Raw genomic sequence first — 57,671 nt, forward strand, 5'->3', positions numbered from 1 at the left:
CTCCGCACTCCACCGATGCAGTCACTTCAAGACGTGTGCCTCGTGGGACGGTTACGAAAAAACAGGTGGCTGTCCTCCGTTTTCCACTGACGACTATGAACGACTAGGTCCAGCCTTTCTTCCTGTGTACATCATTCGAGGGATGGTGGGCAGTGATGGGAATGTGATCGAGCGCATGGGTGGGATAATCAGCGGAAATAATCCAATGGAACGCGACGCGGATGCGGCCGGACATCGAGAATACCTTAGGAGGTGTTGGGGGCGATGAATACTCGACTTCGGATTTTGACTATCCTTATGCTTTTGGTGGGCACAGGCTTGATCTACACTTCCTGCAGTTCCCCGGTGCACAGCCTGAGAGTCCAAAACCAGCTGGGTTCCACGGTGTTATTGAAGTGGATTCCGGATTCAAGCAGGGAACCAAGATGGACGGCTTCGATACCCCACTACTCGACCGCCGAAATCGCTATCCCTCACTGGACAAGCAGAACCGCCAAGGATCGAGAATCATGGTTAATGCATGACTTTACGATTCGTTTGGAATGCGATGGCGAAGTCACATCGAAGCACTTCGAGAGAGGTTCGATGTTTCCAATGGCAGAGGGGGGAGATCACGACTTCGCTTTTGATGGTGCGTTGTTTCTTGTGGTGTCTTCAGACGGCCTCTGCTTCGTCTTTCAGCCCAACAAGATTCGCCAGACCGATGCGACAATTGTCGATTAGAGCGGCTTCCTCTTCTGCCTCCCACAAAGGCCGCCGGGAGGGGCCCGAATCTGCTTATGATTGTGACCATGTTCCGAAAGTGGAGCAATTGATATGCGCGGCCACACCGACCCTCTGGATTCGATGTTCTTCAGGTTCGATATCGAGGAGCGGATTCCGGCAGACCATCCATTGCGCCAGGTGAGACGGCGGGCGGGTGGTGACAATACACAAAACGGGGCAGATATGTATCAAGAGATCAGGTTCGATGGATACGACTTCATGTATCGACGAGTTGACCTTCCGGGCGGGACTTGGCTCGACTGCAACTGACGATCGAACATCGGCGACTACTGATTGGCACACGTGCGGAAATCCTGAGGACTCTTTGTGATAGCAGCGCTGTTAGCGTCCTACGAACCAGAATGGCACTAAGTTAGTGCCGCTCTCCTTCTGTGGCGATATCCGAGCGTCTTCTCGCGTTCGGTTCTCTCGCGGAAGACGTGTCGGGACTTGGTAAGGCAGTCGTATCCCATATTTCTATGTTTGACAGCACGCGGTTCGCGGCGGCCTGGGCGCGAAGGAATTGGACACTGTGCGATACATCGCAGGAGTTCTCCATAGAGTCGCTTTCGCTCTTTGCTCTTCCGCGCGGTCGCCAGCAGGGGTGCCATAGGGAAATTGAGGGACGGGAAATTGAGGGACAGCCACCTGGTTTTCTCCCCGCAATTCCCTTTCGCCTTGCTCCTTGCTACAATCGGGCGCTTCCTGAATTCACTATGGCTCGAATGGCACGCGCAATTGCCGTCGGATTTCCGTACCACCTGACGCATCGAGGCAAGCGGCGCGATCCGGTGTTCTTTCGCCAGGCGGATCGAACCGAATACCAGCGCATTCTCGGCGAGCGCGCCGAGCGTGAAGGCCTCGACGTGTGGGCCTCACGCACGGGCCGTCCGCTGGGCGACGAGGGCTTCGTCCGGCGGCTGGAGCGCCTGCTGGGCCGATCGCTGGCCCCCAAGAAACCGGGCCGGCCAAGAAAGAATTCAGTCGAGAGGGAATAGAAAAAACAGGTGGCCGTCCCCGGTTTTTCACCGGTTTTCCACCGCACAGTCCAGGCGGGCGGGTCAGTCTGAACGGTGCAGAGGCTGTTCCCGGCAAGACGGCGAACACGATACTGAGGATTTGCGAGATAGGATCAAGGGAGCAAGGGTGGTGAAAGGAATCAGTCGTATTGCGGGTCTCTGTCTGTTGATCGGATTACCTTTGCTCGTTGGATGTGCACCCAAGCTGGGTGTGAGGCTAATGGCTTCAGGGAAATATGGTCCTGTCGCTCAATTCAAGACCACGCACAGTACGTTCATGTCTGACGAGAGCTTTAATCGGCACGTGGCATTCCTACACGGTGGCCGAATCTATCTGGGAACCGCTCTCGCAAGGGAGTTCTGGCTCTCTCAACCCATGGAGGTAAGGTTGGGGGACGGCATCGAAATCCCGTTGCTCATTGATGAACCGCCGATCTATTGGAAAGAAAGAAATGGGGGAGTTTCGCAGGAGGATTGCGACTGCCTGTTTGTCATCTTCATTTCAGAGTTTCCGGATTCCGAGATTTCGTATCAGAGGACTGACCGGTTCTGTATGGGAGACTTCATCAAGAAATGAGGGCGCGACCCCACAATCCGATACTCTCTTCCGAGCCGTACTTCCTCTCTTGCCCGATCGATCGAGTTTGAGACTTCCTGTGTACAGAAGAAACCGTTCAGCGAGCAGACAAAAGGCGACTGTCCCTAGTTCCGCGAATATCGGCGGCGGGGTGGGTTACTGAGCCGCGGCGCGGTCAGGAATAAATCTCGACCAGTCGTTTTCCTAAACGTTGTCCAACTTCGACTTCTTCATCGAGCACGACGTCGGCGCCGGCTTGTTTGAGTGCCTCGGCGTAGGCGCTGAGGCGCGCTCGCGTGATGATGCGAATGGAGGGAGCGATCTTGCGAGCTTCCTGGATGATCTGAAGCGTGGTACGATGATCGGGAAGGGTGACAACAAGAACGCGCGCCTTTTCGATGTGGACGTGTTCGAGGACTTCCGCGTCGGTTGCGTCGCCGACTTCTGCGGCGAGGCCTTCTTTGCGGACATTCTCGATCGTTTCCGGGTTGAGCTCGAGAACGAGGACGGGTGCGCCGGTTCCTCGGAGCGCAGCGAGCGCCTGGCGGCCTGCGGGGCCGAGCCCGACGATGATGGCGTGATTCTGCAGCAGCATGTGGCCTTCCGCCGGCGCGGTGCCTTCTTCCTCGGGGGCGCTTGCGCCTTTGCGTGTGAGCTTCGCGGCGACAGGCAACGCAAAGGCGACGAGGAATGGGGTCAGCATCAAGGTCGCAACGGTGACGGCGGCGACGAGTTTGAACATCTCGGGCGAGATGACGTTCATCGAGTGTCCGATCCCGGCGAGGACGAATGAGAACTCGCCGACCTGTGCGAGGCAGAGGCCGGTTGCGATGGCATAGTGCGGCGTCAGGCCGATGAATCGAACAACGCCGGTCACGATGACGGCCTTGATGACGAGGACGCCGGCGACTGTGGCGATCACGAGAGGCAAGTGGTCGGCGATCCAGCGCAGGTCCGCAAGCATTCCGATAGAAGCGAAGAAGACGGTGACGAAGATCGTCTTGAGGGGCTTCACATCGGTGCGGAGTTGCATTGCGAAGGGCGATTCGGCGAGCACCATTCCGGCGATGAATGCGCCGAGGGCGGGGGAGAGCTTTGCGGCGTGAAAGACCCATGCGGCGCCAAAGCACATGAGCGTCGCGAAAAGGATGGGGAGTTCGCGATTGCGAGTCATGACGGCGGCGCGCAATGCGCCGGGCAGAACGCGTTGGCCGAGCAGGTGGAAGAGTCCGATCAGTCCGGCGGCCAAACCGAGTGCCTTTCCTGCGGTCCAGAGCGTATCGAGCAACGTGCCCGATCCTCCAAGTGCGGAAACAAGCAGAACGAGGGGGACGAGCGCGAGGTCCTGGAAGAGAAGAATGCCGAGGGATGCGCGGCCGTGAACGGCTTCGAGTTCGGCGCGATCGCCAAGCATGCGAAGGACGCCTGCGGTGCTGCTGGGGGATGCCATGGCTCCGATCGCAACGGCGGCGGCAAGCCCGACGCCCATGCCGAGGCACAGGATGGTGGCGATGAGAATCGTCAATCCGATCTGGAGTGAACCACCAAGGAGCGCGAGGCGACCGTGGGCGCGTAAACGGCGCCAGGAGAATTCAAGGCCGATGGAGAAGAGCAGCAGCGCAACGCCGAGCTCGGCCATGGACGTGACGCCGTGCGAGCCTTCAATGAGTTTGAACGCGCCGGGGCCAAGCAGGATGCCCGCCGCCAGGTAGCCAAGCAGCGCGCTCAGGCGAATGCGCTCGAAGAGGACGCCCAGGAACGTCGCCGCCCCGATGAGCATCAGGAAGTCCAACAGCATTTTCCAGAAATCGATTTCCATTGGACGCCCTCAAGACGCCAGCAAGGAGAGCCGTTACCAGTCGCGCGATTCGGCTTTGTCGTCGTCGGTTTCTTCGTCGCCTTCGGCCTGGTAGTGTGTGAAGCCCTTTGAGTGGGGCAGATATTGGCCGAAGTTCCCATACATCCACTCGGTGACGTCGAAGACGATTGAGAGCAGCGCGGGGATGAAGAGCAACATGACGAATGCTGCGAGCATCAAGCCACCGAACATGACCATGCCCAGGCCGCGGTAGAGTTCGCTGCCGGCGCCGGGTGTCAGAATCAGCGGCAGGAGCGCGAACGTCGTGGTGAACGTTGTCATCAGCACGGGGCGAATGCGGGTCATTGTGGCGTGTACGATGGCTTCGTGGCGTTCGCGTCCTTCGCGCATGAAGTTGAGCGATTGCTCGACGATGAGAATTGGGTTGTTGACGATACTACCGAGCAAGATGACAAAGCCCAGCATCGTCAGAACATCCAACGATTGAATCGAGCCCGGGGAGACCACGCCGAGGTACAGATTCAGCAGTTTTAGTCCGATTACTCCGCCGGTCAGACCGATGGGCACGGCGAAGATGATGACGAGGGGATAGCCCCAGTGTTTGAAGATCAGGGTGAGTGTGAGATAGACCAGAACGATGGCGAGCAGGAAATCCTGCGAGAGTTTCTCGCGAATCTTGGTCAGCTTATCCGTCGACCCACCGATACGGACTTCGTAGCCGGGGGGAACGGCGCCTTCCTCCTTAAGGCCACCAATCAGTTCATTCTCGATCTTGTCGATCGCTTCCTCGAGGGAGATGTCCGTCGGGGGAACAATCTGCACGGTGACGGCGCGGCGCTGGTCGACGCGGCGGATCTGTTCAGGCACGAATGTGAAGTCCACACTTGCAATCGTCGAGATGGGAACGGCGTCACCGGTACCGGTCACGACGCGAAGTGAGTCAAAGTTCGCGAGTGTTTCGAGAGCGCCGAGGGTCGAGTAGATATACAGGTCCATCTTGTCGCCCCGGGCGAAGTAATCGTCCGCGTAGGCTCCATCGCCGAGAACCCATGCGCCGTAGCCGATTGCGGTCGCGGAGACGTCGAGTTCGGCAGCCCGCTCCCATTTTGGTCGAATCACGAGCTGAGGCTGGCCGACTTCGATGCCGGGATCCGGGCGTGGCTGGGCTCCGGGCAGGACCTCGCTGGTCTTCAAGTAGGCCTGCAGAGCGATGAAGGTCAGCGTTGGAACATCCGTCCCCAGAATGTCGACATCGATCCCGCGAGAGCCGGCAATATCGTTCGCAAACAATGAGCGCTGCGTAGCAAATGGAATGACGCCGGGCACCTGTCCCACCTGGCGCGTGATCAAGGCGGGCACCTCACCTGCCAGGTTCGCATCCTTCGCGCGGGTGAAGACGAACATGTTGCTGCCAAAAGCGACAAAAAAGAAGTCTTTGATCGGCGGCGCATCGATGCGTCCCGCCTCGTAGTCCTCCACGCTGGCATCCACGTAGGGCTGGAACCTCTCGTGGAGTTTGTCGCCGATGCTCTCCATGACATCCAGGTTGTAGCCCTGGGGCGGAATGATCATGCCGAAGATCGAGTTCTGATTTCCTTCGGGAAGGTACTCGGTCTTTGGCAGCAATACAAAGATCAGCAATGCGGCGAGGCCGATGACGATTCCAACGGCAGCCAGCCGGCGCACGAAGCCGTTCATGAGCCAATGTAGGATCTTCTCGATTTCATTGTAGACCCAAATGGCCGCGGGCAGCAGGCCGAAGAGGTTGAATGCAGCGCCCTTCAGTCCATGGTCCGGATGTTCCGGAATATGGCGCAGCAGGTGCGCGGACAGGCATGGAATCACGAGGATGGAAATAATCAGTGCGAGCGCGTTTGCGAAGATAATCGCGAAGGCGAGGTCGCGGAAGATCTGTCCGGCCTCGTCTTGCAGCGTGAGGATGGGCGCGAACACCACGACGTTTGTGAGCACGGAGGAGAAAATGGCGGTCCAGACTTCGCGCGTTCCGTCGTAGGCGGCAGCGAAGGATTCCTTCGGCATCGTTCGATGACGATAGATGTTCTCCAACACAACAATCGATGCGTCGAGAATGGCTCCGATCGAGAATGCGAGCCCGGCGAGGGAGATGACGTTGATCGTACGCCCGGCCATGCTGAGAAGGAAGAAGGAGCCCATCAGCGTGATTGGAATCGCGAGGCCGAGCACTAGCGTGGAGCGAATGTGACGGAGGAAGATAAGCAGCGTGAAGAAGGCGAGAATGCCGCCGATGATTAAGTTGGTGCGCACCATCGCGAGCGCGTCGACGACGTACTCTGTGTCGTCCGTTACCTGCGTGATGTAGAGGCCCTTCTCTTGCAGCGCGTTCTCGTTCAAGTCGTCGACGGTTGCCTTCACGACTTCCATCAGATCGAGGAGATTGCTGCCCGCCTCGCGCCGTACACCGAAGGCAAGTGCCTTCTCTCCATTGTGCCGGATCAACGAACTCCGCTCGCCTTGTCCAACGCGAGCGTAGCCGATGTCCCGCAGGTAGACGGGCGTGCCGTCTTGAATTGAGACGATTGTGTTTTCTACTTCGGCTGCATCGTCGTATCGGCCCAGGGTCCGAACGTTGTAACGGCGCTTGCCTTCCTCCAGCGATCCGCCGGAGACGTCGCGATTGCGATCGCGGATGGCGTTACGGACGGCGGCGATGGAGATGCCGCGGTCGGCGAGCTTGATCGGATCGATGTAGACTTGCATCTGCTTCGCGTCGCCGCCGAACACGCCCATGACGGACGCCACGCCGGGGATGCGCTCGAAGCGTGTCTTCACATTGTCGTCAGCATAATCCCAGAGCTCGGCGGGTTCCACATCGCTGCCGGGCAGGGCACGAATGCTGAACCAGGCCACCGGCTGATCGCTTGCACTCGAGGTGCTCAACGCCGGCTCATCCACGTTTTCCGGATAGGACGAAACCTGGGCCAACGCATTATTCACCAGGATCAGGTTTTCTTCTTTGCTGGAACCGACGGAGAACTCGAGGGTGATTTCCGCCACGCTGAAGGAAGCGGAGCTGGTCATCTTCTTCAGGTTCGGAAGGCCGCGCAGGAACTCTTCCTGCTCGATCAGAATTTCCTGTTCCACATCCTGGGGTGTGGCACCGGGATAGACCGTGCGAACCGTAATGGCCGGGGTCGTCACATCCGGGATCAACTGCACGGGCATCGTGAACAGCGACAGGAACCCGAACAGCACCATGGTGATACAAAGAACCGCCACGGCGATTCCGTTGTGAATGAAATAGCGAATCATCGGTGGCCGTTCTCCAGACGGTCGGGGAACTTACTCACGGGTTGCCTTGCGGGCTTCGTTTTGCAGCGTATCGAGTGCCCGGGACTCGGAGACGAAGGTGTTCAGAAGCAGGAGTTGGCCGGGCTGCAACCTCTCGTTGCCGCGAATCACGACCTGGTCGCCATCCTTGAGATCGCCGAAGACTTCCACGGCCTCGCCGAAGTAACGGCCCGTGGTCACACTCACCGCCTCCGCAATCGGATCGCCCTGCTCATTGTAGCCGACCTTGTAGACGATCGGGTTCGGGGCCATCGGCACGATGGCGTCTTTGTGCACAATGACGCTCTGCTCACCGGGAGCAGGGGGCTGGAATTCCAGACGTGCCAGCATGCCGGCGGCGAGGCGGTGCTGCGGGTTGGAAACGTCGATCTTCACGGGGAAGGCGCGGCTGCGCGGGCTGGCCTTCGGAACGCGGGCGGTCACTTTGCCTTCGAAGGTTTCGCTCGGGTATGCGTCGAAGACGATCTCGACGGGCATCCCCATGGTGACGTTGTGGAAGTGGGTCTCGGGGACGTCGACGACGACGCGGACTGTGTCGTCGGCTTCGAGATCGAAGAGAGCCTCACCGGAGGAGAGCCACGCGCCGACGTCGGTGTATTTCTTCGTAATCACGCCGGCGAAGGGCGCGCGGATTGTGGCGCGGTCGAGTCGATCGCGCGCGAGGTCCGCGGCGGCTTTGGTAGAGGCGGCTTCGGCGCGGGCCTTTGCAAGCTCCTGGCTGCGGGGGCCGGCTTCGGCGCGATCCAGGGAAGCCTTCTCAAGATCCCTCTGTGCGCGGCGGGATTCCCAATTTTCGCGGGCAACGTCGTATTCGCCCTCGCTGATCGTGCCGTCGGCGAAGAGTTGCTTGGATCGGGTGTAATCACGCTCGGCCATTTCGGCGCGGACCTTGGCCTCTTCGTACTGGGCGCGGGCGATGGCAAGATCCTCGGCGCGGGTGCCGGCTTCGAGCTCTGCGAGGGCCTGGGCATCGGCCTGGGCGTCCGCTTCGGCTTCCTGGACGGCAAACTCGAGGGGCGCGAGGCGATGGCGGGCGAGGGACTGGCCCTCGGTGACCCGATCGCCTTCGTCGACGAGCAACTCGTCCAGGATGCCGCCGATTTCGCTGCCGATGGTGGCGGCGCGTATGGGCTCGACGTTGCCCGTCAAGCGAATGGGCTGGGCAAATGCGCCGGATTCAACGCGAGTTGTGGTGACCGGAGCGGGTCCGCGGCCGGGCTGTGCTGCAATATGGGCAACAAGAAATATTGTGGCCGCCAGCGCCAGCGCTGGATTATTCAGCACTCGACGGGCCGAAGACGTGATTCGACTCATGGGGGTCCTCAATGGCGAAAGGGGTATTTTTCGATACAGGTTCCAGAGAATGTGAACCGTAGATGCACCTGATCTCCCCGAATTCTAGACAATCCCGGGAGAAACCCTTCAGGCGAGCATGGCCTGTGCCACCGGGGCAAGCGGGACGGTTCGGTTTTCGTGAGGGGGCGGGCGCAAATGCCGGCTGGAAGCCGGCGGTCCCAGGAGGAGGGGGGGAACCTCTTGATTGACGGCCGGTTCGGGGTGGAGTTGATTGGCGGGCTGGACGGAAGTTTGAAAACTGGAAGGCGAATCATGGCGAATAATGGCACTGCACAATCCGGCGGATCGACGTTGCCGCGGATGAAATGCTCGGAAGTGACCCCGGGCGATCGGGTGGAATCGGTCTACTTGCTGTCCTCGGCGGATCAGCGGGCGAAGAAGAATGGGGATCCGTTCTTTTCGCTGACGATGCGGGATTCGACGGGAACGCTGAATGGGGTGATGTGGGATAATCACGCGGACCTGGTGGCCGGGAAGGTGAAGTCGGACGATTTCGTCGTCGTGCAAGGTCATGCCTCGGAGTATAATGGGGCCGTTCAGGTGACGGTCCAGCGGCTGCAGAAGGTGGATGACAACCAGGTAGAGGTGGCGGATTTCCTGGCCGTGAGTCCACGTCCGCGGGCCGAGATGGAACGCGAGTTGGATGCACTGATCGAGAGTGTGGTGCAGCCGGATTGCCGTCGCTTGCTGGATGTGATGTTCGGCAGCGCGACGCTGCGCGAGCTGTATTGTACGGCTCCGGCGGCGGCACGCATCCACCAGGCGTATATCCACGGGTTGCTGGAGCATACGCTGAACGTCGTGCGCAATGCGCTGGAACTGGCGGAGCGGTACGGCGATTACGATCGGGATTTGCTGGTGGCGGCGGGGTTGCTGCACGACGTGGGCAAGATTCGCGAGTACGATTGGCGTCGCAGCATTACGTACACGGATGACGGCCGCCTGGTTGGGCACATTCCGATCGGCGCGATCATGGTGGACGGGTATATCCGCGATCTGAAGAAGACGCCGGAGGGCTTCTCGGATCACTATCGCCGGCATATTCTGCACCTGATCCTGAGCCATCATGGGAAGATGGAGTTCGGTTCGCCGGTGATTCCAAAGACGAAGGAAGCGTTTATCCTGCACTACGCGGATTACAACGATGCGTTCCTGACGAGCTTCAACGATGCGGTGCGCGGGGCGCAGGAATCGGGCGAGCCGTGGACGCCGTACAACCGGATGTTCGAGACGTTCCTGTTCTCGGGGGCTTCGTCGCCGAGTCCACCGTCGCCGCGTCCGTCACTGCCGCCGGAAGTTCCGGCGTCGGCGCAGATGGAGCTGGACCCCCGTGAAATGTCGGGCAGCGCACGCGGGAACCTTGACGATCCGTCCAGCGAGAAGATAGACTAGAAGGCGCAATGGCATCTCCATGGGATGGAGAGCCTGGATTCCCGTATTGAGGATGGATTTGGATGAACGAGACGGATACCGGGAATGGTAATCGGCGCAGAGCTGAACGATTGGGGTTCGTTTCGCCGTGCCGGCTTGATTTGAACTCGCCCGCGTGGGCCCGGATTCCCGAACCGCTGTCGGGAAAGACGGAAAACGTGACGGCACACGGCGCGAAAGTGTGCTTCAACGATTTCGAACGGCACCGCTATGAGCGGTGGGCGAACTCGATCGAGTCGGGCACGTACCTTGGCGTCAACATTCGCATTCCGCACGGAGCCGTGCCGCTGGAATTGCCCGGGCAGGTTGTGTGGGTGAATTTCCGCGGCGAACCGGGTGCAGTGGAGGGGAAGCTGTACGCGGGGATTTTGCTTTCGGTCATGAAGCCTTCGGTTCTGAAGGAACTGCACGAATTGTTGTACGCGATCTCGACGGGGAGCTACGACGGCCAGGAATTCGAATGATTCTTGCAAGTGTCTCTCCCCGGAGACGTTGGAATGAACGAATCATCCCGGCCGATTTCTTCCAGTTGGCGACAAGGTTGGCGCGCAGCCGCATATCGGATTGCTTCGCGTGTGAAGGTGCACGTGGCGGGCAAGCCGCACCTGCGCCGACATGCGGGTCGTGCGCTCAAGGGGTTGGGCGCGGGCGTGGCATACGCGACGCTGGTGGAACCGCGCTGGATTGAAACCACCCACATTGAAATCGATGTCAGAGGCCTGCCCGAGGAGCTGGATGGGTACCGCATTGTCCAACTGACGGACGTGCATTTCAACATGGTGTCCGGGCGCCGTTTCCTGGAGCGCATTGTCGAGAAGTCGAATGCGCTCGACGCGGATCTGTGCGTGCTGACGGGGGACTTTGTGACGCACGATGCGTCGAAGTTGTCCGAGTGCCTTGGGATTTTGAGCGAACTGCGCGCGGCGGATGGGTTGATTGCAACACGCGGAAATCATGATTACGAAACGCCGCTGGAGCGCATGCGCGGGCTGTGCGAAGAGAACGGGATTCAGTTGTTGGAAAACGAGCATGCGGCGATTCTGGCGAATCGGCATCGCAATTCGAATGGGAACGGTTTTCCGCATCATCATGCGCGCGTGCAAACGCCGCTTGTTGTCGGCGGGGTAGGGGATATGTGGGAAGGAATCGCGGATGTGTCGGCGGCCTTCGAGGGCGCGCCGCGCGGTCCGCGGATCTTGTTATCGCACAATCCGCAAGTGGCAGAAGTGGTTCCGGCCGGGATGGAAGTGGTTCTGCAGCTTTCGGGTCACACGCACGGCGGCCAGATCCGTCCATTCAATCGCCCGCTGCGAATCTTGTCGGATGGGACGGAGAAATATATTTCGGGCCTGGTCAAAGGCCCGCACGTCCCGGTCTACATCAGCCGCGGGGTGGGAACGAGCGCTTTGTACTTCCGCTGGAACTGCCGGCCGGAGATTGTGCTGGCGACGTTGCACGTGCCGAGGTAGGGGGGCTGGACTTTCCTTGGGCAAGGAGTAGGGACATTGTTACGTTGAGAGATTCTGAAGCCTGTCGAAGCCCCTCTCGCAAACGTCTTTTAGGGCTTGAAGCTCCTCGGCGGCAGAAGCGATTGTTGAATTGTGGATGTACCATGAGACGCAATTATGACTGGGATGTTTGTGCGATGCTGGTTGACCAGTCACAAGGCATTGACAAGACACGGCTTGCAGCGATTTCCGCGCTATTCAGCGCGGGAGTTTTGCGCAGATTGATGCAGCCCAGCCCAAATGAAGGCCTTTGTCGGCTCGTCCAGCAATCAGGCCTTTCCTCAGCGCTTGGACCCGATGCGCCTCTGGCCGATTTCCTCGAGGCGGCTCATAGAGTTCTTGAGAGGCCCGCCTATCGAAATGAATACACCTACAAATCCGCTATCACACAGAAGCTGCTTCTGGGTCGCCACTCCTTGAAAACGGCTACTCTGTTGAGCGAGTTTCGAGTCCGAAATTCCGTGGCAGACCTAGTAATATTGAATGGTACATCGACGGTCTACGAGATAAAATCTGAACGTGATTCCTTAGACAGATTGTCGGGACAGTTGAGAGATTACCAGGAGGTCTTCGCCAACACCTACGTTGTCACCGGCCCCTCACGAAGAAATCAAGTGTTGGAATTGCTCCCCTGTGGCGTCGGACTCCTAATACTCACTGAAAGAGGCACCCTCTCACGAGCGCGCGCTGCGATCTGCGGAGCAGCCAGCATCAATCCAAGGACTATCTTCGATTCCATCCGAACGCAAGAAGCAATGGAAGTGCTTCGAATGTGCGGGAGGCCGGTGCCTGATTTGCCAAATACGAGAATACGATCGGCGCTTGCAGAGGCCTTTACGGACATAGAGCCTATCGAATTGCATCGGGCTGTTGTTTCCGTTATGCGCAAGACGCGAAGTTCGGAGTCTCTGAGAGAGGTCCTCTCCCGCCTGCCTCGTTCCTTACATGCTTTCGCGCTTTCCGTGAGAATGCGTAGACAGGACAAGACGCGGCTACTCCAGGCAATGAAATTGCCGCTGAAGGAATATCTGAAGAGGAGACTGTAATGGGTATCTACTACCCGTACTACCGAGGGAAGCAGTTCGAACTGAGCTCAATCCGCGAATGCGCCGAGATTATGGCCACCTGTGGATTCGTTCCCATTATCGAGCCCGTACGAGAATCCACCAGGGCGCTAGAGCGGACACTGCGAGCCGTTGCCGATTTTGGGGGACAAGCGATCGTTATCTTGAATCCAGTGCATGGGGAGCGAATGGATGATCAGGAATCCACTCTTCGCCTCCTGCGTTCAATAGATACCAGAAGCGGTGGACTCGTGGTTTGTGGATTCCTGCTCACTGGCGACACGGCACTGGATCACATAGAGGAACTCGTTCGATCTGCACGTGATTTGCCAATCGCGTTTATTCACTATGGTTTTGGGTCTCCCATGGAGTTGTCAGGACTAATAAACAGAATCGCACCAGGCTCTATTCAGATCTTCGAGGATCAGCATTGTGGAATGCTGTATCGGAGACATTTCCGAGACAAGGAAATCAGAGTTCTTCTGCATGATGGCTTCGTGAGGCGCCAGCGAAATAGCGATTATCCTCCAAGAGACTTCTTTTCAGAACTGCATCTTACATATCCCGACCAAGGAGCCACGGGCTTTGGGGACTTCTTGATCGTCGGAGATGAATACTCGGATGGCGGCGGGCCAGCCTATGCGGTGACAATTCACATTTCATACATTGACCGGACTCAGGAAGACCAGATGTATGTATCCCACTTCATGTCTCATCGTCGGGATGACCCGACAGATCCGGCAGGGAAATTCGCCGAGGCCTTGCATGAGTTGATGTCTGAATTGGATAGACCCAATTGCCAAATCTACGACACAGAAGCCATGAGAGAATTTCGAGACCTACACACAAGGGGCCACTTCCCCGGACTTGGTTATGTCAAGAAGCTCTCAATGAACCACCATGTCCAGACACTTGCCGGATTCTTTAGAGGGGGCACCACGCGATGAAGTGCTGCCCAAATTGCATCGGGGACACTTGGATTGAGGAGGAGATGTCGTACATCTGGTCGGAGCAAATGGACAAATGCGACTACTGCGATAGAGAGAATGTCCGGGTTTTTGATCCCATTCTGATGCGGAATTGCTTTGAGTTGGTTCTTTCGGCCTACCGGAAAGACAATGGCGGAAGACCGATTCTCGAACTGCTCATGGATGACTGGGCTCTGTTTCCCCAACTCCCACCCGATAGAGCGACGGCATTGCTCACCGAAGTCCTGGATGATCAAGCGATTGGGGTTGATACGTACATACCGCGGGATTCGTTCTCATCGAATAAGATTGAGGCGTGGGAAGAATTGAAGGTCGAACTCAAACATAGAAATCGCTTCTTTCCAGCCTCTCGTATGGACCACGATAGGCTCCGGAATTTACTAGACTTTCTAATTCTGCAAGACAGTCATCCGTCACGAACATGGTTTCGCGCGCGGCTGCAGGCTGGTACTGCTGCCTACTCCGAGTCAGAGATGGGTGCACCACCAGAGGATACAGCATCGCATGGCCGTGCCAATCCGGCGGGAATTCCATACCTTTATCTGGCTTCAGAACCCGAGACTGCGCTTTCTGAGATTCGTCCCCATGTGGGAGACTTGGCAACGGTTGCCAATGTGGCACTGAGAAAGAGACTCAAGATAGTCGATCTTCGTCATCCTCGGAAGACGGTTTCTCCACTCTCGGTGACAGATGAATCGGAGGTCGCGCAGTTGAGAGTGGATATCGGCTTTTTGGAGAAACTCGGAGAGGAATTATCACGGCCTGTCCTCCCGAATGTGGCTGCTATCGACTACATTCCTACGCAGTATCTCTGCGAGTTGATCAAGACGTTCCATTTCGATGGCGTGATGTATGCCAGTTCTGTTGGAGAAGGTGACAACTTAGCCCTTTTTGAGCCTGAAGCTGCTGTCTCGGAGATCAACAATCCAAAGACATACCAAGTAATCCGCGTGTCCGTTGATGCATCGCCAGTCTCATCTTTGTAGGGGGACTCCTTCAATAAGGCAGATGACCAGACAGGCAGATATGTGCTCCAACATCTATCGGCATCTCCAGTGGCAGTGAATTAATCCAGCTGTTACCGGCATGTTCCAGCCGATTCGGACAGATTCTCAATCAGTCCAATCAATTCCAAAGTTGAACACAGAACTCCAATGGCGGCATCAGGGGGGGCGCCTTGTTTGTCCCATTGTTTGAGGGGGGCGGTTTCGGTGGCGGTGAGGAGTTGGAGGGCCTCGGCGCGGGTTTCTGGATTTATCATTTCCGGCGGGGCGGTTTCGAGGACCTGGCGCGTGAGGCGGGTGAGGCGGATCATGCGGTGGAGTGGGAATTTGGTGCGGCGGGTGGCGTTGTCGACGTCGATGCGCATCCAGTCGCCGGCGGGTTGAATGACGATGTTCTCGAGATCGAGGTTGCGTGTGTAGAAGCCTTCGCGTTCGAGCATGGTGACGGTGCCGAGGACTCGGACGAGTTCGGTGAGGCAGTTGTCGCCGGGGCCGGTTTTGTTAATGACGTTGGCGAGGCCGGTGCCGGGTAGGAAGGGCATGATCTCAATGACCCAGTCGTGCGATCGGTCGGGGAGCAGTCCGAGCGCAAGGAACGGGCAAAGCGGAAAGTCGGGATTGGCGGCGCGCTCGCGGTCGATGGCTTTGGCCAGGTCGGTGAGGACTTCGACGCGGTCTTTGGGGTCGCGGAATTGCGCGAGCTTGAGTGCGACTTTGCCGGTGATATCGGAGTCGGTCTGCCAGGTGATGCCGAGAGCTTTTTTCCAATCGCCGCGGAGTTCGGTTTCGTAGACGGCGCCGACATTGCCGACGGCGATCATGTTCGGGGCGTGGAGGATGTCGCCGAGTTCGCCAACCATGGCGGTGACTTCGTTTGCGAGGCGACGTTTTTTGGCGCTGCGCGAGTTGTTGTAACGCACGGTGGCGTAGGCGGCCCCGACGAGGATGATAACGACGACGGCGAAGAGCAGCGGAAGGGGTGGCAAGGCCGGGCTCCGTTTGTTGGAATGGGGTGAGCATCCACCACGGACCGGAAGGCGCGCAAGCCTTCATGAATGGCGAGGGCCCGCGGGGAGACCAATGGGATCGACATGGGTTTTTGTGGGGGGGGGGGGAGGGAAAGTTATTAGTGGCTAGTGATTAGTGACTAGTGGCTGGTGGCGAGCGCGGGGGAGCTGGGGTTGTACGCTTCTGTTGACGGTCACCGGCGGGGGGCGGTTCTTTGGGGGCGCTGGATTTGAACTCTTCGCAGGTACGGATTCGATGCGCAAAAACGACAAGCCGATATTGCTCTCCGAGCTGTGTAGCCGGGTGAATGTTCCGATGCCGGAGGGCCGGCCGGATCGAGAGATTACGGGAATTACGACGTTGGATCTGGCGGGGCCGACGGAGGCCTCGTTTGTGATCCGGAGGAAGCTGGTGCCGCGGGCGCTGGAGTCGGAGGCGGGGGTGATTCTGGTGCCGCCGAGCCTGCGGATAGATGATGAGCGGGCGGTGACGGTGCCGGAGGTATGGGCCGGGGTGCTGGTGCTGCTGGAGCATTTCTATCCGGCGCTGCCGCCGGAGGCCGTCGTTCATCCGACGGCGATCGTGCCGGAGTCGACGACGCTGGGCGACCAGGTGAGCATCGGGCCGTATTGTGTGCTGGAGGAGAACGTGACGATCGGCGCTCGGACGCGGATCGGGGCGTTCAATTCGATCGGCCGCGATGTGTCGATCGGGGCGGATTGCCGTCTGCACGATCGGGTGACGCTGGCGATCGATACGCAAGTCGGCGATCGGGTGATTTTGCATTCGGGCGTAGTGATCGGCGCTGATGGCTTCAAGTACGAGGTGATCGGCGGCCGGTTGCTGAAGGTGCCGCAGGTCGGTAACGTGGTTATCGAGGATGATGTGGAGATCGGGGCGAACTCGACGGTGGATCGGGCGAGTTTTGCGACAACGCGGATCGGCGCCCGGACGAAGATCGACAACATGGCTCACATCGGTCACAATGTGGAGGTCGGGTCGGATTGCCTGATCGTGGCGCAGGTTGGCGTGGGCGGTTCGTCGAAGATCGGTCGCGGCGTGATCATTGGCGGACACGCGGGGATCGCTGACAATACGGAGATCGGCGACGGTTCGAAGATCGCGGCGATGGCGGGGCTTCACGGCAAGATCCCACCGCGGTCGGTTCTGGCGGGTGCGCCAGCGATGGACGCGAATGTGTGGCGGAAGATGGCAGCGATTAATCGCAAGTTGCCGGAGGTGTGGCCGAAGCTGCGTCGCATCGCGGACGATCTGAACGAAAACCACGACTAGAGGCTGTATGGAAGACTTTGTCGCGATTACGACGGGGACGCTGAGTCTGGATGCGGTGGTGGAAGCCATCGGGCACCAGGCGCTGGCGGAGGCTCCGCCTGGCTCGGACCGGGAGGCGGGTGCGCTGGTGACGTTTTCGGGCATCGTGCGCGAGACCGAAGGCGATCGGAAGATTCCAAGCCTGCAGTATGAGCACTATCCGCGCATGGCAGAGAAGGAAATGGGCCGTTTGGTGGAACGCGCGCGCGAGAAGTGGGAGCTGCGTCGCGTGGCGATGGTTCATCGCGTGGGAGAGGTCCCGGTGGGCGAGTCGTCGATTGTTGTGGCGGTGAGCGCCGGCCATCGTCCGGAAGCGTTCGAGGCTGCACGGTTCCTGATCGATGAGTTGAAGAAGAGTGTGCCGATTTGGAAGAAAGCACTGGCGAGTGATTAGTGGCTAGTGGCGAGTAAGAGCAGAAGAGTGCTGGTGGTGTTCTCTGATGATTCGTTGGGTTTACGGTGTTCTGGTGGCTGGGCTGCTGGCGGGGTGTGGTCCGCTGGTGAGCGATCCGGATGCGCTTCCGGAGCGGTCGGGGCCGCCTGTGGTGGGGGTGGATGCGCGGAATTTGCGGACGGAGTTGCGACGCACGCCGGTGGCGGTGGGCGATGAGGTTCCGTTTCTTATACTAACGGATCAGCTTGGAAATGATGTGTCGACGGTGGAACTGACGACGAGTCAGGATACGGTGATGATTTTCCTACCGCCGATGGATTCGCCGGCAGTGCGTCCGGCGGTGCAGTGGGTTCGCCAGAATCGCGATCTGGTTAAGACGCGTGGGGCGGAGGTTGTGCTGGTGACACCGACGCCGCCGGAGGTGAACGGGCCGCTGGCGAAGGCAGAGGATTTGCACGTTGCGGTGCTGTCGGATCCGAGCGGTTGGGGGGCGCGTGCTTTCGGGTTGGCGCATCGCAGTTCGACGTCGGGCGTGAATCGTCCGTGGACGGTGATCGCGGGGCGCGAAGGGCGCGTGTACGCGGCGCAATCGGGATTGATGGAGGTGACGGAGGTCATCCAGACGCTGGCCGTTCGCCCGACGGGCGAAGACGGCGGCGTGTTCGACTTGATCAAATGAACCCGAGAAACGATCGATGACTGCGACGGGCGACGGGCAGGTCCCGCAAGAGGGATCGGGCGCAGAGTCGACAGCGCGTGTGTCGACGGAAGCGACCGGCCCGACGGGCAAGCGACGTCGCGGTCCGAGCGGAACGGGTCGGCGCAACTTGTGGGTGACGTTGCTGCTCGGATTGTTTCCCGCGGTGTTCTTGTCTCTTGTTCCGATTCCAATTCTCGAGCAGGCGGAGTGGGCAACGTATGATGTGCGCCTTCGGCTGCGAGACGCGATTCAACCACAACCGATTTCAGAGAAGCTGGTGCTTGTCGGGCTAAATGAGAAAGACAGCGCCGACATGGGCGATGAGATTGCGTCGCGCGAGGCGTACATTCGGCTGCTTGGGAACCTGCACGAATGGGGCGCGGAGATGGTTGTGTTCGATATCTTCTTCGAACGCACAAAGGATCACGACGATATTCTCTCCTGGCGCATGAATGAACTGCCGACGGTGTTGGCTTACCGGATCGATACGAATTTCGCTCCGGGGCTGCCACCGGGCGAGCCGCCGGAAGAGTTGGCGGAGTTGTTGCCGCTGGCAGAGAAGGGGACGGACGCTGCGGAGTTGGAGGCTTTGTTTGTCCATTCGCTGGCGGAGTACGAGGGGCAGTTGGCGCAGTATCGTCAGCAGGCGATGCAGTCGGCGGAGCCAATGTCTCCGGAAGAAGAGGAGGCTCTGGCGTTGCGGCTGACGTGGACGCGCGCGATTCGCCGGTTGCTGGCGGAGCGTTGGATGGAGCTGTCGATCGGGCGTCCGTTTGAGTCGCAGCCGGGTGCGAATCCGATTGAGGCCGCGTCGCCGATCATGGTGTCGCCGACATTGCTGACGACGCCAAACGGAATGGGCATCGCAAATATCGAGAAGAGCGAAGGCGCCGTGGTGCGTTCGATTCCGCTCGTGTTCGCGTTCCGCAATATGTTGTACCCGAATCTGGATCTGGCGGCGTTGTGCGAGCATTACGGTACCCGGTTTCGCGATGTGGAGATCGATTGGGGCGAGGCGATTACGATTCATCCGACGCGCAACGCAGAAGAGCCGGTGCGGATCCCGATCGATGATCGCGGATATTATCTGGTGAACTACCGCCAGGGTGAGGACTTTCTGCAGCGGCCATCGAACCCGAGTCTGTTGCTGGGGATGGGGTACTTTCCGGAGGAAGCGGCGAACCGCCACATTCGGGAACGGATGAAGAACGCGATTGTCTTCGTTGGCGAGTTGGTTGCCGGTGGGCGCGAGACGGACGTGGAGCCGATTCCGTTGCAGCCGGCGTTTCCGATGGTGGGTGTGCACGTGAATGTCGTGGACAATGTGCTGCGCGGAGATTACGTGCGGCGAACGCCGGTGTGGTTCGACTGGTTGTTACTGATGGTTCTGGGTGCGGGGGCAGGCGTGTTGTTCTTCCGTTCGCCATTCCGTGTGGCGGTGCGCGTGACAGTATTGGGCGTTGTGTTCTACCTTGCGGCGGCGGTGCTTCTGTTCGGTACGGCCGGGTGGGTTCTGCCGATTGCACGTCCCGTGTTGGCAGCAATGTTCTGGACGGTTTTCCTGTTCGCTTACATCGTCGGTGTGGCGGAACGAGATCGTCGGTTGGTGCGCGACGTGTTCCTGCGGTCGGTTTCGCCGCGCATCGGCGAGGAAATCCTGAAGAACTACGACAACGAGGCGATCTGGGGCTCGAATCGAGAGCTGACGGTCTTGTTTGTCGATATTCGTGGCTACACGACGTTGAGCGAGCGGCACGATCCGGAGGTTGTGCTGGGGATTCTCGACGGGTTTTACGACACGGTATCGGAAATTGTCTTTCGCCACGAGGGCCAAGTGAACAAGTTCATAGGCGACGCGGTGATGGCGCTGTTCGGAGCGATTCCCGAGGAACCGCCGAATCACGCAGAGCGGGCTTTGCGCGCGGCGATCGAGATTCAGAAGGCAATGAGCGCGTTCGGCGAGAGGGATGATTTGCGGGCGCAAGGAATCGAGTTGGCGACGGGCGCCGGCATCAATACGGGGGAAGCGGTTGCGGGTCTGGTCGGTCGGCGCAAGATTCGCATCGAGTTCACAGCAATCGGCGACGTTGTGAATCTGTCTTCCCGGTTGCAGGGACTTGCCACGACGAACGAGATCGTTGCGGGCTCGCAAACAATGGAGATTCTGGGCGGGCCGGATGCGGCGATTTTTGGCGATCTGAATTGCCAGGTTGAACAGACTGAAGGCGTATACGTGAAGGGGAAGTCGGAAGAGCAGGTTGTGTATAAGATTCGAGTGATGAGTTCCTGAAAGGACCAATTCCGATGAAGTACTCTCGGGCGTTTTTACTGATGATCCTGGTGGCGGCGATGTTCGCGACAACGGGATGCAAGCACGCCGTGACGTTCGAGCGTCATGTGCCTTACCAGGCGCCAGATTACTACGATGCGCCACTGATCGTGGTCGTTCCGAACGACATCGACGAGGTGCAGTATTCGGCGCGGCTTGGGCTGTTTCCAGAGCCGAAGTCGTTTAAGATTTTCTACGGCCAGGCTCTGAAGGAAGAGACGGCGGCGCGGTTTGCGCGCATGTACAATCGCATCGTCATCATCGACGAGATGATGTACGAAGAGGCGACGGACCCGGTCACGGCTTCCATCCAGGGAACCGAATTGAACATGGGCACGTACGACTACGAGTTCGACAGCGCGTCGGAAATCGATGCCGATCTGCTGAAGATTCTACAGAGTCCGGACGGGTATCTGCTGCGGTATCGATCGATCGATTTCTATATGGAGGACAAGAAGACGATCCTGTCCGTGAATGCGGAATTCACGGATCGGTTCACGGGCCAGACGCTGTTCGAGGGGCGGATCTCGGGCGCAGGCGATTCGATTATCGAATATAACGCGATCGGAAATCTGAAGCAGGAACTGAAGCGTTCGACGATCGGGGCCTGCACGGCAGTGCTGGTGCGATTAAGTCGAACGATGGTCGACGGTATCGAGGGTCCGCAGTACCGCGGATAGGGCTCGGCAATCCTGGCATTTGAATGGCTTTACAGACCCTTGCGGGGCACGCGCACCGGCGCATTGCCCCGCGACGATGATGATTATGACCGATGAGAATGGTACCAACCAGGAAACATTTACCGCCCCGCCGGAATCGGCGGGCGTTCGGCTCGATACGTGGCTGGGCCGGCGGCAGGAGGTTCACAGCCGGACGTTCTTTCAGCAATTGATCAAGGACGGCCGAGTTCTGGTGAACGGCGAACCGGCGAAGCGCAGCATGACCCTGGAGGGCGGCGAGGAGGTGACGATTGACTTCCCGCCGGCGGAAGATCCGTGGCCGCATCCTCAAGATATCCCGATCGATGTGTTGCACGAGGATGACGATATCATCGTCGTGAACAAGGCGTCGGGGATGGTGGTGCATCCGGCAGCAGGTAATCCGGACGGGACGCTGGTGAATGCGTTGTTGCATCGCTTCCCGGATCTGCCGGGGATCAACGGTGTGAAGCGCCCGGGGCTCGTGCATCGGTTGGACCGTGAGACGAGCGGTGTGCTGGTGATCGCGAAGAACGACCAGGCGATGAAGATTCTCTCGGGCCAGATTCGCGAGCGGATCATGAAGCGGCGCTACCTGGCGCTGGTGATCGGCGAGCCGGATTGGGATGTTCACACGGTGGAGGCGGCGATCGGTCGTCACGAGCATTATCGCATCAAGCGTTCGGTGGATGGCGCGGGTGCGAAGAACGCGATCACGCACTTGCATTTGCTGGGGCGGTTGCGCGGGTTTTCGTTGCTGGAGTGTCGGCTCGATACGGGACGGACGCACCAGATTCGCGTGCATTGCACGCACATCGGTCTGCCTATTGTGGGCGATGAATTGTATGGTGGGACGCAACACCGTGCGCTTGAGAAGGTTCGTAACGAGGAATCGGAAATCCGGACGGCGTTCCTGCGTTTCGGTCGGCCGTTTCTGCACGCGCGGTTGCTTCGATTCCGTCATCCGGCGGATGGCCGTTGGGTGGAATTCTGTGCACCGATTCCGGATGATATGAAGACTTTGTTGGAAGTGCTGGTTCCACGAATCGACGTGGAGCGTTTGATGCCGGAAACCGGCGATGAGGATGGTTCATGAGTGACGCGCGATGGAAGCACCTGGGGCTTGGGTATCTCGTTGCAGCGGTCTTCGTGATGGTCGCGTCTGTGGGTTTTGCGCAGGCGCCGCCGATGAAGGGGGTGGCGCTGGGGTTGTATGCGTCGGATCCGGATTATGACTACGGGTATGCGATCAAGGAGATCGCCGACACGGGCGCGAATACGGTCAGTCTGCTGGTGGTGTTGATGCAGGAGAACGGGACGTCGTCGCGGATGTATGCGCGGCCGGGACGGACGGTGCCGGATGCGACGTTGCGGCGGACGATGGCTGAGGCACGCGAGGCGGGGCTGGATGTGATGTTGTTTCCGATCGTGCTGCTGGAAGACCCGGGCGAGGACGAGTGGCGCGGCAACATGCAGCCGGAATCGATCACGACGTGGTACGATACGTATCAGCGTTGGATGGTTCACTATGCGCGGATCGCCGCGGAAGGCGATGCGGCATGGTTCAGCATCGGAAGCGAGTTGTCTTCGCTGGAATCGGACGATGGTTACTGGCGCGAAACGATCGCAGCGGTGCGACAGGAGTTCCCCGGCAAGTTGTTGTACTCGTGCAACTGGGACCACCTGACGGGGCCGTCGTGGTGGGATGCGCTGGATGCGATCGGGCTGTCATCGTACTACGAACTGGCGGATGACCTGGATGCGTCGCAGGAAGACCTGAATGAATCGTGGATTGAGTGGCGAGACTGGATTCTGGCGTGGAGGTTGCGGACGACTCCGGACAAGCCGCTGATTCTGACGGAGGTGGGTTATCCTTCGCTGGACGGCGGCGCAGTCTATCCGTGGAACTACACGCTGGAGTCGGAGGTCGATCTGGAGGAACAGCGTCGCGCGTACGAGGCTTTCATCAATGCGTGGGACGGGCGCCCGGAACTGGATGGCGTGTTCTTCTATGAGTGGCTGGATTTCAAGGGCGGTTCGCAGCGGGGATATTCTCCGCGCGGGAAGCCGGCGGAAGTACACTTGCGGACCTGGTACGAGGGCAGCCAGTCTCCGGCGACCAGCGAGGGGCAGTAACGGATCATCAACCTGGAGGACGATACCGATGCCGATGACTTTTCCGGCGAACACGCGGCTGATCAACACGCCGCTGCCTTACATGGATGAATTCAATGAGCACATCGGGGAGGCGCTGAAGGCGGCGCCGGCAATTCCGCCCGAGACGATGGCGCGGCTGTACGCGGCGGCGCTCGTGCCGTATTACCATTTCTGTCAGGAGCGCGGGGAGCAGTTGTGGCCGCCGCCGGATCAGACGCGGGAGCGGCTGACGTTCGAGTGGGGTCGGCTGTTCAAGCCGGATTTCGGTCGTGCGGATATCGTGGCGGTGATCAAGTGCCTGGCCGAGCGCGGTTCGAGCGGGGAGACGTTGATCAAGTATGTGTTGGGCGGCTGAACCAAGGCGTTCTCATCAAACTGCGTGATATGAAATCGCCCCATCGAGTTTGAAGCTCGATGGGGCGTTGAATTTGTGATCTGCAGTCGCCAGTGTCTTACATCCAGTGTCTGGCCCAGACGTGGGCGGAGCCGCACCATCGCCATTCGATCGGGATTGAGAGGCTGACGGTCCACACGATCATCGTGATGAACATCGAACAGCCGGTGAGGAATGCCCGCGTGGCGTGATATGCGCGGCGGGTTTTTTCGAATGTTCCTGTGCCTTCCGATTCCTCGTTCATGGCGGCGTCTCCTTGTCGGGATCTGACCAACTGGGTGGGAGAGACCGGGTTACTTCGCAGGGATGAAGAGGCGCTGTCCCTTGAGGGGGCGCGCGCCAGGCGGAAGGTGGTTCGCCTTCTTCAGCGCGTCGAGGCTGACGCCGTTCTTCGCGGCGATGGACTCGAGGGAGTCACCGGATTCGATCGTGTAGTAGTGGCCGCGCGGGGTGGTCGGCTTGGGAGCCGGCTTCGGTGCGGTCGAGACGGCCACGGTCTTCACGGCGGGCTTGGTCTGGGTCTTGGTTTCGTGAACGACGGGTTTGGGCTCGGTCCTGGTTTCCTGGGCAGCACTGCGAATGGTCTCGCGGATGATGTCCTTGTCCGAGGAAGCACCGGCCAGCGGGGGAGAGCCGTGGGTGCTGGTGGCGGGCTTGCTGGCCGAGGCGATGACGGTCTGGCCGGTCTCGAGCTTGGAAAGGCGAGCTTCGAGCTGCTCGATGCGGTTCACCACGTCGATTTCGCCGGAGGCATCGGGGGACAGCGCACGCAGATTGGAGACCTGATCCTTCAGGACGGTCACATCACCCATGAGGGTACGGACTTCTTTGACGAGTTCCTGATTCTCGGTCTTCATCTCGTCGACTTCCGCGAATTTCTTGCGAATGACGGGCGAGTTTTCGGGTTTGGCGGAACAGGCCGCCATCGACAGTACAACGATGGAAATTGCGAGAAACTTGAACAACCAGAGCGTGCGCCGGAACATGGAAGGGACTCCTTTTGGGACGGGGCGAAGTGCAGAATTGCGGGCGGTGCTGTGCGCAATGAGCCCGCTGCATCCGTACCGATCACCGGAACCGAGCAAATCGAACAACGACAAGAAAAAAATCAGGCGCGTTGGAAGTTTTTTGAGGTCAGACGTCTAGCCCTGGCCAAGTTCCTTCGACCGGTTGGTTGCGGCTTCGATAGCAGCGACCATGGTTTCGAGGAATTTGCCTTCTTCGAGGACTTCCATTCCGGCCTGGGTCGTGCCGTTGGGGCTGGTAACCTGGCGGCGGAGTTCCTCGGGGGTGAGGCGGTGTTGCTTGGCCATGAGAGCGGAGCCGTAGACCATCTGGAGGACGAGACGATGGGCGTCTTCCTCGGGGATGCCAAGCTTCCGACCGGCCTTGTAGAGGATTTCGATGAGGTAGAAGACGTAGGCGGGCCCGGAGCCGGTGAGGCCGGTGATGGCGTCCATGAGATCGGGTTCGACGACGGCAGTGACGCCGACGCTGGCGAAGAGGGCCTGGGTGAGGAGGACGTCCTCGTCGGTGGCGTGCTCGCCGGGGGAAACAGCCGTGGCGCCGGCCTGGATCAGGGCCGGGGTATTGGGCATGGTGCGAACGACGCGCGGCTTCGGGTTCAGGTCGTTGCGGATCTCGTTCTCGATCGTCTCGGTGCGTGTGCCGGCGATGATGGAGATGAAGAGGTGCTCCGAGCGTGTGAAGGGGGCGATCTCGGTGAGGACGCGGCGCTGGTCCTGGGGCTTCACGGCAAGGAGGACGATGTCGCATTCCTCGACGATAGCCTGGTTGTTTTCCTTTGGGACGACGCCGAGGGAATCGGCCAACTGGGCCAGGCGGTCCTTGCGGACGTCGGACATCATGATGCGGCTGGGCGAAACGAGGGTGGCCGCGGTGATGCCGCGGGCGAGGGCCTCGGCCATGTTGCCGGCGCCGATGAATCCGATTTGTACGTGATGCAGTCTCTTCATTGTACCGTCTCCGTGATCTTACTTCACTCTCCAGAAGTTCCTCGAGAACAGAACGAGAATGGCGAACAGTTCCAATCGACCCAGGACCATGAAGAGCGAGAGGAGCCATTTCGCCGGGAGCGATTGATGCGCGAAATTCGCAGTGGGCCCGATGGCGTCGAGGCCGGGCCCGATGTTGTTCAGCGTTGCGACGACGGAACTGATCGATGTGAGAACCGATTGGTGCGGCATTGCAAACGCAATGGCTACACTGCCCAGGATCGCGATGCCCATGTAAAGGAAGAAGAACGCGAGAACTTCGCGAACTATGTCATCCCCGATGGGACGACCACCGAGTTTCAGGCGACGCACACGGCGCGGGGAGATTTTGCTTTGGATTTCGTGGTAACCAGCTTTGAAGAGAATGATCCAACGAATGACCTTCAGTCCGCCGCCGGTCGAACCGGCGCAGCCACCGAAGAACATCAGAATCAGCAACATGATGCGCGCGGCGTTCGGCCATTGCTGGAAATCGACTGTTCCAAAACCGGTTGTTGTTTTCAATGCGACGACGGTGAAGAAGGCGTCGCGAAAATTGAAGGAACCGGGTTTCGAAACGGCGGGCGTTTCGTGCACGTAGAGGAGGACGGCAATGACAACCGCGGAACCTATGATGATCGAAATGTAACTTAGGAATTCCGGATCGCGGAAGTAGTCAAATCGGCCCTGGACGGCGCGTAGGTGGAGACTGAAGTTCGTGCCGGCAATGACCATGAAGATGATAATACACCATTCGATCATGGGGCTGGCGAAGGCAAGAACGCTGGTGTTCTTTGTGGAGAAACCGCCGGTCGCCATGGTGGCCATCGCATGGTTGATCGCGTCGTAAAATGACATTCCAAGTATCATCAAAGCGATGGCTTCGATGACGTTAAAGGCAATGTAGATTTTCCACAGCGCAACGGCTGTGTCTTTGATGCGTGGGGTGAGGCCTTCGGGAACGGGGCCGGGGACCTCCTGCTTAAACAATGCGCGACCACCGACACCGAGCATTGGAAGAATCGCGACAAACAAAACAATAATCCCCAGGCCACCGAGGAAGTGTAAGAAGGAACGCCAGAGCAAGATCGATTTCGGATGATCTTCTATGGTTGTGAGAATTGTCGATCCTGTGGTGGTGAGGCCGGACATGCTTTCGAAGTAGGCGTCGGTGTAGGTCGGGGCGACTCCGGTAAGGAAGAGCGGGAGTGCGGCAACGCCAGCGGCGAGAATCCACCCGAGGCCGACGATGGCGAGCGCTTCGCGCCGAAAGACATCCCCGGTCGCATCCCGACCGATCAAATAGAGAATGACGGCAAAGAGGAATCCGCCGGCCATGGCTTCTGCGATGCGGCCGAGAGCGTGCCATTCGTTATAGTAAATCGCGAAGGGTACAATGAGGACTTCGAGAAGGGTGAGAAACCCGAGCAGAATTCCGAGATAGCGACAGAGGAGTCGAATATTCATAATATCGCGGCGGCGCCCCTAGCGTTCCGGAATCGATCCGGGTTGGAACAGGCGATCGAGTTCATCGGCCGCGGCGGCTTCGGCGATGGCGATGACGATGTCGCCGGGGCGAATGATACTGTCACCGCGCGGAATGGTGACATCGAGGCCGTGCACGACGGCGCCGACGAGTGTGCCCTTTGGAAGTTCAATGTCCTTCAACGGCTGGCCGACGATCGCGGATTTGGAAACCGCCTGGTATTCGTTGACCTCGATCTGGCCTTCTTCCAGCAGCGTAACGGAGCGAATCTTTCCCTGCTTCACGAGAGTCATGATTCGATTCGCTGCGACGATGCGCGGAGAGATGGCGACATCGATACCGACCTTCTCCACAACGCGAACGTAGTCGGGTCGATCGATCAAGCATGCGGTGCGATCGACTTTGAGTTCCTTTGCCAGGAGTGCGGACATGACGTTTGATTCATCGTCTCCGGTGGCTGCGATGAAGGCGTCCATCTTGTGGATTTGTTCTTCGCGAAGGAATTGAATATTCGTGCAATCGCCATGCAGCATGACGGCGCGGTGAAGGCGCTCGCCGGCAAGTTCGCAACGGGCGCGATCGGTATCGATCAGATAGACCTGGTGATTGCGTTCTTCCAATTGCTCGGCAAGGTACAATCCCGTTTCGCCGGCCCCTGCGATTGCCACACGAAGACGTTTCGGGGGACGAATTTCCTGCTCGGTATCGAATTCGGGATGAATGCGATCGAGGACTTCGGGAAGTCCGATCAATGTCACGCGATCTCCGGTTTCTAACATGGTATCGCCGGACGGAGTAAATGTTTTTCCTCCGCGGCGAATGTTGGCGATGAGCATTCCGGAGGGGAACTTGAGGTCCTTCAGTTGGCTCATCGAGAAGGGGCTGAAGGGCGACATAAGAACAGTTCGCAGTTCGAGTCGGCCGCGGGCGAGCGACCGGACTGCAAGGGCCGCGGGGTTTTCTACAAAACCAACCAGCTCGAGTGCCGAGAGAATCTCCGGCGAAAGCAACAAGTCGATGCCGAGCGGATCGCGGAAGTTAACATCGGCCATATCAAGGTAGAATCGCGAATGGACGCGCGCGACGACTCGTGGGACGCCGATTCGCTTCGCCACGTAGGCCGCGATCAGGTTGGTATTGTCCTGGTCGGTGACGGCGAGAAGCAAGTAGGGCTGCTCGCCGGCGAGGGCTTGCTTCAAAACATCCGGATCGCATCCGTTTCCGGAAAGAGTCTGGATGTCGAGGTGGTCTTCGAGATCGCCGAGTCTTCGCGAATCGGAATCGACGACGATGACGTCGTGCCGATCGCGCGTCAGATGGCTGGCAATGTTCGAGCCGACGGTTCCGGCTCCTACGATTACGATGCGCATAGACGGACTCTCTTAGAAGGCGCCCTTGCCTTTCAAGACGGCGGGCACGGTGCGAATCAGAATCTCTGTGTCGAGCAAGAGCGACTGATTCTTAATATAATAGAAGTCGTACTCCATATTCAAATGCAGCGGCAGGTTTTTTCGCCCGACAACTTGCCAGAGGCCGGTGACGCCGGGTTTCACGTCGAGGCGGCGCTTCTGCCATTCTTCATATTGCTCGACGATGAAGGGCATTTCGGGACGCGGCCCGACCATGGACATATCGCCCTTCAGAACGTTCCACAGTTGCGGCAGTTCGTCGAGGCTCGTCTTGCGGAGCCAGCGTCCGACGCGGGTGATGCGCGGGTCTTCCTGGCTGGTCGGCGCGACAGCATAGGCCTCCGCATTCGTGTGCATGGTGCGGTATTTGTAGAGACGGAATTTGCGTCCATCGCGTCCAACGCGTTCCTGCGCGAAGATTGCCGTGCCGGGCGAGTCCTTTCGAATCCAAAGGACGATCCACCAATGGAAGAGCAGGATCCAGGTGGCGACTCCGATCAGGGAGACGCTGAGATCGAAGGCGCGCTTTGCGACGGCCTGGTGAATCGGCAGGTGGCCGTCGCGCAGCGTGACGACGGGGAACTGCGCAATTTCATCGACCTTCGCGCGCGATGTGATAACGCCAAACAGGTTGGAGACGAGTTGAATGCGGAGGCCTCGGAGTTCGCTGAGGCTGATCAGGTTGAGTTGCTCGTCGGGCGAAAGGTGCGGAACGGCGAGGAAGACTTCTTCGATTTGATGGCGATGGGTGATTTCTTCGAGTTCGAAGGCATCGCCGAGCATGGGAATGTCTTTGGGGAGATCCGCGGAGTCCTGGTCGTTCGGATGGCGGACAAAACCAACCATCTCGAACCCAACGTCAGCGTGCCGGAGAAGGGACTCGTGGACCTCGGCGGCGAGTTCGCCGGTGCCGACGATGGCAGCTCGGACGAGGCCGCGGCCGCGTTGGAAGGCGCTCCATTTGAGGCGACGGACGGCGGTCCGGCTGGCGTAGAGGTAGATAAACCCATACAGGCCGGCGAGCAGGATAACGGCGCGGCCGAGATCGAGTTCCTTCAGGAAGTAGCCGATCACCATCATGTAGAGCAGGTAGTGGTAGCTAGCCTTGATAAGGGCGCCCCACGCGTTAAGCGACGAAAGGCGCCGGCGAACGACGTACAGGCCAAACAGCGAGCAGTTAATCAGGCCCGTGAGGACGACGAGAGCGAAGGCGTGCTTGTAGGGTTCAAACTCGTTGATGGGACCCATCCAGCGACCGAGGGCGGCGCGCGATTCGTAGGCGATCCACCAGGACGCGCTGAAGCCGAGAATGTCGGCAACGACGAGAAGCACCGTGGGCCACGGTGTCTTCCAGATCGAACCGTTGTTCTTTGAATCGCGCATCATGGCGACCATTGCCCACCAGGACTGCCCACGGGCGCAACCGAATCGATGCAGCAGGGGGTTCTCATTGTCCCATCTCGGAAGCGCTTGCGCTTCAGCGGGGAAGGCCGCACATTGCCGGTATGGAGGCGCCCATGGCGAAGTCGACCCCTGAATCGGAACATCGTCTGCCTTACCAGGAGGCTCTTGGTTTGCTGGAGACGCGTGGGCTGGTGCCGGCGCTTGAGGCGGCGGATGCGATGCTGAAGGCGGCCCAGGTCGAGTTGCTGGGGCATGAGCGTATCGGCGGCGGCGTGGTGACGGTGATGATCCGCGGGGATGTGGGCGCGGTGCGGTCGGCGATCGATGCGGGAACAGAGGCAGCGCGCCGCGTGGGTGAGTTGCTGGGCGTTCATGTGATTCCGCGTCCCGCACGCGAGGTGGATGGCATTCTGCCGGGGGATGGCGAGTAGGTCATGTCGCTTTTCCGCAAAACCGCAACTTTCCTTGAAATGATCAAGTTTTCTCACTCGGTGTTCGCGCTGCCGTTTGCGCTGATCGCGATGCTGGTCGCGGCCCAGGGCTGGCCGAGTTTCGGGACGTTTGTGTTGATTATCATCGCTGCGGTGTCTGCGCGGACCGCGGCGATGTGCTTCAATCGAATCGTCGACCGTGAGATCGACTCGCGAAATCCGCGGACGCGCGGGCGCGCGCTGGTCACGGGCGAATTGAGCATGGCGTTCGCCTGGACGGCGCTGATCGTGGCAATTGTGGTTTTCTATGCGGCGGCCGCGGCGTTGAACTGGTTGTGCCTGGCGCTGGCGACGCCGTGCCTGGCGGTGCTGCTGGGGTACAGCCTGACGAAGCGATGGACGCAGTATGCGCACTTCGTGCTGGGGGCAGCGCTCGGGTTGGCGCCATTGGGGGCATGGATCGCCGTGCGTGGGTCGATCGGGCTGTTTCCGATTCTGCTGGGGATCGCGGTGCTACTATGGGTTGCGGGCTTCGACATTCTGTACGCGTGCCAGGACTTCGAGACGGACAAGCGCGAGGGCGGGTTGCACTCGATTCCGAAGCGCTACGGCCTGGCCGGAGCAATGGCGTACGCGCGGCGCGTACATGTGGGAGCGGTGGTGATGTTTCTTCTGGCGTGGCTGGCGGGCAGCCCACCGCTAGGGGTGCTGTTCCTGCTGGGAATTCTGGGTGTGACGCTACTGATCCGGCATCAGCACAGCATCGTGAGTCCGCGGGATCTGTCGCGAATCAACGCGGCGTTCTTCACGGCGAACGGGTTGATCAGTATCGGGCTGTTTCTGGTGGCGTGGCTGGATGTTTGAGTTCGCCCCCTTCGGGGACGATTCAGAGCCAGCCAGTCTACCCCGAGTTCCCTGTCGGTCACTCGGGGTCATTCAGCTTGGCCGCCCTTCGGGCGACCGCATCCTGCGGGAGATAGCCACGGATCTGTTTGGCAATCAAGCCGACGGGTTTCTGCGGGGGTTCAGGGCGCGAACGTTTCTTGGATAAATCAAAGACTCTGGAGCTTGGGCAAGGATCAGCCTTTGCCAAGGCTCCGGCGGACAAGGTGGAGCCGACGAGGCGCTCGCGAGGTGCTCGCTTGCCCTGGGCTGGTATGCTGAATCCCCCTTGGGGATTCTTGGTCGCGCGTGGGCCAGGTTGATGGGTGGATGGAAGGAACGGAGAGGCGGCGTCACTGGGACTTGAGCAAGGATGCTCAGGTCACCTCAGTTCACAAGCTCGCTTGCTGGGTTACGTCATGGTTCGCGGTGGAGTTTGGCGAAGGGGGCGAGGGTGTAGAGGGTGCCTGTTGCCAGGGTGGTTTGGCCGTGGGCGCGGGCAGTGGCGAATGCGGTGTCGGCGGTGGGGGCTGTCTCGGCATTGAAGCCGGCCTCGCGGGCGATTTGGGCGAGGGTTTCGGGATCGGCTCCGCGGCCGCCGGGGACTTCGTAAGCGACGACGCGTGCGATCTGATCCGCCAGGCCGTGTGCGGTGAGTTCGGCGAGGAAACGGGCGGCGTCTTTGTCGCGCTGCATGCCCCAGAGCAGTGTGAAGGGGCCGAGGGAGAGCTGGGTCAGCGCGGTGCCAAGGGCGGAGGCGCTGAGCGGGCAGTGGGCTCCGTCCAGGACAAGCGCCGGCGCGCCGGGCAGGACCTCGAGACGGCCGGGCCAGGAGACCTGTGCGGCTCCTTCGATCAAGTGATCTTCTTTCAATGTGATGTCTTGTGCACTGGCGAAGGCCTCCGCCGCGGCGATGGCCATGGAGAGGTTTCGTGCCTGGTGGTCGCCGAGAAGCGCCAGGCGAAGCCGGATTGTGCGGCCGCGCCATTGTACTTCGAGGATCTGGCCATCGATGCGGCGTTCGATGATTCGGACGGGGACGGGTTGGAGAATCCGCGCGCCAAGTTCCTGGGCACGGGCTATGGCGACTTCGCGGGCGCGCTGCTGGGGCTCCGTCTGAGGCTCGAAGATCACCACAGGGCGATGTGGCTTGATGATGCCGGCTTTTTCGGCGGCTATCAGCTCGATGGTAGAGCCGAGGAGGCGGGTGTGCTCCATGCCGATGGGCGTGATGACGGATACGATGGGGTCGATGATGTTGGTGCAGTCGAGACGGCCGCCGAGGCCGACTTCGAGGATCCCAGCAGTCGTGCAGCGGTGGGCAAATTCAATGAATGCAAGAGCCGTAAGTACTTCAAATACAGTGCGCAACGAATGCGTGTTGTCAAGCTGTTTTGCTTGTCGCTCTGTCAGATCGGGTCGGAGGCGTTCCAGGGCTGCTCCGAACTCGTCAAGCGGCCAGGGAGTGCCGTCGAAACGGAAGCGCTGGCCGTAGTGCTCAAGATGCGGAGAAGTGAAGAGGCCCGTGCGGGCGCCGGCAGCGCGGAGGATCGATTCGGTGAGGGCGGCGGTGGAGCCTTTGCCTTTGGTTCCGGCGATGTGGATCCAGGGTGTACGGCGGTGGGCGTTTCCGAGGCGCGAAACCCAGCCGCGAAAGCCGTCGAGGTTGTATTCCTGCTCGCCGTAGCGACGTGCCGCGGGTGTGCGTTCGAGGTCGGTCAGACGCTGAAGGAGTGGGAACTGAGTGGCGGCGGGATTGTCGGCCATGTTACTCGGTCCGCTGACGGGACTGGCCGGCGAGCTGGCCGCAGGCGCCGCTGACGTCGAGGGCCTTGGACCAGCGGATGCTGGCGGTCAGGTTTGCATCGAGAAGAATCTGCTGAAAGTTCGCTATAGCTTCGTCTTCGGGGCGTTCGTATGGGAGCGCGGGATCGGGATTGAACGGGATGACGTTGACCTTGCACGGGACGCGTTTGACGAGTTTCGCGACTTGGCGCGCATGGGCAGCGGAGTCGTTGACATTGCCGAGAAGGACGTACTCGAAGGTGACGCGTTCGCGAGTCCGCAGGGGGAAGCGCGCGACCGTATCGAGCAGATCCTCCAGAGGGTACTTGCGGGTGATCGGCATGATGTCCTGGCGCTCGGCGTTGGTCGGCGAGTTGAGACTGATCGCGAGGCCGACGCCAAGGTCGGCGGCGGCCAGCTTCTCCAGGCCGGGAATGATGCCGCTGGTGGAGACGGTAAGGCGGCGGTTCGAGATGTTGACGCCTTCCTGGTCGGTCAGGATCCGGACGGAGGCGATCACGTTCTCGGGGTTGAGCATCGGCTCGCCCATGCCCATGTACACGATGTTACGAAGGAAGCGGCCGTCGTCGAGCTGCTCGAGGTGGGCGCGGGTGATGAGGACCTGGTCGACGATCTCGTCGGGGGTCATGTTTCGGTAGAAGCCATTCATGCCGGTGACGCAGAATTTGCAGTCGACGGCGCAGCCAACCTGGGAACTGACGCAAAGGGTCATCTTGTCGGCGTTGTTGCCGCTGCCGGGCATGAGGACGGCTTCGACCTTGAGGCCGTCGCGGAGGCGAAGGAGAAACTTGATGCTGCCATCGGTTGAGACGAGGGCACGCTCGATGCCGTCGACTCCGCCGAGGCGCGTGTTCTCGATCAGCCACTGGCGCAGGTCGGCGGGCAGGTTCTTCATGGCGGCGATGTCGCGAACGCCTTTGCGATGCAGCCAATGGAAGACTTGCTTCCCGCGGAATGCGGGGAATCCGGCGTCCTCGATGAATTGAATGAGGTCCTCGCGCGGAAAGGCGCGAAGGGCGGGCCGGGGATCGGCGGCGTTTGTGGGGTTCGCGGTCGTCATGGGCGGCAGCTTCGTGATGAGTTCCGGGCCGAGCAAGGGCGATTATTCTTTCGGGTGAGGATCGAAGCAAGATATGAGCGCGATGGTCGTGTTCGTCTCGGTGGTGGCATCGGTGGTTCCGCTGACGGCGGTGCTGCTGGTGGTGTGGTGGCTGGATCGGTACGAGCGCGAGCCATTGTGGACGCTGGCGCTGGCGTTTGCGTGGGGGGCTTTCGGGGCGACGATGTTCTCGGCTCTGCTGGAGGTGATCCTGCAGGTGCCGGTGGCGTTCGTATTGGATGCGGAGCATCAGCAGTATTTTCTCGCGATTGTGGCGGCGCCGCCGATTGAGGAGTTCTTCAAGGGCCTGTTCATCGTCGGGCTGCTGTTCCTGGGGCGCTGGCTGGATAACCTGACGGACGGCGTGATCTACGGGGTTGCGGTGGGGCTGGGGTTCGCAATGGCGGAGAACTTCGCGTATTTCTTGCAGAGCTATGCAAGCGGCGGCGTGAGTGCATGGGTGACGGTGATCGTGTTTCGGACGCTGTTCACGTCGGCGATGCACGCGGCGGCCACGGCGACTTTGGGTGCGTGCCTGGGGTTCGGCTGGCAACGGGCGATGCGGCCGGCTGGGATGGTCCTGCTGGCGCTGGGGGGCTATTCAGCGGCCGTCGTGATGCATTTCATCTGGAACAGCCTGGCAGTGTTGAGTGCGATGACGGAACACCTGGGGTTCAGTCTGATCGGCGCGATGTTGATTGTGGGGGCGATTATCTTGTACCTGATCGTTCTGCAGGTGGCGTTGCATCACGAGCACAAGTTGCTGCTGCGGGAGTTGGAAGGCGAGGCGGCGCAAGGGTACTTCCCGGCGGAGCACGCGGCGGCCGTGGCGAGTTCGATCCGCCGGCGGCAGGACGATTGGCTGGATCCGCGAGTGGATCAGCATGCTTATGTTGCGGTGGCGGTTCGGTTGGCCATGGCAAGAAGTCGGTGGAGATTCAGCCAGGGCCAGACTCGTGAGGAGTTAGCCTGGAGGATCAATGACTTGAGGAAGGAGCTGGCTAAGCTGCGCTACGACGTACTATAAGGTTTTTTAATGTTCTTCTTAAGAGAAAGCAGCAGTAGTACTAGGGCCTGTGAGAACAGGGGAGAACGCTTCAAGCGGCTGGATTTCTTCGAGTTAGATGGGGTTGCAGGTCTGGAAGAGCTGGGGACGGATTTGTGGGCGATTGTGAAAAGATAGTCGATGGCGCGCGCGTGTCCGAATTCACAGCCTTGTAGCAGTGGAAAGCCTGTGAAAAGTCCATCTGGGAAGAAAATCGAATATTAAGATTTGATTAACCTGGGGTTACGGAATATTTGGGGGTGGGTTTCAACGGTACTCCGCGGATGAGCTTTTCCACAGAACTTATCCACAGGTGGGACAGTGCGAATCCGCGATTCATGATTTCATGTAAGATCAATTTTTTCAATATTCTAAAGTGTTGTAACGTTATTTATATCCGTTCATAAATCGCGAGTAATTCACAGGGCCTGTGGATAACTTTTGTGCGAAAAAGTTTACGTTAATTGAGTCACTTTGGCGCGGCGATCTTTCGAGTAGTCTCATAATTCGTGGGGGGTTGGGAGATGGGGGTGTTGCACGCCTTCAGCGTGCGGGGTCTGGGGACCTATGGACCCAGGGCGGCGCTCGCGAGGTGCTCGCTTGCCCTGGGCTGGTATGTTGAATCCCCGTTGGGGATTCTTGGTCGCGGGTGGGCGAGGTCGGCGGGTGGGTGGAAGGGACGGAGGGGCGGCGTCACTGGGGCTTGAGCAAGGATGCTCAAGTCACCTCAAGAAGACGTTGTTGCAGCCTTCCACTTTCGCCAAGGCTGCGGCGGACAAGGTGGAGCCGACGAGGCGCTCGCCAAGGGCTCGCCTGCCCTGGGCTGGTATGTTGAATCCCCGTTGGGGATTCTTGGTCGCGGGTGGGCGAGGTCGGCGGGTGGGTGGAAGGGACGGAGGGGCGGCGTCACTGGGGCTTGAGCAAGGATGCTCAAGTCACCTCAAGAAGACGTTGTTGCAGCCTTCCACTTTCGCCAAGGCTGCGGCGGACAAGGTGGAGCCGACGAGGCGCTCGCCAAGGGCTCGCCTGCCCTGGGCTGGTATGTTGAATCCCCGTTGGGGATTCTTGGTCGCGGGTGGGCGAGGTCGGCGGGTGGGTGGAAGGGATGGGGTGGGCGACGTCACTGGGGCTTGAGCAAGGATGCTCAAGTCACCTCAAGAAGCTAGTTCGCGGGGCCTCAATCAGGAGTCGATCTTCTTGAGGCGGGAGAAGTTGAGGGTGATTTCCTGGCTTCGGCCGTCGTCGAATTCGACGTAGACTTTGGAGGCGCTGAAGCCGGCGGAGACTTCGGTGATGGTGCCGGGGCCGAGGACTGGATCTTCGACGCGATCGCCGACGTTGAAGCCGGCACGGCGGGTCTGCTTCGCGCGGCGCATGCCGGAGAGGGGCGAGACGGAGCTGCTGGCGGGGGAGCGGCGCGCCCAGGAGGAAGCGCTCGGGCGGCTGGAGTAGCCGCTGTATCGGCTGCGTCCGGAGAGGCCGAGGGTTTCCTGGCCGAGCTGGTCGAGGACTTCCTGCGGGAGCTCGCGCAGGAAGACGGATGGTTCGGTGTAATCCCATTGGCCGTAGGTCATGCGGCGTTCGGCGCGGGAGAGGTAAACGCGCCGGCGCGCGCGGGTGAGCGCGACGTAAAAGAGGCGGCGTTCTTCTTCGAATTGTTCCGGGTTATCGACGGTGCGGCTGTTGGGAAAGACGCCCTGGTCGAGGGCAACGATGAAGACGTAGTCGAACTCGAGGCCCTTTGCGTTGTGGACGGTCATGAGACTGACTTTGGGCGAGTCGTCGCGTTCTTCGCGTTGGGAATCGAGCGCCATGGTCTCGAGGAAGAACGCGAGGGAGTGGTCGGCGTATTCGGCCTCGAATTCGGAAACGACCGTTTCGAGTTCGTCGATGTTCTCGAGTCGCGCTGCGCCATCGAGGGATTCCGGATCGCCGACGCCCTGCTTTCGATAGTCCGTGTCTTCGAGGATCGCCTTCAAGATCTTCGATGTCGGTTCCTCGGCTGCCATGACGTGCCACTTCTTTACATCGGCAAGGAATTTCTCGAGCCCTTTACGGGCTTTACCTTTAAAGGCGTCTTCGGCGAGAAGTTGACGGGCGGCTTCGAATTGGCTGCAGCTCCGGAAAACGGCGCGCGAGGCGATATCGGAGAAGGACTTTGCACCAATTCCACGCGTCGGAACGTTGACAATGCGTTGGAATGCAAGGTCGTTGGTTGGTTGATCGGCCAGGCGAAGGAAAGAGAGGAGATCCTTGATTTCGCGCCGTTCATAAAACCGCATTCCGCCGATGATGCGATAAGGAACCTTGGCGCGGATGAAGGCATCTTCAAATGGGCGCGAGATGCGATGGCTGCGATAGAAGATGGCGACATCCTCGGGGTTCGCATCCTGGGCGTAGAGGAGGGTTGAGATGCTCTTCGCAACCTGCTCGGCCTCTTCGCGATCGTCCGTACCGCTGATTGTGTAGAATGGATCGCCAAGTTCCTTTTCGGTCCAGAGTTTCTTACCGATGCGCATCGAGTTGTTTTCGATGACGGCGCCGGCGCCTTTCAGAATGTTTCCAGCAGACCGATAATTCTGTTCCAGGCGGATGAGTTTTGTATCTGGGAATTCCTTCTGGAATCCAAGGAGATTGGAAACATCCGCGCCACGCCAGGAGTAGATCGACTGATCTTCGTCGCCCACGACGCAGATGTGATGATGGTCCTGGACGAGGAGTTTTACCAATTCGAACTGGCTGTAGTTAGTATCCTGGAATTCATCGATCAGGACATAGCGGTACTTGTCGGCCCAGCGTTTCCGAACTTCTTCGTGTTCGCGGAACAGGCGCACGCAACGGAAGATGAGATCTTCGAAATCGAGCGCGTTATTATCATTCAACACGCGGTCGTAGTGTTCGTAGATTTCGGCGTAGGGAATCTCCGACGAGTCGAACTCCTCGCGGCACTCGGTCGGGGTCAGGAGTTTCATTTTGGCGAGTGTGATAAAGTGGAGCGCCTGGCCCGGTTTGACGCGCTTTGGGTCGATGTCGCAGGCCTCCATGGCTTTCTTCACGGCGGTCTGCTGGTCGTGCTCGTCGAGAATTGCAAAGTTCCGTTCGAGGCCTGCCGATGCGGCTTCGCGGCGCAGGATGGCAGCACAGCGGCTATGGAATGTCGAAATAGCCAGGGAGGGGTCGTCCGGGACACTCAGCAAATAGCAAATCCGCGAACGCATTTCTCGCGCGGCCTTGTTCGTGAATGTGACGGCGAGAATTTGCCACAGCGGAATACCCACCACATGCGAAAGGTACGCAATGCGGTGGGTAATGACGCGGGTCTTTCCGCTGCCTGCGCCGGCGATGACCATGAGCGGGGTGCCATGGTGCGTGACGGCTTCCTGCTGCTGCGGGTTCAGGTTTGCAAGGATTTGCTGTTCCAGATCCATCAGGGTTTATCCAACCACTCCTTGGACTTCTGGCGGAAGCGTTCGTGCGTATCGAGCGAGGGCGGACGCTTGGGTTCCTTGGGCGGGTTCTTTGCCAGTTCGTCGAGAACGACTTCGATGCCCTTTTCAAGTTGGCGGTCGCGGCCGGCAATATCGTCTTCGGGCAAATTGTCGATGACGATATCGGGCGTCACGCCTTCATTTTCCATATTCCATCCGCGGCGATCGTCAAACCAACCGAACTCCGGAATCGTCATTAGGCCGCCGTCGACAAAGGGCTTGTCGGAACGAATGCCGATGATTCCACCCCACGAACGCGTGCCAATGATCGGGCCGAGATCAAAGATGCGGAAGGTCTCGGTGACGATGTCGCCATCGCTGCCGGCTCGTTCATTCACGAGGCAAACCATCGGGCCGGTGAAGACGGCATCGGGGTATGTCGAGACGTCGAAGTTGCGCACGTTCGAGTAGGCGTACAGCACACGGCGCAGACGATGGATGACGAGCTGGGATACGAAGCCGCCGCCGTTGTAGCGAACGTCGACGATCATGGCTTGCTTATCGCGCTGCGGGAACCAGGAGCGGAAGAACTCGATCATTCCCCAGCCGCTCATGTTCGGCAGGTGAATGTAGCCGACCTTTCCGTCGGTTTTGTCGGAAACGAATTCGCGATTCTCGTTAACCCACTGCTGGTAGCGAATCATGCGATCGTTTGTCCGCGGAACGATGCGAATCTCGCGGGCGCCTTCCATCTTGGGTTCGCTGTTTACTGTGAGGAGAACTTCGATGTTCGCCTGGTTCCAGAAGTAGCTTTCTGGGTCGCGGTCGGCGCTGACGCGTTCGCCGTTGATGGCCAGTAGGTAGTCGCCTTCGTTGACATTCAGGCCAGGGCGGCCGAGAGGGGCACGGAGATCGGGATCCCAGTTGTAGCCTTTGAAGATTCTCTTAAACCGATAGGCGTTGTTCTCTGAATCGATTTCCAGATCGGCGCCGAGAATTCCCATGGCAACACCCGGGCCGGATTCCTGGTCCCCACCCCAAACGTAAGTGTGGCCGGTTCCGAGCTCGCCGATCACGTTACCGATCAAGTCGTTTAGTTCTGCGCGCGTAGAGAGACGATCAACGAGCGGGCGGTACTTCTCAACTTCGGACTTCCAATCGGTGCCGGCCATGTCGGGCACGTAGTAGAAATCGCGCATGAGGCGATAAAGTTCATTCCAGATCTGGTGCCACTCTTCGGCGGGATCGACACGGAGGCGAAGGTCGCCGAAGTCGACGGCTTCGGTTTCGCCGGGGATGTCGTCGGTGCGGCTCTTGACGACGTAGACGTTCCCGTTCGTTTCGACTGCGAGGTGTTTGCGGTCGCGGCTGACCATATATTGTGAAACTTCGGTGGCGAGGACGGTTTCTTCCGGATCGTCGTCTTTGTAATTGTAGGCCTTCAGCTGAGTGCCGAGGGATGTCTCTTCGAAGAGTTCTTCGTCCCCGAGTCCATTGTAACTTCCCGAGAGATAGATGACGCGATCTTTGACGGCGGTCAGGCCATAAAGTTCCTGTGGGCGGATGTTTTCGAGAACGATCTGGCGATCTTTGATTCCTTCCCAGTCGATGACGACTTCTTCTGCGCTTTCGCTGTCGTCGTCTTCCCAATCCTCGTCAGCGTCTTCATCTTTCTCCTTCTTGTCCTTCTCGTCGTCTTCCTTGTCTTTGTCTTTTTCTAGATCTTCGTAATAGTCATTGGGGAAGAAAGGATTCTCCGACTCCTCGGAGAGGAGAACCATGTAGGGCTTTGTCATTGGGGCCAGGATGGTTTCGAAATCGACCTGGCCGAGAAGCGGATCGAAGGTTCGGTTGGAAAGATAGAAGAGGTATTCGCCCTTCGGATCCCACGTGGGGCTGAAGGAATTATAGAATGCGTCGGTGATCGGGCCGGTTACGTCTTCCTTTGAATCATAAATGAAAATCTGCTGGTTGCGGGTTTCGACGTACTTCGCATAGGCGAGATAGCGGCTGTCGGGGGACCATTCGTATTCGTCGGTTTCCCAGATGTCGCTGTCGTCGACGGTATGAAGGGTGCGCGTTGTGAGATCGGTCCAGTAGAGCGTGCCGACTTGGTCGGCCCATGCCACGCTGGCGCCGTTCGGAGCGACGACGGGCGGGAAATGCCACTCGCCGTGATTTTCCATTTCTTCAGTAACGATGCCGAGTACTTCGCCCGTCTTGGCGTCTGCAATGTAAAGCTCTTCTTCGCCGCTGCGGTCGGACCAGAAGACGACTTTCTCGCCATCCTTGCCGGCGAAGACAGCGTCTTTTTCGCGCGATGAAGAAAGACCGTTTGTCAGCGAGAAGGGGCGGCCTTCTTTGGCGGGAAGGTTGAAGAGCTCGCCGCGTGTCGTGGCAACAAGGCGATCGCCTTCGGGCGAGAGGTCGAAGCTCTCCAGATAGCGGGAGGGGCTTGCGAAGCGTTCGCGGCGGCGTTGGCGTTCGGAAGGAATCAGAATTTCGACGCGCTCAGCGGAATCCGAGTCTGTGCTATAAAGATAGATGTCGGCGCCGTGCTGGAAGACGATTCGACTGTCGCCATCGGTTCCGGGGAAGCGTACATCGAAGTCGGTGAAGTTGGTGTGCTGGCGCAGATCGTTGCCATCTTCATCGAGCGACCAGAGATTGTCGCGGCCGCTGCGTTCGGAAACGAAGTAAATGCGGTCGCCAACCCACATCGGATCGGTATCGTGGCCGGGGAACTGGGTGAGTTCGCGGAACTTCCCGGTCTGAAGGTCGCCGATCCAGACGTCGTCGCTGGTGCCGCCCATGTAGCGCTTCCAGGTCGCCCAGGCGGTGGCGAGACGATTGAAGACGACGCGGCGGCCGTCGGGATTGACGGAGTTGAAACTGGCCTGGCCGAGGGGGAAGAGCTCGGATGGGCCGCCTTCGCGCGGCACGGTGTAGACGTGCGCGACGTAGAACGGATCATTGCGGGAACTGAAGAAGAGGATGGACTTGCCATCGGGGGTCCAGCCGGTGACGCGGTCGGTATAGCTGTTCCAGGTCAGCCGCGTGGGGGAGCCACCTTCGACGGGTATCGTGTAGACATCGTAGCTGCCATCGTAGTCGCCGGTGAAGGCGATCGTCTTCCCATCGGGCGAGAAGGCGGGCATCATTTCGTTGCCCGGGACGGTGGTCAGGTGTTCTGCGACGCCTCCGGAAACGGGGACTTTCCACAGATCGCCATCTGCGGCGAAGACGATTGTATCGCCGTGAATGTCTGGATAGTTATAGTAGCCTTCGTGTGCGGCGGTTGCGATGCTCGCCAGGAAGGCGAGGGCGGTGAACGCCAAAAGGGAGACGCGTGTGGCACGTCGTTCCATGATTCCATTACCTCTATGTGGAAGTCCGCCCTGGCATGGGCACGGGGCAGTGGACGGATGCAGCCATAGGGCGACGGGATGAGGCAAGGGGCAATCCAAGGCGCGAAGAGGGGTGTTTTGCGTTGAGGATTGGCTTGTTGCGTGGTTCTTGAGACTGAAGTTCTGTATTCAGGAGGTCACTCATGGTTCGGCAGATCATCTGGTGCTGCGCGTTGGTTCTGGCAATGACGGGCTGTGTACACGTTTCTCAGGAGAGTAACATGGCAAAATCGAAGGACTATCAGACCGATACGTTTGTTTATCTGATCGAGGGGGTGCGTAAGGATTTTGCCAAAACGGGACCGAATGAAGAGGAAGGCGTTATCATTGGGAAGCACTTCGACTACCTGTTGTCGGCCACGAATGAAGGAAAGCTGATTCTGGCGGGGCCGTGCACGGACCTGAAGGCGCCGGGAATTGTAATCTTCAATGCGGCGAATATGGATGAGGCCCGGGCGTTTCTGGAGGGCGATCCGGCGGTGCAGGCGGGCGTGTTCCGCGGCAGTGTTCATCCGATGTCGCTGGCGTTGTTGCGATCGCGAGACTATTTCCGTGGGCAGTCTTTGGGGCAGAAGTCGATTCGCAAGTTCGTGACCGTGGATGCTCCGGTCGAGGAGGTCTGGAAGGCCTGGACGACGGAGGAAGGGATTACGTCGTTCTTTGCACCGGCGGCGAAGATCGATCTGCGCGTTGGGGGGGCGTACGAGTGTTACTTTCTGCTGGACGCTCCGGAAGGTTCACGCGGGGGCGAAGGGTGCAAGATCCTGAGCTACGTGCCGAACCGCATGTTGTCGTTCACCTGGAATGCGCCACCGAGTTTCCCGAATGTGCGAAAGCAGTATACGCACGTGGTGCTGGAGTTCGCGCCTGCGGGGCCGAACAAGACGTTTGTGGAGTTCACGCAGCTTGGTTGGGGAGAGGGCGAGGAGTGGAACCAGGTGTATGAGTATTTCCAGAAGGCGTGGGATTCGGTTCTTGGAAATCTGAAGGAACGATTCAGCGAATCATAGGATGTCGCGGTGCTTCTTGAGCCGGCGGTGCATTTCGCGGCGGCATTCGGGGCAGAGATTGAATTCGTGGTTTTCGTAGACCTGGTCGGAGGCCTCTTGGGCTTCGAGTTCGGACATGTGCTCGAGGCGCTCGATCAGATCGTCCCATTCGTCGGCGAGGTCCTCGCGCGATTTGTCGAAGATGTTGATGTTGGGGACTTCAGGTTCGGCGAAGACTTCGATGCGAACACGATAGAGGACTTCGTTCTCTTCGACCCATCGGCCGCAGTTTTCGCAGACGCGATCTGTCTTTTGTTCCTCTGACATCGCGAGCCTCAGTCGTAGGTGCCCTTGCCGGGTGGCAGCGGGCGGTAGTTGTGTTTTTCCTTCAGGACCCGATCGATCTCGGCGCAGAGCTTTGTGATATCAATGGGTTTCTGGAGGAAGCCTTCGGCGTCCGTCCCCATTTTCCAGAATCCGCCGGGGAGCTCTTCGTTCGCCGTTGCGCCGGTCAGGATGATGATGGGGATGTCGCGGAGTTGTTCCTCGTTCTTGATTTTCTCGGTCAGATCGAGGCCATTCATGCCCGGCATGCCGAGGTCCATGATGATGACGGCGGGATGGTGCTCGTTGACCTTCTTCCACCCATCACTGCCATCGGTGGCTTCGACCACGCGGTAGAGCGGCTGGAGGCCGAGGCGGAGGACCTTGCGGACTTCCGGATCGTCGTCGATGAGAAGAACGAGTGCGGGCATAAGCGGTCGCCGAATTCTGACGTTGAGGTGACGTACATCGAACCTGCGGCGGTTCTTATCGAAGGCGTCGCAACGACTGCAAAAGGAATTTGGGCGCGCGGTCAGGGCTGGTACTTGATGATGACAGCGCCGAAGGTGTGAAGGCGTGGGATCAGGAGGCGGACGAAGCCGTCGGTCTGTTCGAAGTCGACAGGGAAGGGCTGCATCATCGCGGGATCGTCGGGGCTGCCGTAGAGGACCTGCGTGACAGTGGCATTCGCCGGCAGATTGATGGCGATTTCTTCGTTTGTGAGCGGTTTGACGTCGGGGCGAGGGGCGTTCCAGGTCATTTGCTCGCCGTTGTTGAGGAGCGTGACGGTGATTTCGCCGCGGTCGTTCTGGAATCCGCGAACGACCGTTCCCGGCATGTAGGACGTCGTTTCGTAATTGGCGACGTTGCGCCCGTGATTCCGTCCAAACAGCAGGGCGTCGAACATGTTGTAATCGCGAACGATTTGAACGTTTTGCAGCGGGATAGCCACGTTGTCCGGATAGTAGAGCGAGTTGAGGGCGTGCATCTGGTGGTTCAATTCATCGGGTTCGCCGACGACCATGAGGGATCCGCCGCCAGTCATGCAGATTCCCATCATGAGGCGCAGGCTGTCCGCGGGCCAGTAGGGGGGATCGGTGAAGCCGGCGTCGGGCGGGTACATTTTGAGGACGACGCGCTGACCGGCCGGTGCGCGGTGGCGATAGCAGATGTCGACGGTGTCTTCGAGGCCGCCCTTGCAACCGGCCCAATTTTCGATGAAGATGAAGTCGGTGATGTGGTACATTTTCTCGATTCCGAACTCGCAAACGCAGTTGAAGGAAACCGCCGCGTCGGACTTCACGGCGTGAGACATTTCGTAAACGTCTTCGATGAACTCGGCGATGATTTCGGAGAGAAGGCGGCCGCTGTGTTTGCTGCCTTCGGAGTAGTAGCGTTCGTTTGCGGGATGGCCGTAGCTGTCGACTTCGAAGCCGTCGAAGGAGACAAGATCGTCGGGCGATTTGTCCAGTGTCCGGCGGAGTTCCTTGATGATGTAATCGTGCCAAGGCGTGTCGTCGGCGATGGCCATCAGCCAGAACCAGACGGGCTCGCCGGCGGCTTTGGCTTCAGGGACGGTCGTGATGCGACCGTTGAAGATGCGCGGTTCGCCGCCTGGCGTTGTCATCGGGTAGGGATGGGCTTCGTAGACGCTCTTCGATGCGGCATAGGCAGCGACATAAGCGATTGAGAGAATGCCGCGCTGGTGACCGGCGTCGATTTTGCCCTGAATATCTTTCGCGTAGACCTTGTTTCCAAAGAAGGGTTCGAACTCGTAGACTTCTTCGGTGGGCGCATAGTCTCCGTGAGCTGGGAAGTAATCGTAGAACTCGACGCCGTTGATGAACAACTTCGCGAGCATGTCGGCTTTCTTCGCGTAGTTGTCGGAAATCCGATTCCAGTTTGCGTAGAAGCCATAGCGCAAATCGTCGGGGATATCTTGCACGACGGGAAGGACGATGTAGTCGCGATCGAGAATCTTGTTGTTCTGGTCGAGGAGGACTTCCAGGCCCAGAGGCCCCTCGCGATCGGGCGTGGAGAGAGGGACGATCAGTTCGTTCTGAGCGATCGGAATTGTGGTCGAAAGCGTTGTAACAAGATCGTTGGAGATGACGAGGCGAGCGTTGCATCCGTCGGACGGGAGTTCCCCAAAGCGAACAAGGAGCTGGTTCTTCTCGCCGGGCTTGATCCAGGTCTTTTCCAGTTCCACCGAAGAGATTCGCGGGCCGGTCATTGGGCGATCGAAAGCGGGGATTTTCGTTGGGTTGAGTTCGCGACCGGGAACTGTGCGGACGTATCGATCGGGAAGCAGAGAGCGCAGATCGAGCACCGTATTCTCGTCGACGTCGCGTGTATTGACGCTCGGATCGGCGAACCACTCAGCGTCACCGCTCGAGTCCTCGGCGACGAACTTGTAGCGGATCACGCCGGGCGAGAGATCGATCTTGCGATACCAAACGTCATTGGGGCCGGGGAACATGCGGAAGGCCGGATCATCAACGACTCCATCACGATTGTTCCCCCAGGAGTTAAATGAACCGGCGAGGAAGACTCGTTCTGCATCGGGTTTGTGGTAAGTGAAGAGGAAAGCCTTGCCGTCATCGATCGGTTGTGGTGCGGCTGCGGTATTGAGGGAGATGTTGTACTTCGTGGCGAACTCCTGCGGCGTCATACCGGCTTCTTCGAGGACCGGGGCAAAGTAGATGGTCTGCTCGCCGGGCGATTCGATTTTGAAGCTCTTGCCCGGACCCACCCAACCATCGCCTGGATCGGCGTTCGTGTCGCAGGCCCATTCGTAGAGATGGCCCTTGCCCATGGGCAGGTTGACTGCGATCGACCACACGTGATCGCCGGCCGTCGCATCGCCGTGGGTTCCATCGTCGTACAGGGGATAGCGTTTGTAGTCATTCCAACCGGAGGCGAACCTGCCGGTCTCGGGATCGAAGTTGGCAGCGTAGTAGACGCGGTCGAGAGGTTGCTCGCGGAATGTGTCGTCGTAGACAAGCGTCACGGACGCGGCGGAGGCCGCCGTGCCGAGCAGCATGAACAGGCCAAGCGATTGAAGTGCTCCGTTCCTTCTCATATCGTCACCTCTCTGTTTGTTCCCTACCACTTCATGTCATTTGCGCGCCAGAAAATCCCACACGGCAGATGGGGCTGTCGTCTCGTCGAAGTTCAGGGTCTTCCACTCACCCGAGGAGTCGCAGAAGGCCAGGGTTGGTACACGATAGACTCCCATTTGAGCCAGTTCGGTTTGGAAATCGGGGTCGTCTCCAGACAGGAAGAAGAGCGTCTTTCCTGCGAGGAGTTTCTTTGCGTCCTCGTGAAGGAGGTACTTGCGTTCGAAGGCCCGGCAGGCAGTGTTTCCGTTCAATCGCACGTAGACGAAGACCGAGCCGCTGTTCTTGATCGCCTGGGCGACGCCTAGAGGGCTATAGGGCTGCCAGGAGTTGTTGGTCTGTGAGGATGTGTTCGATTGTTCGGCGGCCGGTGTGCGCAGGCGATCGAGGTTGATGATGGAATTGCCATCGCTGTCGGCTTCACGAACGTTGGGGTCGCCGATCCAGTCGAATTTGCCGTCGGTCTTCTCGAGGACGAACTTGTATCTCTGCGGGCCGGTTGGGATATCGATCGCCTGGTACCAAAGACCGTTCGGAAGCGATTCCATCAGGCACGAGATATCTGTGATGACGCCGCTTTCGTTGTTGGCGAATTCGTTGAAGTCGCCTGCCAAGTAAACGCGGCGGGCCGATGGCGCCCAGACGCGAAAGAGAACCTTGCCCTGGTCGTTGAGGCGAACGGGCGGGCCGGTGGTGGTCATATCGACGCCATATTGCTTGCTGAGTTGTTGGGGGGAGAGGTCGCTTTCGGGCATGATGGAATACGCGAGGACTTCGCGCGGCGTATCGTCGGGTACGCGGAAGGATGGGCATGGCCCGAGCCAGCCGTTAGAAGATTCCGAATCGGCATCGGCAGCCCATTCATATGTCTGTTCGGCGTTGGGCTGAATATTCAGTTTCCATCCCCAAACGTGGTCGCCGGCTTGCCGATCGCCATGCTGGCCGTCGTCAAAGAGTGGGAAACGTTTGAAATCGTTCCATCCGGAATCGTACTCACCGGTACCCGGGTGCACATTCAGAGCACAGAAGATCTGTTCGTGAGGTGTCGGGTTTCTGCTGTCGTCGAAGATCAATGTCACCTCGGCAGCGGATGTCGTTCCGGCCAATCCCAGGATGGCCAGAGCGGACAGAATCGATGTGGCTGTCTTTCTCATGTTGATACTCCCGGTCGTGATTAACCTTTCAATCCCGTCATGGCGATGCCTTCGATGAACGTGCGCTGTGTGAAGAAGAAGAGCACGACAATCGGCATAACCACGAGGGTTGAGGCGGCCATTAGCAGGTTCATATCGGTGCCGCCGTGTTTGCTTTGGAAGTGTTGCAGGCCAAGTGCGAGCGTGAACTGGTTCTGGTCCGTGAGGTAAATCAACGGGCCCATGAAGTCGTTCCACACCATCATGAAGGTGAAGAGTGCAACGACGGTGATGGCGGGTTTTGCGAGTGGTGCAACGATCAGGACAAATGTTCTGAACGGTCCGCAGCCATCGATTTCGGCGGCTTCGGTCAGGTCCTTCGGGATCGTCATGAAGAACTGGCGCAGCAGAAAGATGTTGTAGGCCGAACCGAAGAAGGCGGGCACCCAGAGGGGCATGAATGTTCCGACCCAGCCAAGCGAGCGGAAGATGGAGTACATGGGAACCATGAGGACGGGGAAGGGAATCATCATGGTTGCGAGGCTGGCGGCGAAGATGGGATCGCGTCCGCGCCAGTTCACACGCGAGAACCCATACGCCGCGAGCGCGCAACTGACAACTGTGCCGCCGACACAGAGCACGCAAAGGTACAGCGTATTCATGGCGTATTTCCAGAAGGGGATCTTCTGGGTGGCTTCGATGTAGTTCTGCCAGCGGAATGGACTTGGGATCCATTGCGGCGGGATCTGCATGGCCTGAGTGAGTTCCTTGAAGGACGTGGTCAGCATCCACAGGAATGGAAAGATGAAGAGAACCGAGAAGAGGATGAGCACGGCGTAAAGGGCAACGCGATTAGCGATGTGCCCAAAATCAACGTTCTTCTGGCGTGGCGCGGCGGCGGGCGCATTCATGACGAGGCTCTCAGGTTCCGGCATAGTAGAGGTACCTTCTTGAGACGAAATGTGCGACCGTGGTGAGCACCGCGATCATGAGGAAGAGAATCAATGCCATGGCGCAGGCGTAGCCCATGTTGAGGTATTTGAATGCGTGATCGAAGAGGTACATGGTGTAGAAGAGAGTGGAGCGCGCGGGGCCTCCGCCGGTCATGACGTACGGGACGGCGAAGACCTGGAGGACGCCGATGCAGCCCATGATGACATTGAAGTAAATGACCGGCGAGATCATCGGCAGCGTGACGTTGGCGGTTTTTTGCCACCAGTTGGCGCCGTCGAGCGTTGCGGCTTCGTAGAGGGCTTTGGGAACGTCCTGCAAGCCGGCGAGGTAGATGACGACCGCGTTGCCGACTCCCCAAAGACCGGTGAGGACAAGCGCGGGTTTCGACCAGGAAGTATCGCCGAGCCAATCGGGTCCGTTAATGTGTGCGAGGGAAAGCGCGTAGTTGATGACGCCGAATCGGCCGTTGAACATCCACTGCCAGAGGATCGCGAGCGCGACAAGCGGGACGAGCGACGGCAGGAAGAAGATGGTACGGAAGACGGAGCGGCCGATGACCTTTGCGTTCAGCAGCAGGGCCAGTCCGATGGAGAGAACCGTGCCGAGCGGGAGCGCGAGGAGGGCGAAGAAAACCGTGTTCCACAACGATTGCCAGAAGACCGGATCGGTGGAGAGGTCGCGGTAGTTTCCGACGCCGATGAAGATCGGGTCCTTGAGCACGGAGTAATCGCAGAAGCTGTAGTAGAGCGCCATGCCGGACGGCAGGAGAATGAAGCAGGAGAGGCCGATCAGCCATGGCGCAATAAACAGAAGACCGGTGATGAGGCTGTTTCGTTCGCGTTGGGTCATTCTTCCGACCTCCACTCTTCTTTGCGTTCCTCGGCGATGCGTTTCCATTGTTGGAGCGCTCGGTCGAGTTTCGGTTGGATGCGTTCGCGCACGACGGTCAGGGCCTCGTCGGGTTCGGCTTTATCGCGCCAGATGAGGTCGAACGCGTTGGTGAATTCATCGCGGAGTTCGTTGAAGATCTGCGTCTTGGGCGTGTAGCGCGCATTCGGCGATTCGGCCAGGTTGCGGAAGACGCGGATATAAGGATTTGGGTGTTGCTTGTAGAAATCTTCGGAGACTTCGCGCAGGGGTGAGAACTTGCGCTGGCCGAGGCAGAGCATTTCCATATTCTCCTGGCGCTGGACGAACTTGATAAAGTCCCACGCTTCCTCTTTGTGGCGCGCGCCGCGTGGAATGACGAGGACGTCGGCTTCGCAGATCGTGACATCTTTCAGTTCCGGGTCGCTGGACGGGAACGGCGCGACGGCCCAATTGAGGTCGGGATTGTACTTTTCGACGAAGTTCGCCATCCAGACGCCCTGGAGCTCCATCGCGACTTTGCCGGAGATGAAGAGGTTTTGCGCGGAGCTGAACTGGCCGCCGGCGGACTGGAAGACCTGGAGGGTCTTGAAGCCGTACTTCTCGGGGTAGCTTTGTACCCAATCGTAGGCGGCGATGTTCTCGGGCGAGTCCGTGACGATCTTTGTTCCATCTTTGCTGACGAGGCGACCGCCGAACCAATAGCACCAGCGCTCGTTCCACCAGCCGGGTTCGGTCGGGCTGAAGCCGAGCTGGGTGATCTCGCCGTCTTCGTCGATCTTGGTGAGCTTCGCGGCGTACTCGTCGAGTTCTGCGATCGTGCGCGGCGGCCGATTGGGATCGAGGCCGGCTTCGCGGAACATGTCTGTGTTGTAGTGCAGCGCGAGTGTGGCGGGTGTGCTCGGCAATCCCCAGATGAAACCGTGGTGTTCGCATTGCTCGCTGATGACGGGCAAGTAGCGGTCCATGTCGAAGCCGTCGCGTTCGATCAGTCCATCGAGCGGTTCGAGTGCGCCCATATCGGCGTAGGTGTAGAGTCGCCAGGCCCAGAAGCCGGCGACGTCGGGCGGGTTGCCTCCGGAGGTTGCGAGCAGGAGTTTCTGCTCGATCTGGCCGGTGCTGAGGAATTTGACGAAGACCTTGTCTTGCGATGCGTTGTACTTGTCGACGACGGCGCGCATCGCGTCCTTCTCGAAGTCCTCCCACTTTTCCCAGTACTCGACGATGACGCGGCCATCCTCTGTGCGGTCGGGTTTTTCGCGCACGCAGGAGGTCAATCCAGTCATCGCGGCGACGAGCACCAGGCCGGCCAACAGAACGTTGATTCGATTCTTGAGGCGCATGGAATACGTCTTCCGAAAACGGGATGTGCTAACTTGTTCAAACCTTGATCGTGGTCGATTGTTCGGGAGGTGCAATCCCTGGTTCGCGATTCCGCGGCATAGTGCGTTTATCCGCCGGCGCCGGAGAGCGATTCCTTTTCGGATGTCGCATCGGCCAGGCCGTAGGCGCCGGTTCCGTATGCGATGGCATGGGCGACGAAGCCTGCGCAGGTTGCGAAGTGCTCGCCGCTTTCGGGAAGGCCGGTTTCGACGTTGATGCTCTCACAGGCAATGCCGTTGTCCATCGGCGCACGGCGCAGGAGATCCAGTCCCTGTTCGACGCGGACGCCGCTGAGGATGCTGTTGCAGGCGCTGAGGATCCAGGGGTGCGGATCGCCGTCGGTGTGGCGATTACCGAGCTCGCTGAACGGTCCCGGCATGCAGTAGGGGTAGGCCTTGGAATAGAGGTGCTCGACCGTGCGGCGGAAGGTCGCGGCGTCTGCGCTGCACAACCCGTAGTAGGGGAGCAGAAGCAGGCTGCCGGCAGCCTCGTCGTACATCTCGCAGGAGCCCTTCAGGTCGGCGGCCCACTGATAGAGGCCGTTGCGGACAAGGTGGTGATCGATCGCCTTGGCAATGGCGTCGACTTCCGCGCGCGCCCATTCGGCTTCTGCGGGCTGGGTTTCTTCAAGAATCGGAATCAGCATGCGGAGGGTCTGGCGCACGAGTGCGTTGTTGTACGTCAGGACGTCGCGTCCGCCGACGATCAAGTCATCGGTCGGCATCAGTTCCGTGCGGTAGAGGGCTTCGCCGTCGACACGCCAGGACTTGAGTCGGCGAAGGAGTTCGCGAATTCCGGCGGCAATCTGAGGTTCGCGCCAGGCGGGGTCATCGGGATAAAGGGCGCACCACTGGCCGACGGCGAGGAGAGGGGCGACGAGTTCGTCGAGCTCGAAGCCATACTCGAGAATCTGGCCGTTGATCTGGCGACTGTGAATTCCGGCGTGCGGCAACTGCGGGCCGAAGGCGTAGCGAAGCAGTTCGCGGGCGTGCTCTCGGTCGTTTCGCAGAAGGAATGGATACAACCACAACAGCGAGTCGCGATCCCAGTAGGCCGCGGACACGTAGTAGCGATGGCTGCGGGACGTCATGGAAACGACACGGCTGGTATCGAGAGTGCGCGCCATGGCATAGAACCGTGCGAAGTGCGCGTTGCGGTTGGCTTTCGCGGCCAGCCGGTTGTCGCCGGGCACCGGGATGGTGCGTTCAGCCAGCCATTCGACGGTCCGGCGCTGCCATTCCTTGATGGGGACGCGGTGGGTCTCCAGGTCGGCGGCGCGGGCTCCCACGCGAGACAGCCCCAGGCCAACGACGAGGTCCGCACGGCCCTGGCAATCGACCTCGATCGAGAAAGCGGAGAGCGTTTCGACGGGCCCGGTGCCGGCATTGAGGCTGTGCTCGCGGCCATTGGCGTGCAGCCGGTAGTCGGCGCCGCCCGGGGAGCGAAGAGAAATCGTAAAAAGGAGCGTTCCCGCGAAGATTTCGATCACGACGCCTGGGGTGTGAGACCAGTTGAAGTGCTGGATCCGGCAGACCCAATCGGGCAGCTCGTGGCGGACGTTGATCGTCTGGAAGATGCGGCCGATGTTCATGGTGAAGCGCGCCCCGCGGGGGCCTTCGGGGCCGCGATAGACGAAGAAGCGCTGGCGCGGCGGGGCGAAGACGCACCCGGCGCGGCCGCCATCGGTGTGCTCGAAGCACGGGATCCAGTGCTGGAGGAAGTGCCACTTCCAGGCGTCGGGTTCGGTCGCCATGGCGTCGCACGCCAGGAAAGGGGCGCCGTCGCCTTCGACGTCGATCAGCCCGTCGGCCTTCTCGAGGACGATGTTCATGCCTTCGATGGCGCCATCCGACTCACGAACGGTCGGGAGGGCGATGTACTCGTTTCCGGTTGGGTGATAGGTGGTCATGAGATCTCTCGATAGGGTTCAGTTGGGGTTTGCTTACGGTCCGTAGCGGTGGATATCGCCGAAGGAGACGGTGCCGTTGGTCGGGTCGTACTGCACGGGATCGGGGCTGGACTGGAGGCTTTCCTCGAGATCGGGGCCGAGGCTTTGGAGGCGCCACTTGGCGCTTTCTGCGCCCTCGTGACCGGGGAAGGACTGCCAGACCTGTGGCAGGACGGTGGCGGTGTCTTCTTCGCAGAGGTAGTCGAAGGTCCGCAGGGGATTGTCGTTATTGGACAGATCCGGGAAGGGGTCCTTTGGAATGGAGGTCATGTAGGCGACCGGGGTGGTGAGGCGGACCAGTCGTTCGGCGAAGGTCAGGAAGTAGCGCGGGGTGCCGTTTTGGGAGGGCGGGTAGTGGTTGTGGTCGACCGCGTAGGATTCGACCGCCGTAGCGAGCGAGCGCATGTCTGCCTCAGCGCGGCTGACCTTCGAGCGGGTCTGGGCTTCGAGGAAGTTCGGGACGGCGATGGCCGCAAGAATAGCGATGATAGCAACAACGATGAGGAGTTCGATCAGAGTGAAAGCTCTGCGATTCATGGGGCATTCCTCCAGCGGTTTTGTCGAAGCGCTTCAACCCATGGGCGTCGTTTTTGGAGCGTTTCTGCGAGGGCGGGAAGACCGGGCTTTGGTCGGGAGAATGGGATGTTTGCTTGAGGAGCAGCGCTGACGTTAGGTTTCGTGTAAGCGCTTCAACTGGGCGCGTCAAGAGAAAGTCGTTGGGGGCGTGCGGAAAGGTCGCGGGGGAGACCGAGGGGGCGGAAGCGGTTGGATTCGCCAGGCGTGAATATGGGGGTGTCAGGAACGTAGGAGGGGCAGAGATGAGCACACCTGGATGGACGGAGGCGGAGTATGGGTCTTCTGATGCTGGTTTGCGTGGCGATCGTGTACTATCGAGCCGCGGAACATGATGGGAAGTCGGGGGGACTGGCCGTTCTGGCGTGCCTGGGATTGTGGTGGCTGCTGGGTTGGGCGGGGCTCGGGACGCTGCTGACTTGCGTGGCGCTGCTGGTGATTCTCTTCCTGGTGTATCCGACGCTGCAGGTCCTGGGAGAGCTGCTCGTAAAGGGCAAGTGAAGCCGAGCGTTTTCTGTTTGACAGCCGCGGGGTGTGGGGCTACGGGTACTGTTGAAGCGCTTACATAGAGGGCCACCTTCCGGGGCGGCGACTTGCCCCAGCGAGCAGACTCCGATGAACAAGAAGAGATCGACGATCTACGACATTGCCAAAATGGCGGGCGTTTCCATTGGAACGGTCTCACGCGTGATGAACGGCAAGGACCGTGTCCATCCAGACACGCGGGCGCGGATTCTGGCGCTGGCGGAGAAGTACAATTTCCGGCCCAGCGCCGCGGCCCGGGGTCTCGCTCTGAACAAGACCAAGACTCTTATGATGCTCGTCTCGGACGTGGCCAATGTTTATTTTGCGGAGTTGGCGAAGGAGATCAGCAAGGCGTCTCGCCAGGAGGGATACAAGATCTACCTGGGCGATTCGGACGAGACGGTGGAGATCGAAGCGGGGTACTTGCGGGCGCTGCAGGATCGGAGCGTCGATGGACTGCTGATCGCGCCGCTGTCGACGGATGCGAATGTGCCGCTGTACGGTGACCTGGCGCGGCGCCATTTCCCGATGGTGTTCATCGATACGCACATCGAGGGCGTGGCGGCGACTTGTGTGAAGGTGGATAACGAGCGCGGTGCGGACCTGGCGGTGGAGTATCTGCAGTCGAAGGGCCGCGACCGGATTGGCTTCGTCAGCGGCGACATCGATTTCCAGACGAACAAGCTGCGGTTCCAGGGGTTCACGAAGAGCCTGCGAGCGCGGGGGCTGGCGGTGCGGGATGAGTATTTCGTACTGAACCAGCAGTTCCTTGCGACGGAGGGGTTCAGCGGCGTGGATCACTTGCTTTCGCTGAGAGAGCCGCCGAATGCGATCTTCGCTTCGAGCGACTTGACAGCCATGGCGTGCGTTCGGGCCGTGTTGGAGCATGGGCTGCGCGTGCCGGACGATATCGCCGTGGTGGGCTTCGACAATCTGTCGATCAGTGCGCACATGGAGATTCCGCTGACGACCGTTGCGCAGCCGAAGGATCGGATTGGCGGCACGGCCGTGAAGGAATTGCTGGAGATGATCAACAACTCCGATCATCAGTCGTCGGAGGCGAAGCAGATATTGATCGAACCGAGTCTGGTGGTGCGCGAGTCCGCGTAGAGTCCCCGTGTGATTTTCGAATGGTCAGACAGAAACAAGAAGAGCCGAGGACAGGATGTTGTCCCCGGCTCTTCTGATTTCTTGCGAGGTTTCTGTCGTTCTCAGTGGGTCATCCAACCTTCGGCGCCGTGTACGGTGACGACGGGTTCGCAGGGAGAGGCGCCGTTGACAACGACATCGTCGATCTCCCACGGGCCGTCAGATTCGACGGAGGAGTCAGAGCCCCAACGCCAGGCGAGATGGATCGTCTCGTCGGCGTAGGAGCTCAGGTCGACGGCGACCTTGCTCATTGATGCATGCGTTCCGGTCCATGCGGACATGCCGCCGATCGGGCTGCCATATTCGGACGGGATCGTGGCGTCGTAGCCGCCGCTCGTGATTTCGGATGTGAGCTGGCTCCAACTTGTCCCGCCATTCGTGGAGATCTCGAGAACGCCGCCGTCAAAGCCCTCTTCGAAGTAGTAGCGATGGTAGAATTCGAGCTGTGTTGCACTGGTAAACGGTCCGGCGACGAGACGAACATCTTCGATTTCAGGTTGCGGGGGATCGAAGCTGACGACGTGTGTGCCGCTGACGGCGGCGGTGCTTGTGCGAATCGCCCAACGATTCGTGCCTTGCTGCGCACTGGTCGTCCAGGCGTCGAACGTGCCTTCGAAGTCATCTGAGAAGATGCCGGAGCTTGGGTGTTTGAGAGCAAGCGACTCGACGTTCGAACCGCCGGTGTAGGTGAGGTTCAGGGAGAAGTCGATTTGGTCGCCGCAGGGGCGGTCGGCGCTGACGAAGAATTCGAATGGTATAGAGCCATTGGCGGTCGCGCCGTTTGCGAGATCGGGATAGGTGGCGGTGTTTGTTTGCACAGTGATGTTTGGATCGGTCGTGGAGAGAACGGCGGTGATATTCTGGGCGGTGGCCTCGGTGCTGAGCAGTTGGATGTTCATGAAGATTTGTTCGCCGGGTTCGATGACGCCGTTGTTGTTTCCTGCGCCGTCGCTGAAAGCCCAATCGTTAATGACAGGGAGCGGAAGAACATCGCAGTTCGGTCCGGTCGGGATGGTGTAGGTAAGAGTGGCGGTTTCCGAGGCTGAAACGATTGCAAGTTGGAGCTTGATGTCGTTGCCGCAGGGGACGGTGCTGTCGACGGAAATGGCGTAGGCCGTGGTGTTTGTGCCATTTGCGCCGGATGCCAGATCGGGGAACTGGGAACTGGCCTGGTCGACCGTGACCCCAGAAGTCTGCGATGACAGTGTTCCGGAAATCCCCGTGATGGCGGAGGTGCCGGTGTTCTTGATCGACATGGTCAGGAGGATTCCGCTTTCGCCGCGTTCGATGATGCCATCGCCATCGCCGGCGGAGTCGTCGACGACGGGATCGCCGTTCTTGGCGAATGCTCCGGTCCCGAGGCCATCAATGGCCGTCGCGCCGGTGTTTCCGGGATCGAGCCAGTCCTTCAGACGGCTGGTGGAAGAACCGCCGCCTTCCCAAGACTTGTAAAGGCGTCCATACCAGTCGGAACTGTCATTTCCGCAGGCCGCATATCCGCCGGTGAGGACGGCGACGATGCGGTGGTCGGGATTGAAGAGGGGAGATCCGGAGGAGCCGCCTTCGGTGGTGCCAAGATCCCAATCGGTAATGCGAATGTGCGTGCTGTTGGCGTTGACCGTAGTATCGAGATAGTCGGTGATGGTCGTTTGATCGTTTTCGAAGCTGATGCGCTTCTCTTCAACGCTCGGGTGGTGAATGCCGACGACGGAGGGGGGGGCGACGTCGGTGACATCCCAGCCGGAGCGGAAGATGTCGTAGGCTTCCGGGATGGGATCATCGAGTTCGAAGAGGCAGAAGTCGGAGGATTCGTAGGAGGCGCGGTAGATGGCGCCGGTGTTGTATTGCGAGCGGGAGCCGTCGCCGTTGCTGCCGCTGGCCGCGCTGCCGACGGGGCGACAGGTGGAGTTCTCGTAGTTCCAATACACCACGATCGAGGGGGCGTTGCTGGAATTGATGCCGCAGTGATTTGCCGTCAGGAAGTAGGGAGTGAAATCGTTGGCGGTGTTGTTGACGGCTGCGCCGGAGCAGGTATCGATGCCCTGGATGGTGTAGGCGCCGACGGAGCTGATCTGGTCGCGCCAGCCGTCGCCTTCGGGGCAGATGACGTCGACGTTACAGGATCCGGAGCGAAGCCCAAGTGCATCGGCCGGCGTGCGGAAGCCGTGACTGACTTGGGCGACTTCGAGTTGGAGAGCCTTCTCGGCCTTTGCAGGGAGGTTGACTTCGATGACGAGTTCTTCGCCGTCGACGATCGGGGTCCAGAGCTGCCTGTGCTTCTCGTTATCGGCGGCGGTGAAGGGGCCGTAGATTTCTTTGCCGTCGGGCGAGTAGATGTAGAGCTCGCCGCCTGCGGGCATGAAGTACGGGATGAATCCAATGTTCAGGTTTTGTGCGTCGGTGGAAAAGATGCGGGCACGCCAGAGACGCGACCCATCGCCG

General features: G+C 59.5%; 47 protein-coding genes (1 of these 47 running past the window's edge). 23 read left to right on the forward strand and 24 right to left on the reverse strand.

Annotated features, from left to right (window positions below):
• Nucleotides 1–221: 221 nt before the first annotated feature.
• From KQI84_18125 to KQI84_18135, 3 genes are all read left to right on the forward strand, one after another.
• A complete protein-coding gene (locus tag KQI84_18125) occupies nt 222–524 on the forward strand; it encodes a hypothetical protein (protein MCB2156799.1) in 303 nt (100 codons plus the stop codon).
• Nucleotides 517–723 (forward strand): hypothetical protein, encoded by a 207-nt coding sequence (locus KQI84_18130; GenBank protein MCB2156800.1) that lies wholly within the window; start codon nt 517–519, stop codon nt 721–723. The genes KQI84_18125 and KQI84_18130 overlap by 8 nt, the downstream gene beginning before the upstream one ends.
• 767 nt (nt 724–1,490) lie before the next feature.
• Nucleotides 1,491–1,763 carry a hypothetical protein gene (locus KQI84_18135; protein ID MCB2156801.1) on the forward strand — a complete coding sequence of 91 codons (273 nt, stop codon included), beginning with the start codon at nt 1,491–1,493 and terminating at the stop codon, nt 1,761–1,763.
• 773 nt (nt 1,764–2,536) lie between these two features.
• On the opposite strand, the gene KQI84_18140 is transcribed toward KQI84_18135, so the two are convergent.
• From KQI84_18140 to KQI84_18150, 3 genes are read right to left on the reverse strand one after another with little or no spacing between them, the layout of a single operon-like run.
• A complete protein-coding gene (locus tag KQI84_18140) occupies nt 2,537–4,180 on the reverse strand; it encodes a cation:proton antiporter (protein ID MCB2156802.1) in 1,644 nt (547 codons plus the stop codon).
• A gap of 33 nt (nt 4,181–4,213) precedes the next feature.
• Nucleotides 4,214–7,471, reverse strand: a complete 3,258-nt coding sequence (locus KQI84_18145) for an efflux RND transporter permease subunit (protein MCB2156803.1) — start codon at nt 7,469–7,471, stop codon at nt 4,214–4,216.
• A 30-nt stretch (nt 7,472–7,501) separates the two neighbouring features.
• The gene (locus KQI84_18150; protein ID MCB2156804.1) at nt 7,502–8,824 is read right to left on the reverse strand and encodes an efflux RND transporter periplasmic adaptor subunit; all 1,323 of its coding nucleotides are present in this window, start codon (nt 8,822–8,824) and stop codon (nt 7,502–7,504) included.
• 294 nt (nt 8,825–9,118) lie between these two features.
• On the opposite strand from KQI84_18150, the gene KQI84_18155 reads away from it, so the two are divergent.
• The 6 genes from KQI84_18155 (at nt 9,119) to KQI84_18180 (ending at nt 14,844) form a co-directional block, all read left to right on the forward strand.
• On the forward strand, nt 9,119–10,258 hold the full coding sequence (locus KQI84_18155) for an HD domain-containing protein (protein ID MCB2156805.1): 1,140 nt from the start codon (nt 9,119–9,121) through the stop codon (nt 10,256–10,258).
• Between the two features lie 62 nt (nt 10,259–10,320).
• Nucleotides 10,321–10,761 (forward strand): PilZ domain-containing protein, encoded by a 441-nt coding sequence (locus KQI84_18160; GenBank protein MCB2156806.1) that lies wholly within the window; start codon nt 10,321–10,323, stop codon nt 10,759–10,761.
• Between the two features lie 33 nt (nt 10,762–10,794).
• Entirely contained in the window at nt 10,795–11,766 is a 972-nt protein-coding gene (locus tag KQI84_18165; GenBank protein ID MCB2156807.1) for a metallophosphoesterase, read from the forward strand.
• A 176-nt stretch (nt 11,767–11,942) separates the two neighbouring features.
• A complete protein-coding gene (locus tag KQI84_18170; protein MCB2156808.1) occupies nt 11,943–12,851 on the forward strand; it encodes a sce7726 family protein in 909 nt (302 codons plus the stop codon).
• A gap of 5 nt (nt 12,852–12,856) precedes the next feature.
• Complete coding sequence (locus KQI84_18175; protein MCB2156809.1) at nt 12,857–13,816, forward strand: sce7725 family protein; 960 nt, start codon at nt 12,857–12,859, stop codon at nt 13,814–13,816.
• A gap of 44 nt (nt 13,817–13,860) precedes the next feature.
• On the forward strand, nt 13,861–14,844 hold the full coding sequence (locus KQI84_18180; GenBank protein ID MCB2156810.1) for an RES domain-containing protein: 984 nt from the start codon (nt 13,861–13,863) through the stop codon (nt 14,842–14,844).
• A gap of 92 nt (nt 14,845–14,936) precedes the next feature.
• On the opposite strand, the gene KQI84_18185 is transcribed toward KQI84_18180, so the two are convergent.
• The gene (locus KQI84_18185; GenBank protein ID MCB2156811.1) at nt 14,937–15,722 is read right to left on the reverse strand and encodes a hypothetical protein; all 786 of its coding nucleotides are present in this window, start codon (nt 15,720–15,722) and stop codon (nt 14,937–14,939) included.
• A gap of 463 nt (nt 15,723–16,185) precedes the next feature.
• On the opposite strand from KQI84_18185, the gene lpxD reads away from it, so the two are divergent.
• The 8 genes from lpxD to KQI84_18225 all read left to right on the forward strand — a co-directional run bounded on the left by lpxD (nt 16,186) and on the right by KQI84_18225 (nt 23,835).
• Nucleotides 16,186–17,163 carry a UDP-3-O-(3-hydroxymyristoyl)glucosamine N-acyltransferase gene (lpxD, locus tag KQI84_18190; protein MCB2156812.1) on the forward strand — a complete coding sequence of 326 codons (978 nt, stop codon included), beginning with the start codon at nt 16,186–16,188 and terminating at the stop codon, nt 17,161–17,163.
• Between the two features lie 7 nt (nt 17,164–17,170).
• Nucleotides 17,171–17,596, forward strand: a complete 426-nt coding sequence (locus KQI84_18195; GenBank protein MCB2156813.1) for a molybdenum cofactor biosynthesis protein MoaE — start codon at nt 17,171–17,173, stop codon at nt 17,594–17,596.
• A 46-nt stretch (nt 17,597–17,642) separates the two neighbouring features.
• Nucleotides 17,643–18,275 (forward strand): redoxin domain-containing protein, encoded by a 633-nt coding sequence (locus KQI84_18200; protein MCB2156814.1) that lies wholly within the window; start codon nt 17,643–17,645, stop codon nt 18,273–18,275.
• Nucleotides 18,276–18,291: 16 nt separating this feature from the next.
• On the forward strand, nt 18,292–20,586 hold the full coding sequence (locus KQI84_18205; protein ID MCB2156815.1) for an adenylate/guanylate cyclase domain-containing protein: 2,295 nt from the start codon (nt 18,292–18,294) through the stop codon (nt 20,584–20,586).
• A 14-nt stretch (nt 20,587–20,600) separates the two neighbouring features.
• Nucleotides 20,601–21,305: a hypothetical protein gene (locus tag KQI84_18210; GenBank protein ID MCB2156816.1), complete on the forward strand. Its 705-nt coding sequence runs from the start codon at nt 20,601–20,603 to the stop codon at nt 21,303–21,305.
• 85 nt (nt 21,306–21,390) lie between these two features.
• A complete protein-coding gene (locus tag KQI84_18215; GenBank protein ID MCB2156817.1) occupies nt 21,391–22,419 on the forward strand; it encodes an RluA family pseudouridine synthase in 1,029 nt (342 codons plus the stop codon).
• Nucleotides 22,416–23,459 (forward strand): hypothetical protein, encoded by a 1,044-nt coding sequence (locus KQI84_18220; GenBank protein ID MCB2156818.1) that lies wholly within the window; start codon nt 22,416–22,418, stop codon nt 23,457–23,459. The genes KQI84_18215 and KQI84_18220 overlap by 4 nt, the downstream gene beginning before the upstream one ends.
• 28 nt (nt 23,460–23,487) lie before the next feature.
• On the forward strand, nt 23,488–23,835 hold the full coding sequence (locus KQI84_18225; GenBank protein MCB2156819.1) for a hypothetical protein: 348 nt from the start codon (nt 23,488–23,490) through the stop codon (nt 23,833–23,835).
• Between the two features lie 97 nt (nt 23,836–23,932).
• Here the strand turns inward: KQI84_18225 and KQI84_18230 are convergent, their stop codons facing one another.
• From KQI84_18230 to KQI84_18255, 6 genes are all read right to left on the reverse strand, one after another.
• Nucleotides 23,933–24,118, reverse strand: a complete 186-nt coding sequence (locus KQI84_18230) for a hypothetical protein (GenBank protein ID MCB2156820.1) — start codon at nt 24,116–24,118, stop codon at nt 23,933–23,935.
• A 49-nt stretch (nt 24,119–24,167) separates the two neighbouring features.
• On the reverse strand, nt 24,168–24,860 hold the full coding sequence (locus KQI84_18235) for a LysM peptidoglycan-binding domain-containing protein (GenBank protein ID MCB2156821.1): 693 nt from the start codon (nt 24,858–24,860) through the stop codon (nt 24,168–24,170).
• Nucleotides 24,861–25,016: 156 nt separating this feature from the next.
• Nucleotides 25,017–25,850: a pyrroline-5-carboxylate reductase gene (locus tag KQI84_18240; GenBank protein ID MCB2156822.1), complete on the reverse strand. Its 834-nt coding sequence runs from the start codon at nt 25,848–25,850 to the stop codon at nt 25,017–25,019.
• An 18-nt stretch (nt 25,851–25,868) separates the two neighbouring features.
• The gene (locus KQI84_18245) at nt 25,869–27,335 is read right to left on the reverse strand and encodes a TrkH family potassium uptake protein (protein MCB2156823.1); all 1,467 of its coding nucleotides are present in this window, start codon (nt 27,333–27,335) and stop codon (nt 25,869–25,871) included.
• Between the two features lie 18 nt (nt 27,336–27,353).
• Nucleotides 27,354–28,724, reverse strand: coding sequence for a Trk system potassium transporter TrkA (trkA, locus tag KQI84_18250; GenBank protein MCB2156824.1), 1,371 nt, complete (start codon nt 28,722–28,724; stop codon nt 27,354–27,356).
• Nucleotides 28,725–28,736: 12 nt separating this feature from the next.
• Nucleotides 28,737–30,149: a sugar transferase gene (locus tag KQI84_18255; GenBank protein MCB2156825.1), complete on the reverse strand. Its 1,413-nt coding sequence runs from the start codon at nt 30,147–30,149 to the stop codon at nt 28,737–28,739.
• Between the two features lie 131 nt (nt 30,150–30,280).
• Between KQI84_18255 and KQI84_18260 the strand changes: the two genes are divergently transcribed.
• Nucleotides 30,281–30,598, forward strand: a complete 318-nt coding sequence (locus KQI84_18260) for a BMC domain-containing protein (protein ID MCB2156826.1) — start codon at nt 30,281–30,283, stop codon at nt 30,596–30,598.
• A gap of 3 nt (nt 30,599–30,601) precedes the next feature.
• Nucleotides 30,602–31,462 (forward strand): putative 4-hydroxybenzoate polyprenyltransferase, encoded by an 861-nt coding sequence (ubiA, locus tag KQI84_18265; protein MCB2156827.1) that lies wholly within the window; start codon nt 30,602–30,604, stop codon nt 31,460–31,462.
• A 435-nt stretch (nt 31,463–31,897) separates the two neighbouring features.
• On the opposite strand, the gene KQI84_18270 is transcribed toward ubiA, so the two are convergent.
• Nucleotides 31,898–33,247, reverse strand: a complete 1,350-nt coding sequence (locus KQI84_18270; GenBank protein ID MCB2156828.1) for a hypothetical protein — start codon at nt 33,245–33,247, stop codon at nt 31,898–31,900.
• Between the two features lies 1 nt (nt 33,248).
• The gene (gene rlmN / locus KQI84_18275; protein MCB2156829.1) at nt 33,249–34,346 is read right to left on the reverse strand and encodes a 23S rRNA (adenine(2503)-C(2))-methyltransferase RlmN; all 1,098 of its coding nucleotides are present in this window, start codon (nt 34,344–34,346) and stop codon (nt 33,249–33,251) included.
• Nucleotides 34,347–34,419: 73 nt separating this feature from the next.
• Here rlmN and KQI84_18280 point away from each other — a divergent pair, with 73 nt between their 5' ends.
• Nucleotides 34,420–35,412: a PrsW family intramembrane metalloprotease gene (locus KQI84_18280; GenBank protein MCB2156830.1), complete on the forward strand. Its 993-nt coding sequence runs from the start codon at nt 34,420–34,422 to the stop codon at nt 35,410–35,412.
• A 1,199-nt stretch (nt 35,413–36,611) separates the two neighbouring features.
• On the opposite strand, the gene KQI84_18285 is transcribed toward KQI84_18280, so the two are convergent.
• Nucleotides 36,612–38,858, reverse strand: a complete 2,247-nt coding sequence (locus KQI84_18285) for a UvrD-helicase domain-containing protein (protein MCB2156831.1) — start codon at nt 38,856–38,858, stop codon at nt 36,612–36,614.
• Nucleotides 38,858–42,226, reverse strand: a complete 3,369-nt coding sequence (locus KQI84_18290; GenBank protein MCB2156832.1) for a PDZ domain-containing protein — start codon at nt 42,224–42,226, stop codon at nt 38,858–38,860. Before KQI84_18290 ends, KQI84_18285 begins: the two co-directional genes overlap by 1 nt.
• 260 nt (nt 42,227–42,486) lie before the next feature.
• On the opposite strand from KQI84_18290, the gene KQI84_18295 reads away from it, so the two are divergent.
• Nucleotides 42,487–43,275, forward strand: a complete 789-nt coding sequence (locus KQI84_18295) for an SRPBCC domain-containing protein (GenBank protein ID MCB2156833.1) — start codon at nt 42,487–42,489, stop codon at nt 43,273–43,275.
• Here the strand turns inward: KQI84_18295 and KQI84_18300 are convergent.
• The 9 genes from KQI84_18300 to KQI84_18340 form a co-directional block, all read right to left on the reverse strand.
• Entirely contained in the window at nt 43,270–43,581 is a 312-nt protein-coding gene (locus tag KQI84_18300) for a hypothetical protein (GenBank protein ID MCB2156834.1), read from the reverse strand. The two genes, KQI84_18295 and KQI84_18300, sit on opposite strands and share 6 nt — an antisense overlap.
• A gap of 8 nt (nt 43,582–43,589) precedes the next feature.
• Nucleotides 43,590–44,009 carry a response regulator gene (locus KQI84_18305; GenBank protein ID MCB2156835.1) on the reverse strand — a complete coding sequence of 140 codons (420 nt, stop codon included), beginning with the start codon at nt 44,007–44,009 and terminating at the stop codon, nt 43,590–43,592.
• Between the two features lie 101 nt (nt 44,010–44,110).
• Complete coding sequence (locus KQI84_18310) at nt 44,111–46,660, reverse strand: hypothetical protein (protein MCB2156836.1); 2,550 nt, start codon at nt 46,658–46,660, stop codon at nt 44,111–44,113.
• Between the two features lie 36 nt (nt 46,661–46,696).
• On the reverse strand, nt 46,697–47,851 hold the full coding sequence (locus KQI84_18315; protein MCB2156837.1) for a hypothetical protein: 1,155 nt from the start codon (nt 47,849–47,851) through the stop codon (nt 46,697–46,699).
• Nucleotides 47,852–47,871: 20 nt separating this feature from the next.
• Nucleotides 47,872–48,741: a carbohydrate ABC transporter permease gene (locus KQI84_18320; GenBank protein MCB2156838.1), complete on the reverse strand. Its 870-nt coding sequence runs from the start codon at nt 48,739–48,741 to the stop codon at nt 47,872–47,874.
• 10 nt (nt 48,742–48,751) lie between these two features.
• Nucleotides 48,752–49,633, reverse strand: coding sequence for a sugar ABC transporter permease (locus KQI84_18325; GenBank protein ID MCB2156839.1), 882 nt, complete (start codon nt 49,631–49,633; stop codon nt 48,752–48,754).
• Entirely contained in the window at nt 49,630–50,994 is a 1,365-nt protein-coding gene (locus KQI84_18330) for an ABC transporter substrate-binding protein (protein ID MCB2156840.1), read from the reverse strand. Before KQI84_18330 ends, KQI84_18325 begins: the two co-directional genes overlap by 4 nt.
• A 107-nt stretch (nt 50,995–51,101) precedes the next feature.
• A complete protein-coding gene (locus KQI84_18335) occupies nt 51,102–52,943 on the reverse strand; it encodes a glycoside hydrolase family 125 protein (GenBank protein ID MCB2156841.1) in 1,842 nt (613 codons plus the stop codon).
• A 33-nt stretch (nt 52,944–52,976) separates the two neighbouring features.
• The gene (locus KQI84_18340) at nt 52,977–53,519 is read right to left on the reverse strand and encodes a prepilin-type N-terminal cleavage/methylation domain-containing protein (GenBank protein MCB2156842.1); all 543 of its coding nucleotides are present in this window, start codon (nt 53,517–53,519) and stop codon (nt 52,977–52,979) included.
• A gap of 312 nt (nt 53,520–53,831) precedes the next feature.
• On the opposite strand from KQI84_18340, the gene KQI84_18345 reads away from it, so the two are divergent.
• Together KQI84_18345 and KQI84_18350 are read left to right on the forward strand one after the other, a co-directional pair.
• On the forward strand, nt 53,832–54,056 hold the full coding sequence (locus KQI84_18345) for a hypothetical protein (GenBank protein ID MCB2156843.1): 225 nt from the start codon (nt 53,832–53,834) through the stop codon (nt 54,054–54,056).
• Between the two features lie 114 nt (nt 54,057–54,170).
• Complete coding sequence (locus KQI84_18350) at nt 54,171–55,190, forward strand: LacI family transcriptional regulator (protein ID MCB2156844.1); 1,020 nt, start codon at nt 54,171–54,173, stop codon at nt 55,188–55,190.
• Nucleotides 55,191–55,291: 101 nt separating this feature from the next.
• On the opposite strand, the gene KQI84_18355 is transcribed toward KQI84_18350, so the two are convergent.
• A protein-coding gene (locus KQI84_18355; GenBank protein MCB2156845.1) for a hypothetical protein crosses the window boundary here: on the reverse strand, nt 55,292–57,671 show its 3' portion. Its footprint extends 245 nt past the window's final position; the window shows 2,380 of its 2,625 coding nt (coding positions 246–2,625); the start codon falls outside the window, past its right edge; its stop codon occupies nt 55,292–55,294.

The organism is bacterium (assembly GCA_020444065.1).
Lineage (GTDB): Bacteria > Sumerlaeota > Sumerlaeia > SLMS01 > JAHLLQ01 > JAHLLQ01.

What these genes read in the sequence shown, in the direction of transcription:
- KQI84_18125 (MCB2156799.1), top strand. Translation starts at nt 222, where the DNA reads ATGCGGCCGGACATCGAGAATACCTTAGGAGGTGTTGGGGGCGATGAA.
- KQI84_18130 (MCB2156800.1), top strand. Translation starts at nt 517, where the DNA reads ATGCATGACTTTACGATTCGTTTGGAATGCGATGGCGAAGTCACATCG.
- KQI84_18135 (MCB2156801.1), top strand. Translation starts at nt 1,491, where the DNA reads ATGGCACGCGCAATTGCCGTCGGATTTCCGTACCACCTGACGCATCGA.
- KQI84_18140 (MCB2156802.1), bottom strand. Translation starts at nt 4,180, where the DNA reads ATGGAAATCGATTTCTGGAAAATGCTGTTGGACTTCCTGATGCTCATC.
- KQI84_18145 (MCB2156803.1), bottom strand. Translation starts at nt 7,471, where the DNA reads ATGATTCGCTATTTCATTCACAACGGAATCGCCGTGGCGGTTCTTTGT.
- KQI84_18150 (MCB2156804.1), bottom strand. Translation starts at nt 8,824, where the DNA reads ATGAGTCGAATCACGTCTTCGGCCCGTCGAGTGCTGAATAATCCAGCG.
- KQI84_18155 (MCB2156805.1), top strand. Translation starts at nt 9,119, where the DNA reads ATGGCGAATAATGGCACTGCACAATCCGGCGGATCGACGTTGCCGCGG.
- KQI84_18160 (MCB2156806.1), top strand. Translation starts at nt 10,321, where the DNA reads ATGAACGAGACGGATACCGGGAATGGTAATCGGCGCAGAGCTGAACGA.
- KQI84_18165 (MCB2156807.1), top strand. Translation starts at nt 10,795, where the DNA reads ATGAACGAATCATCCCGGCCGATTTCTTCCAGTTGGCGACAAGGTTGG.
- KQI84_18170 (MCB2156808.1), top strand. Translation starts at nt 11,943, where the DNA reads ATGCTGGTTGACCAGTCACAAGGCATTGACAAGACACGGCTTGCAGCG.
- KQI84_18180 (MCB2156810.1), top strand. Translation starts at nt 13,861, where the DNA reads ATGTCGTACATCTGGTCGGAGCAAATGGACAAATGCGACTACTGCGAT.
- KQI84_18185 (MCB2156811.1), bottom strand. Translation starts at nt 15,722, where the DNA reads ATGGTTGGCGAACTCGGCGACATCCTCCACGCCCCGAACATGATCGCC.
- lpxD (MCB2156812.1), top strand. Translation starts at nt 16,186, where the DNA reads ATGCCGGAGGGCCGGCCGGATCGAGAGATTACGGGAATTACGACGTTG.
- KQI84_18195 (MCB2156813.1), top strand. Translation starts at nt 17,171, where the DNA reads ATGGAAGACTTTGTCGCGATTACGACGGGGACGCTGAGTCTGGATGCG.
- KQI84_18200 (MCB2156814.1), top strand. Translation starts at nt 17,643, where the DNA reads ATGATTCGTTGGGTTTACGGTGTTCTGGTGGCTGGGCTGCTGGCGGGG.
- KQI84_18205 (MCB2156815.1), top strand. Translation starts at nt 18,292, where the DNA reads ATGACTGCGACGGGCGACGGGCAGGTCCCGCAAGAGGGATCGGGCGCA.
- KQI84_18210 (MCB2156816.1), top strand. Translation starts at nt 20,601, where the DNA reads ATGAAGTACTCTCGGGCGTTTTTACTGATGATCCTGGTGGCGGCGATG.
- KQI84_18215 (MCB2156817.1), top strand. Translation starts at nt 21,391, where the DNA reads ATGACCGATGAGAATGGTACCAACCAGGAAACATTTACCGCCCCGCCG.
- KQI84_18220 (MCB2156818.1), top strand. Translation starts at nt 22,416, where the DNA reads ATGAGTGACGCGCGATGGAAGCACCTGGGGCTTGGGTATCTCGTTGCA.
- KQI84_18225 (MCB2156819.1), top strand. Translation starts at nt 23,488, where the DNA reads ATGCCGATGACTTTTCCGGCGAACACGCGGCTGATCAACACGCCGCTG.
- KQI84_18230 (MCB2156820.1), bottom strand. Translation starts at nt 24,118, where the DNA reads ATGAACGAGGAATCGGAAGGCACAGGAACATTCGAAAAAACCCGCCGC.
- KQI84_18235 (MCB2156821.1), bottom strand. Translation starts at nt 24,860, where the DNA reads ATGTTCCGGCGCACGCTCTGGTTGTTCAAGTTTCTCGCAATTTCCATC.
- KQI84_18240 (MCB2156822.1), bottom strand. Translation starts at nt 25,850, where the DNA reads ATGAAGAGACTGCATCACGTACAAATCGGATTCATCGGCGCCGGCAAC.
- KQI84_18245 (MCB2156823.1), bottom strand. Translation starts at nt 27,335, where the DNA reads ATGAATATTCGACTCCTCTGTCGCTATCTCGGAATTCTGCTCGGGTTT.
- trkA (MCB2156824.1), bottom strand. Translation starts at nt 28,724, where the DNA reads ATGCGCATCGTAATCGTAGGAGCCGGAACCGTCGGCTCGAACATTGCC.
- KQI84_18255 (MCB2156825.1), bottom strand. Translation starts at nt 30,149, where the DNA reads ATGATGCGCGATTCAAAGAACAACGGTTCGATCTGGAAGACACCGTGG.
- KQI84_18260 (MCB2156826.1), top strand. Translation starts at nt 30,281, where the DNA reads ATGGCGAAGTCGACCCCTGAATCGGAACATCGTCTGCCTTACCAGGAG.
- ubiA (MCB2156827.1), top strand. Translation starts at nt 30,602, where the DNA reads ATGTCGCTTTTCCGCAAAACCGCAACTTTCCTTGAAATGATCAAGTTT.
- KQI84_18270 (MCB2156828.1), bottom strand. Translation starts at nt 33,247, where the DNA reads ATGGCCGACAATCCCGCCGCCACTCAGTTCCCACTCCTTCAGCGTCTG.
- rlmN (MCB2156829.1), bottom strand. Translation starts at nt 34,346, where the DNA reads ATGACGACCGCGAACCCCACAAACGCCGCCGATCCCCGGCCCGCCCTT.
- KQI84_18280 (MCB2156830.1), top strand. Translation starts at nt 34,420, where the DNA reads ATGAGCGCGATGGTCGTGTTCGTCTCGGTGGTGGCATCGGTGGTTCCG.
- KQI84_18285 (MCB2156831.1), bottom strand. Translation starts at nt 38,858, where the DNA reads ATGGATCTGGAACAGCAAATCCTTGCAAACCTGAACCCGCAGCAGCAG.
- KQI84_18290 (MCB2156832.1), bottom strand. Translation starts at nt 42,226, where the DNA reads ATGGAACGACGTGCCACACGCGTCTCCCTTTTGGCGTTCACCGCCCTC.
- KQI84_18295 (MCB2156833.1), top strand. Translation starts at nt 42,487, where the DNA reads ATGGCAAAATCGAAGGACTATCAGACCGATACGTTTGTTTATCTGATC.
- KQI84_18300 (MCB2156834.1), bottom strand. Translation starts at nt 43,581, where the DNA reads ATGTCAGAGGAACAAAAGACAGATCGCGTCTGCGAAAACTGCGGCCGA.
- KQI84_18305 (MCB2156835.1), bottom strand. Translation starts at nt 44,009, where the DNA reads ATGCCCGCACTCGTTCTTCTCATCGACGACGATCCGGAAGTCCGCAAG.
- KQI84_18310 (MCB2156836.1), bottom strand. Translation starts at nt 46,660, where the DNA reads ATGAGAAGGAACGGAGCACTTCAATCGCTTGGCCTGTTCATGCTGCTC.
- KQI84_18315 (MCB2156837.1), bottom strand. Translation starts at nt 47,851, where the DNA reads ATGAGAAAGACAGCCACATCGATTCTGTCCGCTCTGGCCATCCTGGGA.
- KQI84_18320 (MCB2156838.1), bottom strand. Translation starts at nt 48,741, where the DNA reads ATGAATGCGCCCGCCGCCGCGCCACGCCAGAAGAACGTTGATTTTGGG.
- KQI84_18325 (MCB2156839.1), bottom strand. Translation starts at nt 49,633, where the DNA reads ATGACCCAACGCGAACGAAACAGCCTCATCACCGGTCTTCTGTTTATT.
- KQI84_18330 (MCB2156840.1), bottom strand. Translation starts at nt 50,994, where the DNA reads ATGCGCCTCAAGAATCGAATCAACGTTCTGTTGGCCGGCCTGGTGCTC.
- KQI84_18335 (MCB2156841.1), bottom strand. Translation starts at nt 52,943, where the DNA reads ATGACCACCTATCACCCAACCGGAAACGAGTACATCGCCCTCCCGACC.
- KQI84_18340 (MCB2156842.1), bottom strand. Translation starts at nt 53,519, where the DNA reads ATGAATCGCAGAGCTTTCACTCTGATCGAACTCCTCATCGTTGTTGCT.
- KQI84_18345 (MCB2156843.1), top strand. Translation starts at nt 53,832, where the DNA reads ATGGGTCTTCTGATGCTGGTTTGCGTGGCGATCGTGTACTATCGAGCC.
- KQI84_18350 (MCB2156844.1), top strand. Translation starts at nt 54,171, where the DNA reads ATGAACAAGAAGAGATCGACGATCTACGACATTGCCAAAATGGCGGGC.